This window comes from Lachnoanaerobaculum orale (assembly GCF_003862485.1).
In the GTDB taxonomy this organism is placed as follows: domain Bacteria; phylum Bacillota; class Clostridia; order Lachnospirales; family Lachnospiraceae; genus Lachnoanaerobaculum; species Lachnoanaerobaculum orale.
In genome coordinates, this window is record NZ_RRCM01000001.1 from 249,896 (window position 1) to 307,566 (window position 57,671).

55 protein-coding genes and 1 pseudogene (1 of these 56 cut by a window edge) are annotated in these 57,671 nt (G+C 39.5%); 47 read left to right on the top strand and 9 right to left on the bottom strand.

What is annotated here, in order from left to right:
• Positions 1–256, bottom strand: a pseudogene (locus tag EHW90_RS13865) (IS1634 family transposase); the annotation flags it as partial.
• Positions 257–553: 297 nt separating this feature from the next.
• Here EHW90_RS13865 and EHW90_RS01290 point away from each other — a divergent pair.
• The 17 genes from EHW90_RS01290 to EHW90_RS01370 all read left to right on the top strand — a co-directional run bounded on the left by EHW90_RS01290 (position 554) and on the right by EHW90_RS01370 (position 18,324).
• Positions 554–1,063, top strand: coding sequence for a hypothetical protein (locus EHW90_RS01290; protein ID WP_124950617.1), 510 nt, complete (start codon positions 554–556; stop codon positions 1,061–1,063).
• Between the two features lie 118 nt (positions 1,064–1,181).
• Positions 1,182–2,468, top strand: a complete 1,287-nt coding sequence (gene tig / locus EHW90_RS01295) for a trigger factor (RefSeq protein ID WP_040457900.1) — start codon at positions 1,182–1,184, stop codon at positions 2,466–2,468.
• Positions 2,469–2,542: 74 nt separating this feature from the next.
• Positions 2,543–3,124, top strand: a complete 582-nt coding sequence (gene clpP, locus EHW90_RS01300) for an ATP-dependent Clp endopeptidase proteolytic subunit ClpP (protein ID WP_060931356.1) — start codon at positions 2,543–2,545, stop codon at positions 3,122–3,124.
• 9 nt (positions 3,125–3,133) lie between these two features.
• Complete coding sequence (gene clpX / locus EHW90_RS01305) at positions 3,134–4,417, top strand: ATP-dependent Clp protease ATP-binding subunit ClpX (protein WP_124950619.1); 1,284 nt, start codon at positions 3,134–3,136, stop codon at positions 4,415–4,417.
• Between the two features lie 50 nt (positions 4,418–4,467).
• Complete coding sequence (gene lon, locus EHW90_RS01310) at positions 4,468–6,762, top strand: endopeptidase La (protein WP_124950621.1); 2,295 nt, start codon at positions 4,468–4,470, stop codon at positions 6,760–6,762.
• Positions 6,763–6,769: 7 nt separating this feature from the next.
• Positions 6,770–7,366, top strand: coding sequence for a ribosome biogenesis GTP-binding protein YihA/YsxC (gene yihA / locus EHW90_RS01315; RefSeq protein WP_124950623.1), 597 nt, complete (start codon positions 6,770–6,772; stop codon positions 7,364–7,366).
• Positions 7,367–7,370: 4 nt separating this feature from the next.
• Positions 7,371–8,042, top strand: coding sequence for a response regulator transcription factor (locus EHW90_RS01320; protein ID WP_124950625.1), 672 nt, complete (start codon positions 7,371–7,373; stop codon positions 8,040–8,042).
• Positions 8,043–8,044: 2 nt separating this feature from the next.
• Entirely contained in the window at positions 8,045–8,938 is an 894-nt protein-coding gene (locus tag EHW90_RS01325; RefSeq protein ID WP_124950627.1) for a sensor histidine kinase, read from the top strand.
• 119 nt (positions 8,939–9,057) lie between these two features.
• Positions 9,058–9,816, top strand: coding sequence for an ABC transporter ATP-binding protein (locus EHW90_RS01330; RefSeq protein ID WP_124950629.1), 759 nt, complete (start codon positions 9,058–9,060; stop codon positions 9,814–9,816).
• Positions 9,813–11,777 carry an ABC transporter permease gene (locus tag EHW90_RS01335; protein WP_124950631.1) on the top strand — a complete coding sequence of 655 codons (1,965 nt, stop codon included), beginning with the start codon at positions 9,813–9,815 and terminating at the stop codon, positions 11,775–11,777. The genes EHW90_RS01330 and EHW90_RS01335 overlap by 4 nt, the downstream gene beginning before the upstream one ends.
• Positions 11,778–11,853: 76 nt before the next feature.
• The gene (locus EHW90_RS01340; protein ID WP_124950633.1) at positions 11,854–13,152 is read left to right on the top strand and encodes a M18 family aminopeptidase; all 1,299 of its coding nucleotides are present in this window, start codon (positions 11,854–11,856) and stop codon (positions 13,150–13,152) included.
• Positions 13,153–14,388 (top strand): AI-2E family transporter, encoded by a 1,236-nt coding sequence (locus tag EHW90_RS01345; protein ID WP_124950635.1) that lies wholly within the window; start codon positions 13,153–13,155, stop codon positions 14,386–14,388.
• A gap of 55 nt (positions 14,389–14,443) precedes the next feature.
• Positions 14,444–15,031, top strand: coding sequence for a hypothetical protein (locus EHW90_RS01350; RefSeq protein ID WP_124950637.1), 588 nt, complete (start codon positions 14,444–14,446; stop codon positions 15,029–15,031).
• A 10-nt stretch (positions 15,032–15,041) separates the two neighbouring features.
• Complete coding sequence (locus EHW90_RS01355) at positions 15,042–16,298, top strand: erythromycin esterase family protein (RefSeq protein ID WP_124950639.1); 1,257 nt, start codon at positions 15,042–15,044, stop codon at positions 16,296–16,298.
• 76 nt (positions 16,299–16,374) lie between these two features.
• Positions 16,375–16,758 (top strand): heavy-metal-associated domain-containing protein, encoded by a 384-nt coding sequence (locus tag EHW90_RS01360; RefSeq protein WP_060931344.1) that lies wholly within the window; start codon positions 16,375–16,377, stop codon positions 16,756–16,758.
• A gap of 186 nt (positions 16,759–16,944) precedes the next feature.
• Positions 16,945–17,460, top strand: coding sequence for a DsbA family oxidoreductase (locus tag EHW90_RS01365; protein WP_124950641.1), 516 nt, complete (start codon positions 16,945–16,947; stop codon positions 17,458–17,460).
• A gap of 270 nt (positions 17,461–17,730) precedes the next feature.
• The gene (locus EHW90_RS01370) at positions 17,731–18,324 is read left to right on the top strand and encodes a 3D domain-containing protein (protein ID WP_060931342.1); all 594 of its coding nucleotides are present in this window, start codon (positions 17,731–17,733) and stop codon (positions 18,322–18,324) included.
• Positions 18,325–18,551: 227 nt separating this feature from the next.
• Here EHW90_RS01370 and EHW90_RS01375 read toward each other — a convergent pair whose 3' ends face one another.
• Positions 18,552–19,448: a polysaccharide deacetylase family protein gene (locus tag EHW90_RS01375; RefSeq protein WP_124950643.1), complete on the bottom strand. Its 897-nt coding sequence runs from the start codon at positions 19,446–19,448 to the stop codon at positions 18,552–18,554.
• A gap of 291 nt (positions 19,449–19,739) precedes the next feature.
• Between EHW90_RS01375 and EHW90_RS01380 the strand changes: the two genes are divergently transcribed.
• The gene (locus EHW90_RS01380; protein ID WP_124950645.1) at positions 19,740–20,666 is read left to right on the top strand and encodes a calcium/sodium antiporter; all 927 of its coding nucleotides are present in this window, start codon (positions 19,740–19,742) and stop codon (positions 20,664–20,666) included.
• A gap of 65 nt (positions 20,667–20,731) precedes the next feature.
• On the opposite strand, the gene EHW90_RS01385 is transcribed toward EHW90_RS01380, so the two are convergent.
• The 4 genes from EHW90_RS01385 to EHW90_RS01400 all read right to left on the bottom strand — a co-directional run bounded on the left by EHW90_RS01385 (position 20,732) and on the right by EHW90_RS01400 (position 24,791).
• Positions 20,732–22,093: a short-chain fatty acid transporter gene (locus EHW90_RS01385; RefSeq protein WP_124950647.1), complete on the bottom strand. Its 1,362-nt coding sequence runs from the start codon at positions 22,091–22,093 to the stop codon at positions 20,732–20,734.
• A 219-nt stretch (positions 22,094–22,312) separates the two neighbouring features.
• Positions 22,313–22,957 (bottom strand): 3-oxoacid CoA-transferase subunit B, encoded by a 645-nt coding sequence (locus tag EHW90_RS01390; RefSeq protein ID WP_009444990.1) that lies wholly within the window; start codon positions 22,955–22,957, stop codon positions 22,313–22,315.
• On the bottom strand, positions 22,957–23,607 hold the full coding sequence (locus EHW90_RS01395; RefSeq protein WP_009444991.1) for a CoA transferase subunit A: 651 nt from the start codon (positions 23,605–23,607) through the stop codon (positions 22,957–22,959). The genes EHW90_RS01390 and EHW90_RS01395 overlap by 1 nt, the downstream gene beginning before the upstream one ends.
• 2 nt (positions 23,608–23,609) lie before the next feature.
• Positions 23,610–24,791 carry an acetyl-CoA C-acetyltransferase gene (locus EHW90_RS01400; RefSeq protein ID WP_124950649.1) on the bottom strand — a complete coding sequence of 394 codons (1,182 nt, stop codon included), beginning with the start codon at positions 24,789–24,791 and terminating at the stop codon, positions 23,610–23,612.
• 477 nt (positions 24,792–25,268) lie between these two features.
• On the opposite strand from EHW90_RS01400, the gene EHW90_RS01405 reads away from it, so the two are divergent.
• The 18 genes from EHW90_RS01405 to EHW90_RS01490 all read left to right on the top strand — a co-directional run bounded on the left by EHW90_RS01405 (position 25,269) and on the right by EHW90_RS01490 (position 43,099).
• Complete coding sequence (locus EHW90_RS01405; protein WP_124950651.1) at positions 25,269–26,045, top strand: enoyl-CoA hydratase-related protein; 777 nt, start codon at positions 25,269–25,271, stop codon at positions 26,043–26,045.
• Between the two features lie 72 nt (positions 26,046–26,117).
• Positions 26,118–26,954 (top strand): 3-hydroxyacyl-CoA dehydrogenase family protein, encoded by an 837-nt coding sequence (locus EHW90_RS01410; RefSeq protein ID WP_124950653.1) that lies wholly within the window; start codon positions 26,118–26,120, stop codon positions 26,952–26,954.
• A gap of 181 nt (positions 26,955–27,135) precedes the next feature.
• Positions 27,136–28,290: an acyl-CoA dehydrogenase gene (locus EHW90_RS01415; RefSeq protein WP_124950655.1), complete on the top strand. Its 1,155-nt coding sequence runs from the start codon at positions 27,136–27,138 to the stop codon at positions 28,288–28,290.
• Between the two features lie 26 nt (positions 28,291–28,316).
• On the top strand, positions 28,317–29,099 hold the full coding sequence (locus EHW90_RS01420) for an electron transfer flavoprotein subunit beta/FixA family protein (RefSeq protein ID WP_040457906.1): 783 nt from the start codon (positions 28,317–28,319) through the stop codon (positions 29,097–29,099).
• Between the two features lie 13 nt (positions 29,100–29,112).
• Positions 29,113–30,165: an electron transfer flavoprotein subunit alpha/FixB family protein gene (locus tag EHW90_RS01425; RefSeq protein WP_124950657.1), complete on the top strand. Its 1,053-nt coding sequence runs from the start codon at positions 29,113–29,115 to the stop codon at positions 30,163–30,165.
• A 168-nt stretch (positions 30,166–30,333) separates the two neighbouring features.
• Positions 30,334–32,499 (top strand): anaerobic carbon-monoxide dehydrogenase catalytic subunit, encoded by a 2,166-nt coding sequence (gene cooS / locus EHW90_RS01430; RefSeq protein ID WP_124950659.1) that lies wholly within the window; start codon positions 30,334–30,336, stop codon positions 32,497–32,499.
• Positions 32,500–32,887: 388 nt separating this feature from the next.
• Positions 32,888–33,406 (top strand): AmiS/UreI family transporter, encoded by a 519-nt coding sequence (locus EHW90_RS01435; protein WP_124950661.1) that lies wholly within the window; start codon positions 32,888–32,890, stop codon positions 33,404–33,406.
• Positions 33,407–33,419: 13 nt separating this feature from the next.
• Positions 33,420–33,722, top strand: coding sequence for an urease subunit gamma (locus EHW90_RS01440; RefSeq protein ID WP_009444897.1), 303 nt, complete (start codon positions 33,420–33,422; stop codon positions 33,720–33,722).
• A gap of 8 nt (positions 33,723–33,730) precedes the next feature.
• Positions 33,731–34,048: an urease subunit beta gene (locus EHW90_RS01445; RefSeq protein WP_060931331.1), complete on the top strand. Its 318-nt coding sequence runs from the start codon at positions 33,731–33,733 to the stop codon at positions 34,046–34,048.
• 13 nt (positions 34,049–34,061) lie between these two features.
• Positions 34,062–35,783 (top strand): urease subunit alpha, encoded by a 1,722-nt coding sequence (ureC, locus tag EHW90_RS01450; protein WP_124950663.1) that lies wholly within the window; start codon positions 34,062–34,064, stop codon positions 35,781–35,783.
• 77 nt (positions 35,784–35,860) lie between these two features.
• Positions 35,861–36,301 carry an urease accessory protein UreE gene (locus EHW90_RS01455; protein ID WP_124950665.1) on the top strand — a complete coding sequence of 147 codons (441 nt, stop codon included), beginning with the start codon at positions 35,861–35,863 and terminating at the stop codon, positions 36,299–36,301.
• Positions 36,298–37,011, top strand: a complete 714-nt coding sequence (locus EHW90_RS01460) for an urease accessory protein UreF (protein ID WP_124950667.1) — start codon at positions 36,298–36,300, stop codon at positions 37,009–37,011. The genes EHW90_RS01455 and EHW90_RS01460 overlap by 4 nt, the downstream gene beginning before the upstream one ends.
• Before the next feature lie 14 nt (positions 37,012–37,025).
• Complete coding sequence (gene ureG / locus EHW90_RS01465; protein ID WP_124950669.1) at positions 37,026–37,640, top strand: urease accessory protein UreG; 615 nt, start codon at positions 37,026–37,028, stop codon at positions 37,638–37,640.
• The gene (locus tag EHW90_RS01470) at positions 37,641–38,474 is read left to right on the top strand and encodes an urease accessory protein UreD (RefSeq protein WP_124950671.1); all 834 of its coding nucleotides are present in this window, start codon (positions 37,641–37,643) and stop codon (positions 38,472–38,474) included.
• An 11-nt stretch (positions 38,475–38,485) separates the two neighbouring features.
• Complete coding sequence (cbiM, locus tag EHW90_RS01475; protein WP_124950673.1) at positions 38,486–39,478, top strand: cobalt transporter CbiM; 993 nt, start codon at positions 38,486–38,488, stop codon at positions 39,476–39,478.
• Positions 39,456–40,259 (top strand): energy-coupling factor transporter transmembrane component T, encoded by an 804-nt coding sequence (locus EHW90_RS01480; protein WP_124950675.1) that lies wholly within the window; start codon positions 39,456–39,458, stop codon positions 40,257–40,259. Before cbiM ends, EHW90_RS01480 begins: the two co-directional genes overlap by 23 nt.
• The gene (locus EHW90_RS01485; protein ID WP_124950677.1) at positions 40,256–40,981 is read left to right on the top strand and encodes an energy-coupling factor ABC transporter ATP-binding protein; all 726 of its coding nucleotides are present in this window, start codon (positions 40,256–40,258) and stop codon (positions 40,979–40,981) included. The genes EHW90_RS01480 and EHW90_RS01485 overlap by 4 nt, the downstream gene beginning before the upstream one ends.
• 363 nt (positions 40,982–41,344) lie before the next feature.
• A complete protein-coding gene (locus EHW90_RS01490) occupies positions 41,345–43,099 on the top strand; it encodes an IS1182 family transposase (RefSeq protein ID WP_124950679.1) in 1,755 nt (584 codons plus the stop codon).
• Positions 43,100–43,274: 175 nt separating this feature from the next.
• On the opposite strand, the gene EHW90_RS01495 is transcribed toward EHW90_RS01490, so the two are convergent.
• The 3 genes from EHW90_RS01495 to EHW90_RS01505 all read right to left on the bottom strand — a co-directional run bounded on the left by EHW90_RS01495 (position 43,275) and on the right by EHW90_RS01505 (position 47,518).
• Positions 43,275–44,975: a vWA domain-containing protein gene (locus EHW90_RS01495; protein WP_124950681.1), complete on the bottom strand. Its 1,701-nt coding sequence runs from the start codon at positions 44,973–44,975 to the stop codon at positions 43,275–43,277.
• Complete coding sequence (locus EHW90_RS01500; RefSeq protein WP_124950683.1) at positions 44,972–45,889, bottom strand: AAA family ATPase; 918 nt, start codon at positions 45,887–45,889, stop codon at positions 44,972–44,974. The genes EHW90_RS01495 and EHW90_RS01500 overlap by 4 nt, the downstream gene beginning before the upstream one ends.
• 84 nt (positions 45,890–45,973) lie before the next feature.
• Positions 45,974–47,518: a carbon starvation CstA family protein gene (locus EHW90_RS01505; protein WP_124950685.1), complete on the bottom strand. Its 1,545-nt coding sequence runs from the start codon at positions 47,516–47,518 to the stop codon at positions 45,974–45,976.
• Positions 47,519–47,825: 307 nt separating this feature from the next.
• Between EHW90_RS01505 and EHW90_RS01510 the strand changes: the two genes are divergently transcribed.
• The 11 genes from EHW90_RS01510 to accD form a co-directional block, all read left to right on the top strand.
• Positions 47,826–48,755 (top strand): M14 family metallopeptidase, encoded by a 930-nt coding sequence (locus EHW90_RS01510; protein WP_124950687.1) that lies wholly within the window; start codon positions 47,826–47,828, stop codon positions 48,753–48,755.
• Positions 48,756–48,884: 129 nt separating this feature from the next.
• Positions 48,885–49,826 (top strand): beta-ketoacyl-ACP synthase III, encoded by a 942-nt coding sequence (locus tag EHW90_RS01515; protein WP_124950689.1) that lies wholly within the window; start codon positions 48,885–48,887, stop codon positions 49,824–49,826.
• Positions 49,827–49,888: 62 nt separating this feature from the next.
• Positions 49,889–50,125, top strand: coding sequence for an acyl carrier protein (gene acpP / locus EHW90_RS01520; RefSeq protein ID WP_007595511.1), 237 nt, complete (start codon positions 49,889–49,891; stop codon positions 50,123–50,125).
• Positions 50,126–50,175: 50 nt separating this feature from the next.
• Positions 50,176–51,114, top strand: coding sequence for an enoyl-[acyl-carrier-protein] reductase FabK (fabK, locus tag EHW90_RS01525; RefSeq protein WP_060931318.1), 939 nt, complete (start codon positions 50,176–50,178; stop codon positions 51,112–51,114).
• A gap of 3 nt (positions 51,115–51,117) precedes the next feature.
• The gene (gene fabD / locus EHW90_RS01530; RefSeq protein WP_124950691.1) at positions 51,118–52,035 is read left to right on the top strand and encodes an ACP S-malonyltransferase; all 918 of its coding nucleotides are present in this window, start codon (positions 51,118–51,120) and stop codon (positions 52,033–52,035) included.
• On the top strand, positions 52,032–52,778 hold the full coding sequence (gene fabG / locus EHW90_RS01535) for a 3-oxoacyl-[acyl-carrier-protein] reductase (protein WP_124950693.1): 747 nt from the start codon (positions 52,032–52,034) through the stop codon (positions 52,776–52,778). Before fabD ends, fabG begins: the two co-directional genes overlap by 4 nt.
• An 11-nt stretch (positions 52,779–52,789) precedes the next feature.
• Entirely contained in the window at positions 52,790–54,025 is a 1,236-nt protein-coding gene (gene fabF / locus EHW90_RS01540) for a beta-ketoacyl-ACP synthase II (RefSeq protein WP_124950695.1), read from the top strand.
• Between the two features lie 4 nt (positions 54,026–54,029).
• Positions 54,030–54,464, top strand: a complete 435-nt coding sequence (gene accB / locus EHW90_RS01545; protein WP_124950697.1) for an acetyl-CoA carboxylase biotin carboxyl carrier protein — start codon at positions 54,030–54,032, stop codon at positions 54,462–54,464.
• A 5-nt stretch (positions 54,465–54,469) separates the two neighbouring features.
• Positions 54,470–54,895 (top strand): 3-hydroxyacyl-ACP dehydratase FabZ, encoded by a 426-nt coding sequence (gene fabZ / locus EHW90_RS01550; RefSeq protein WP_124950699.1) that lies wholly within the window; start codon positions 54,470–54,472, stop codon positions 54,893–54,895.
• On the top strand, positions 54,896–56,242 hold the full coding sequence (locus EHW90_RS01555) for an acetyl-CoA carboxylase biotin carboxylase subunit (protein WP_124950701.1): 1,347 nt from the start codon (positions 54,896–54,898) through the stop codon (positions 56,240–56,242).
• A 21-nt stretch (positions 56,243–56,263) separates the two neighbouring features.
• Positions 56,264–57,671: the 5' portion of an acetyl-CoA carboxylase, carboxyltransferase subunit beta gene (gene accD / locus EHW90_RS01560; RefSeq protein WP_124950703.1), read on the top strand. The gene runs 293 nt beyond the window's last position; the window shows 1,408 of its 1,701 coding nt (coding positions 1–1,408); the start codon lies at positions 56,264–56,266; its stop codon lies beyond the right edge, outside the window.

Below are 57,671 nucleotides of genomic sequence, written 5' to 3' on the forward strand. Positions count from 1 at the left end.
GAGGTTGAAGTCTTTTATTGGAGTTAAAAGAAATATTTACTGTTTTTTCTTCTTTATATTTTTGTGTTTCAAGTCTTGCCTCAGCACGAGCCCATTCCATTACATCATCTCTGGTAGGTCCGTGCTTTTTTAATAAATCAGCAAGCGTACCAAGTTTGCGTACATTAACAGAGGTGCTAACACCTTTGTCATTAATGAAACTTTTAGAAATATAGAATGACTCAGCATTTTTTGATTTTGATGTAGTAACTTTCATAGGGAACCTCCAACCCCTATTATACCACACAATACTATAAAATACTATATAATAAAACGAAAATTTTGACAAATTTTTCAACTAAGAAATATAGGCTATATGCGGGTTGTGAGACTTTTTTGAAGCTTATTTATGTAAACAAACTGTCAAAGACCCGAGTATACATAATTTTTCACAACAATTAAAGGAAATATTTGTATATAACAGGTATAGGAATATTGTACATTTGACTTATATTTGTTATAATGTTCGTGCTTTTAATATATAAAGTGTAGAAAAAAATATCTTGGAGAAATTATGAATAACACGATTTTGATTGTTGCGGTAGTAGTGGTAATTTGGGCGGTACTCTTTGTTATTATGATGAGCTTTAATAAAAAGAGACAGGCTAAGGCTAATGAATTTAATAATAATAATAAAGACAGAGCCATTGTGCATTTATATGGAAAAAATTTAAAGATTGACGGAAATGATATTTCGCAGTTTGATACAACTACAGGTGAGAGTATGGAAAAGGTTGTGGCTCTTGATGCGGGTAAACACAGCTTTGAGGGTGTTTTTGAAACCACGGCGGTAGGTGCTGCAGGTAAAAATATAAATATAAAGACTGAAAATTTGCAGTTTGAAGTAGATTTGCAGGGCGGACACACCTATTCGGCAGGTATATATGATTATTCACCTGAAGATAGAGAACGCTATATAAAGGAGTATGGCAGCAGGGTGAAGGATATTCTTGTAATGCCTTTAAGCCTTTACAAAGAGAGTGATTATGCTGCAGGTTGTTTAGCAGTCACATGCGATAAATAATTTTTACATAAATAATATTGAAACTTTTTAATCACAGTTGTATGAGGGCTATGTTTATGGTATAATAGCATACCAGATGTGCCTCTTGAAGGCATTTATGAAACAAGGAGAAACTTTAATGAGTGTAGAAGTACAAAAATTAGAAAAAAATATGGCAAAGCTTACAGTCACAGTAGATGCAAAAGAATTTGACAAGGCTATAGCTGATTCCTTTAAGAAAAATAAAAATAGATTCAATGTTCCGGGCTTTAGAAAAGGACATGTTACACAGGATGTTTTTGAGAAGATGTATGGCGCAGACAGCCTGATTCCGGATGCTATAGACTTCGTACTTGATGCATCATATCCAAGTGCTGCAAGAGAGAGTGAGCTTGAGATAGTTTCAAGACCTCAGATAGAAATCAAGAACGCTAAAAAGGGCGAGGATTTCGTATATGAGGCATTGATTGCGGTAAGACCTGAGGTGGAGCTTGGCGAGTACAAGGGTATCGAAGTAAAGAAGGCTGATGAAGTTGTAAATGACGATGATATCGCAAGCGCACTTAAGAGCGAGCAGGAGAAGAATGCAAGACTTATCACAGTTGAAGGCAGACCTGTAGAAAACGGTGACAATATCACACTTGACTTTGAAGGAAAGATTGACGGAGTAGCATTTGACGGCGGTAAGGGCGAGGATTATCCGCTTGTTATCGGTTCAGGTACATTTATTCCGGGATTTGAGGATCAGATAATCGGACATAATGCAGGTGAGGACTTCGATGTAAATATTACATTCCCTGAGAACTATCAGATGAAGGATCTTGCAGGCAAGGCAGCAGTATTTGCTTGTAAGGTAAAGGAAATCCAGAAGAAAGAGCTTCCTGAGCTTGATGATGATTTCGCAAGCGAGATCAGCGAGTTTGATACAATGGATGAGTACAAGGAAGACTTGAGAAAGCAGCTTTCAGAGGCTAAGGCAAAGAGAGCGGCAACAGAGAATGAGAATGCTATAGTTGATAAGCTTATCGAGACTTCAACTATGGATATTCCGGATCCTATGGTAGATGCACAGGTTGAAGGACTTGTAGCGGACTACGGCAGAAGAATGCAGAGTCAGGGTATCACACTTGATCAGTATCTTCAGATAACAGGTATGTCAAAAGCGGACCTTAATAATCAGTTCAAACCACAGGCTTTAAAGCAGATTAAGACAAGACTTGTGCTTGAAGAAGTAGCTAAGAAAGAAAACATTCAGGTTAGCGAAGATGAGATAAATGCGGAGCTTCAGAAGATTGCGGATTCTTACAAGATGGAACTTGAGAAGATTAAGGGATTCTTCGGTGAGAATGAGAGAAAGCAGATGGCTGACGATCTCGCAGTTCAAAAAGCAATTGACTTTTTGGTAGAAAATGCTAAATTAGTATAATGTATTAGTGAAGATAAGTCAGCCTCAGGCTGGCTTATTGGAGTATTAAAGGATGCAATTTAGATAGGAGTTTTATGAGTTTAGTACCTACAGTCATTGAGTCTACAAGCAGAGGCGAGAGAGCTTTTGATATATACTCAAGACTATTAAAAGATAGAATAATATTCCTTGGAGAAGAGGTAAATGATGTTACCGCAAGTCTTGTAGTGGCACAGATTCTTTTCCTTGAGTCTGAAGACCCTACAAAGGATATAAATCTTTATATAAACAGCCCGGGCGGAAGTGTTGTAGCCGGTATGGCGATATATGATACAATGCAGTATGTAAAATGTGATGTATCCACCATCTGTATGGGTATGGCGGCAAGTATGGGAGCTTTCTTACTTGCAGGCGGAACAAAGGGCAAGAGATATGCTCTTCCGAATGCAGAGATTATGATACATCAGCCTTCAGGCGGTGCACAGGGACAGGCTACAGAGATTAAGATTGTCGCAGAACAGATTTTAAAGACAAAAGAAAAATTGAATAAGATTTTGGCTGAGAATACAAATCAGCCGATTGAGGTCATAGAAAGAGATACCGAGAGAGACAATTATATGTCTGCCGAGGAGGCTCTTGCCTATGGTATTATAGATAAGGTTATAGAACACCACTAAGGAGGTATTATGGCCAACAAGGACAAAATATGTTGCTCATTTTGTGGAAAAACATCAGATCAGGTCAGACGACTTCTTTCAGGTCCGAACGGAGTGTATATTTGTGATGAATGTATAGAATTATGTTCTGAAATACTTGAAGAGGAGCTTGACGGAGTATCCGATTACTATGATGCTTCAAATGATATAAATCTCTTAAAACCTAAGGAAATCAAGAAGTTTTTGGATGATTATGTTATCGGACAGGATGATGCGAAGAAGGTATTGTCCGTAGCGGTATACAATCATTATAAGAGAATTAAATCAAAGAAAAGCTCAGAGGTGGAAATCCAAAAGAGTAATATCTTGATGCTTGGACCTACAGGTTCAGGTAAGACATATTTGGCACAGACTCTTGCAAAGATTTTGAATGTTCCGTTTGCGATTGCGGACGCTACCACACTTACAGAGGCCGGTTATGTCGGAGAAGATGTCGAGAATATTCTTCTTAAGCTTATTCAGGCGGCCGACGGTGATGTAAAGAGAGCCGAATACGGCATTATTTATATAGATGAGATTGATAAGATAACAAAGAAGTCTGAAAATGTATCAATCACCAGAGATGTATCGGGTGAAGGCGTACAGCAGGCACTGCTTAAGATACTTGAAGGAAGTATTGCTTCGGTACCGCCACAGGGCGGCAGAAAGCATCCGCAGCAGGAGCTTATACAGATAGATACCACAAATATATTGTTTATCTGTGGCGGAGCTTTTGACGGGCTTGAAAAGATAGTTGAGAACAGACTCTCAAAGGGAAGCATCGGATTCAATTCGGATGTGGTTGAGAAAAACTCAAAGTCTATAGACGAGCTTTTCAAGATGGTACTTCCGGGAGATTTGACCAAGTTCGGACTTATACCTGAGTTTATAGGTCGTGTACCTGTTACGGTATCACTTGATATGCTTGACAAGGAAGCGCTTATACAGATAATGACCAAGCCTAAGAACGCCATCACAAAGCAGTATCAAAAGCTGTTTGAGATTGATGACGTTAAGCTTGAGTTTGATCAATCTGCGGTTGAAGAGGTGGCCAACCTTGCACTTGAAAGAAAAATCGGTGCAAGAGGTTTAAGATCCATACTTGAAGGCGTTATGACTGATATGATGTATGAGATACCTTCAGACCCGAATATCGGTATCTGTACCATCACAAAAGAGACAATAGACGGTGGTGAGCCTGATATTGTATACAGAGATAAATCTGTAAGAGCAAAAAAGATAAAAGCAACTAATGAAAACAGCGAAAGCGCTTAGAATTTACTTACCCTCGGCTATACCGGGGGTATTGTATATATAGGGAGTAAATGAACAGATTAAAAACAATATTGATAAAGGGGCAGGTAATCTTTCCGGGAGAGGTGATAGGGTTTTCAGCTGACGACAGAGAAAAACTGAAGGTACAGCTTGAAGCCTATGACAATGATGAAGAGTTGTTTCTGTTAAGATTCAAATCGGATGACGACAATGAAAGAAAAGACAGCGCATACACTGAGACCAACGGTGTTATTGCAAAGGTAGAGAGTGTGAATGAAAAGGACAACGGTGTAACGGAGGTTTTGGTAAGGGCAGTAAGAAGAGGAAAATTAAAATCAATGGATTGCATCGCCCCTAACGAGTATGAAGCCGATGTGGAGGAGTATGTGGAATCTGAAGAAGGCTTTGACAGGATGATAAGAAGTCTTCACCTTACAATGAGGGGATACAGTGATGTAAACGAGAGATTCAGAAAGAATTTCCTTAACGACTTACTGGCTGTAAAGTCTTTGCCGGAGCTATTGGACGGACTCAGACTTGCACTCAATTTAAACTATGAAAAGAGAAAGATAATCAATGCCGCCAAGACTCCTATAGAAGAATCAATGCTTCTTATGGAGATAATGAGCGAGGCAATAGACAGAAAAGAGATTTCAGACAGAATCAAGTCTGAAGTGGATAAGGATATTTCAAAAAATCAAAGAGATTATATTCTCAGAGAGCATCTTAAAGTGATTCAAAATGAAATGGCAAAGAACAGCGGCTATGAGAATATTACAGATGAATATGAAGAGAAGCTTGAGAATATAAAATTACCTGAGGAGTACAAGGAAAAACTTAAAAAAGATATTTTAAGGCTAAATACTTCCGCCAACAACGGCCCTGAGGGGAATGTTATCAGAACATATTTGGATACTGTCTTTGAAATGCCTTTCGGAAAAGAAAGTGAAGATATCAATGATATACTTCGTGCAAAGAAAATCCTTGACGAGGACCACTACGGTCTTGAAAAGGTTAAGGACAGAATTTTAGAATATCTGTCTGTAAGGATATTAAATCCTGACGGAAATTCACCTATACTCTGCCTTGTGGGACCTCCGGGAACAGGTAAGACTTCCATTGCAAAGAGTGTTGCAAAGGCGCTTGGCAGAAAGTATGTGAGAATAAGCCTTGGAGGTGTAGGCGATGAGGCTGAAATCAGAGGACACAGAAGAACATATGTAGGTGCTATGCCGGGCAGAATAGTGGAAGCAATAAAGAATGCAAAGGTGGAGAATCCTCTGCTTTTATTGGACGAGATAGACAAGACATCAAGAGATTATAAAGGAGATGTGTCATCAGCGTTACTTGAAGTACTGGACGGTGAGCAAAACAAGACCTTTAGAGACAGATACCTTGAGATACCTCTGGATTTGTCAAAGGTTTTATTTATAGCCACGGCAAACACTCTGGATACGATTCCGAGACCTCTCCTTGACAGAATGGATATCATAGAGATAAGTTCTTATACCGAGAATGAGAAGTTTCATATTGCAAAGAAGTATCTGGTGCCTAAGGAAATAGAAGCAAACGGTCTTAAGGATGTGCAGATAAGTTTCAGCGACAAGGCGATAAGAAAGATAATACATAACTACACCAGAGAGGCCGGAGTGAGAAACCTCTCAAGGCGAATCGGCGACATTTGCAGAAAATGTGCCAGAGAGTCGCTTGAGGGCAAAAAAAGCTTCAAAATCAGCGAAAAGAGTGTATTTAAGTACCTCGGAAAAGAAAAAGTCAGATATGATGAGGTGGAAAAAGAGCCTAAGGTCGGAGTGGTGACAGGACTTGCGTGGACAAGTGTGGGCGGCGATACTCTCAGTATTGAAGTGAATATAATGTCCGGCAAAGGAACTCTTACACTTACCGGAAATATGGGTGATGTCATGAAGGAGAGCGCAGGCATTGCAAAGAGTCTTGTAAGAAGTATGGCAAAGGAATATGCTATAGAAGATGATTTCTTTGAGAAAAACGACATTCATCTGCATATACCTGAAGGTGCCGTTCCTAAGGATGGACCGAGTGCGGGTGTAACTATGACTACCGCCATAATATCCGCAATCACAGGTAAAAAGGTGAGAGCGGATGTGGCAATGACAGGTGAGATAACACTTCGAGGCAGAGTACTTCCTATAGGAGGTCTGAAAGAAAAACTTTTGGCTGCGAAGCTTGCAGGTGTAAAGACTGTATGTGTGCCTAAGGAGAATGAAGCCGATATTGCGGAACTTTCAAATGAGATTACAGACGGACTTAAGATAGTATATGTAAGCGATATAAGAGAAGTATTGGATGTAGCACTGGTTAAGTGAGGTGTTTATGATAATAAAAAAAGCACAGCTTGAGACTGTATGCGGTATAACAAGTAAGTTTCCCGAAAACAGTGAGCCTGAACTGGTCTTTGCAGGCAAGTCAAATGTAGGAAAATCGTCACTGATAAATGCACTTATGAACAGAAAGTCGCTTGCAAGGACATCAAGTCAGCCCGGAAAGACGCAGACTATAAACTACTACAAAGTGAATGATGAAATATACTTTGTGGATTTGCCGGGATACGGTTATGCCAATGCAAATATTGAAACCAAGGCCAAATGGGGTAAGATGATTGAAAAGTATCTTCACACCTCAAAGCAGATAAAATGTATCTTTTTACTGATAGATATAAGGCATGAGCCGAGTAAGAACGACAAGCAGATGTATGAATGGATTTTGCATAACGGTTATCAACCTGTAATCATAGCTACAAAGCTTGATAAGCTAAAAAGAAGTCAGGTGGCTAAATGTGTGAAGATTGTAAGAGAAGGGCTTGGACTGCCTAAGGAAGGTGTACTTATACCTTTCTCATCACAGACCAAGCAGGGAAAAGAAGAGATATATGATTTTATAGAGAATCTTTTAGCAGGAGAACAGGTTTAATTAAATGAAGATATTTATTGTGGAAGATGATGAAAATATAGTGGAGCTTTTGGGAGATGAACTCAGAGCGTGGGGATATGAAACAATGTCTGTGAAAGACTTTAACAATGTGGCAGCTGAGATAGAAGAGTTTAAGTCGGACCTTGTACTTATGGATATCACTTTGCCGTATTATAACGGTTTTTATTGGACTCAAAAAATCAGACAAAACTCAAATGTGCCTATAATTTTCATCTCTTCACACAATAATTCGCCGGATATGGTATCCGCAATGCAATTCGGAGCGGACGACTATATTACAAAGCCGATTGATATCAGTCTGACCAGAGTAAAGATACAGGCGATCCTAAGAAGAACTTATGAATACACGATGCAAAGTGATAAAATGACATTTGAAGGAATAAGTCTTGATACTTCAAGGGCAAAGCTTAGCGGAGAAGGATTTGAGATAGACCTTACAAAGACCGAGCTGCTTATACTTGAAGCAATGTTTTCTATAAAGGGTCAAATTGCAAGGAGAGAGGATATAATGAATCACTGCTGGCAGGGAGATGATTTTATTGACGACAACACCCTTGCGGTGAATATTGCGAGGCTCAGGAAAAAGCTTGATGCCGTAGGTTATAAGGATCTTATACAGACGAAAAAAGGTATCGGATATTATCTTATGAGGTAGATATGAACAGATTGTGGTCTTTTTTAAAAAGTGAATACCGTATTTTTATTACCCTTCTATGCACATGCCTTGTATTCGGAGGGGTATTTTTATTTGCAAATCTTGATATGCAATATTTTATCTTGAGTCTTGAAATTATATTATTTTGTATGCTTATCTTTCTTATCAAAGAGTGGATGAACTATGTAAAAGAAGAGAATATCTTACAGGAAATGGAAAATATCCAAATAGAAAATAAAACTCTAAGAAATAAGATGATTGAAGAAAGAAATGATTTGGAAGAATATTTTCTGCTTTGGATACATCAGATAAAGACGCCTATCACGGTGTGTAATCTGATACTTGGAAAGCCGGATGCCGATTACAGACTTAAGGAACAGATTTTTTATATAGAAGATTATACAAATATGGCTATGAATTATTTGAAGCTGAAAACAAGGGCTTCGGATATGGACATCTGTGAAGCGGACTTGGACAGTATAATAAGCGGTGTAATAAAAAAATACTCAATTATCTTTATTGAAAAGAAGATAAAGTTAAACTATAAAAAAACGGAAGCTAAAGTAGTTAGTGATACGAAATGGCTTTCCATACTTTTGGAACAGGTGATTTCAAATGCACTGAAGTATACAAAGTCGGGTGAAATCACTATACTCTATGATAATAAAACCAATAAGCTGACCGTAAAGGATACAGGAATAGGAATCCCTTCAAGTGATATAAAGAAAATCTTTGACAGGGGCTACTCGGGCTTTAACGGCAGATTAAATGAAAAGTCAAGCGGTCTTGGACTTTATATGGTAGGGAAGATTGCACTGCTTCTGGGTATTACAATTGAGGTGGAATCAAAGGTAAATATCGGAAGTGAGTTCTCATTTATATTTAAAAACAGATAAAATTATTTAAAATCCGGTCTAAACTTACAAGATTGTAAGATTAAACCGGATTTTGTCATATTAGATAAATGCAGGCAAGAAAAATTGAATGTAAAATAGTCGATATAAAGGAGGTAAACATGGCAATATTGGAATGTAAGAATATTAAAAAAATATATAAAACAAAGGATATAACAACGGAGGCGCTGAAAGGAGTGAACTTCTCGGTAGAAAAGGGTGAGTTCATTTCTATAATGGGTGAGTCGGGAGCCGGTAAGACAACTCTTTTAAATATAATAGCTACACTTGATAAGGCTACATCAGGCGTCTTAAGTTTAAACGGCAAAAACATTGCCACTTTAAAAAGCAACGAGATTGCAAGATTTCGCAGAAAAGAGCTGGGATTTGTATTTCAGGATTTCAACCTGTTGGATCAGTTTTGTAATAAGGACAATATTTATCTGCCGCTTGTACTTTCAGAGGAAAAAGTATCTTTGATGGATGAGAGGCTTGATGAAATCAAAGACAGGCTCGGTATAGGGGAGCTGCTTGATAAATATCCCTATGAAGTATCGGGAGGACAAAAACAGAGGATAGCTATTGCAAGGGCCGTTATTACAAAGCCTGCGCTTTTGTTGGCGGATGAGCCTACAGGAGCACTTGATTCCACATCTTCCGAGATGATTTTGAATCTGTTCCGTCAGGTCAACGAACACGGTCAGACCGTTTTGATGGTGACTCATTCACTTCGTGCGGCATCCTATGCAAAGAGAGTTTTGTTTATCAAAGACGGAGTTGTATTTCATGAGATATACAGAGGTGAAAATGAATCTCAGAGTGACTTTATGGAAAGAATAAATCAGAGTGAGTTTATGCTTGGCAGAGGTGAGAAAATATGAGTTTTTCAATGGCAAAAAAGTTTGCGCTGCAAAACTTAAGAGCAAATAAATTACTTGAAATTCCCTTTGTGCTGTCATCAGGAATAATGCTGATACTTTTTAATGTAATGTCAAGCTTGGTAAATAACAATTATGTAAGAACAAGACATGTGGTTTTGCCGACACTTATAAAGTTCGGAATAGTTATTCTGGCAATATTTACATTTATATTTATACAGTATGCTATAAATTTCTGGTTAAAGAGGAGGAATAAGGAGTTTGCACTGTACGGCATTCTGGGACTTGAGAAAAAACATGTAGGCAAGATTATCGGTATTGAATTTTTTATACTCTTTGCAATCATATGGATAATGGGAGTAGTCGGAGGATATATATTCGGTCAGCTTTGCTTTTTGTTTTTAAACTTTTTAATGAGAGATGTGTCCGGAAGGCTGATGGACTATACTTTCAGTATTTCGGCACTTATAAATACTACAGTTTTGACAGTTATTCTTTACCTGATTGTTATTATCGTAAGCGGATTCAGAATATATATGTCCACACCTATGGAACTTTTACAGAGAACTCACAAAGGTGAGGGGGAACCTAAGTCAAGAATCATAATAATGCTTGCAGGATTTATATTGCTGGCAGTAGGTTACGGTATTGCACTGTTTGTAGGCGGATTGCTTTCCTCTATTAACTATTTCTTTGTAGCGGTGATTGCCACAATATTTGCGACTTATCTTTTGTACGCAACTTTTACGGTATTTATTTTAAAGGCACAAAGAAATAATAAGAGCTTTTATACACCTAAGAAATTTTTGAGTATCAGCGGTCTTTTATACAGAATGAAGGGCAATGCGATATCACTTGCAAGTATATCAATTCTAAGTGCCGGAGTTATCATCAGTCTTTCCACTACGGTAGCGATATACTCAAACTATGTAAAGCTTGGAGACGGTATAATGCCCAGAGAATATAAGATTGAAGCCGGCAGTGAGAATATAAGCAATGAGGATATGGCAAAGAGACTGCAAAGCCTTGTGGAGTCAAGTGTGCCTGATGCGTCAATGATTAAAAATGAGTACACTACATTTTATATGACTACAGCTGCCGTAAGAATGGGTGATACAATAGCTGAATATCAAAGAGACAGCAAAGCTGACCCTATATTTGTAATTGCAAGTGACCTTGACGGATACAATGGGAGAACACATCAAAATATTAAACTTGATGACGGAGAAATTTTACTGGGAGATAATAAAAATAATAAAATCGGTGACACATTAAAAATAGGAGACAGAGATTTTAAGGTCAGAAAAATAGACAGTATATTTCCTTATGAATATTCAGGAGTAGAGGGATACAGTATTGTCGTTAAGGATATGGCTACTCTGGATTTTTTAAGAGAGGCTTTGGGCGGAACAGATATAAATTGCAGTGTATATTGGGATGTAGACGGAGTAGATGATAAGGAATATGAGGATACATTGGTAAAGCTTAAAGACGGCATAAAGAATCAGCTTACAGGTGATGGCAGAAGTGTGTATGATGTAAGCAGTCGTAGTGAGATGATACACAATCAGTATGAGATAAACGGAGGATTTTTATTCCTTGGGGTATTGATAGGCGTTATATTCCTTACAGGAACTGTTTTGATTACTTACTATAAGCAGATCAGTGAAGGCTATGAGGATAGAGAAAAGTATCAGATTATGAAAAAACTGGGGCTTTCAGATGATTTGATAAGAAAGACAACCGCGTCACAGATCGGGTGGATGTTTTATGCACCGCTTATTGTAGCAACGATTCATTGCATTGTGGCATCAAAGATAATATTCAGGCTTTTGGGTCTGTTCGGAGTAGGAGATGTTTCACTGTATGTGATATGTCTGGTATCTGTAATTGCAATATTTGCGTTTATATATTTTATTATCTTCGGGCTTACATCAAGGGTTTATGAAAAGATAGTTGAGTAAATTTAATCTTTCTATGGTATAATGTAAACTTAAGGTCAAAGGGATTTGACCAAATATTACCATAGAAAGAGGCTGTATGGAGATTTTAAAGGATTTGATGAATTTTTTGGATTCATCAGTGACAATGTTTCATGCAATAAATGAATGTGAAAAAGTTTTAAAAGACAGCGGGTATATATATTTACCTGAAAATGAAAAGTGGAATATAAGAGCGGGAAAGTACTATACAAAGAGGAATTCGTCAAGTCTTATCGCCTTTGATATAGCAAACGGAGATTATCACTTTCAAATAAGTGCGGCACATTCGGATTCGCCTACATTTAAGTTAAAGGACAGACCGATAATAGAGTCAAACGGCTACCTTAAGTTAAATGTTGAAGCCTATGGCGGAATGATTGATGCCACATGGCTTGATAAGCCTCTCACACTTGCAGGAAGAGTGATGGTGGATACCGGATGCGGCATAGAGACGAGACTGCTTTTTATAGATAAAGACCTGTTAATTATTCCGAATGTACCTATACATTTTAATAGAGAAATCAATAAGGGATTTGCTTTCAACAATCAAGTGGATATGTTGCCGGTATTCAGTGCAGGCAATCTAAGTGAAGCCGATTTTGACAAGATGCTTGCAAAGGAGCTGGGTGTTAAGCCTGAGGCCATACTTGCAAAGGATTTGTACCTTGTAAACAGACAAAAGGCTACAGTTATAGGCTATGACAACGAACTTATATCAAGCGGAAGACTTGACGACCTTGAGTGTGTATACACATCACTGCTTGGCTTTATTGAGGCAAATAACAATAATCATATCAATGTCTTTGCGGTATTTGACAATGAGGAGGTTGGCTCCGTGACAAAGCAGGGTGCAATGTCCACATTCCTTGTGAGCACACTTAACAGGATAAACAAAGCACTTGGAAAATCCGATGAGGACTACTACAGAGCTATAGCAAAGAGTATGCTTATAAGCTGTGACAATGCACATGCAATTCATCCGAATCACCCTGAGTTTTTTGATGTGAAGAACAGACCGGTTCTAAACAAAGGAATTGCAATCAAAGAGAGTGCAAATCAGAAGTACACTACAGATGCGTTCAGCAGAGCCGTGTTAAAAAAGATTCTTGATAAGAACAATATTCCGTATCAGACTTTTGCAAACAGAAGCGACATCATAGGAGGTTCAACGCTTGGCAATCTTTCAAATACGGCTGTAAGTATGAATGCCGTAGATATAGGTTTGCCGCAACTTGCTATGCACTCGGCATATGAAACGGCAGGAGCCAAGGATGTGGAGTATGCGATAGAAGCGCTTAGAGCATTCTTTGAGACAAATATTGATATAAAAGATGATAAGGTGTCTTTAGAGGTATAGATGAAGGATAAGAACGAAATATACTTTAAATGGGGTATTACAGCAGTTGCGGTAATTGTTATAGCACTTGTCATATCTTTGATTTTCAGTAAGCTCGGAATCATCGCCTCGGCACTAAAGACTGTAGTATCAACAGTTTCATCAGTACTTTACGGTGTGGTTATGGCATTTTTGATGGCACCTGTATACGACAGGATAAGCGCATGGGTGGAGGAGATACTCTCCTCATTTTTTCCTAAGTGGAAGAAATCGGGAAAATGGGCAAAGTTTATAGCTACTTTGGCTTGTCTTATCATACTTATATTTGTGATATTTGCTCTTATAATGATGATAATACCGGAGCTTGTAAACAGTATCACAAATGTTATCGGTTATGCTCCTGACGGAATGAGCAATTTGGAAAATTGGTTAAAGGATATACTCAATAAAAATCCTGACCTTGAAAAGCTTGTAATAGGCAACTATCAGGATATAAGCGAGAGGATAAGCGATATCGCGACCACTACCGTACTGCCGAATGTAAATACATATATCAAGAACTTATCAAGCGGTGTAATGAATGCACTGGGTGTGGTGGTAAATATCATTATCGGTATGATGGTAATGATGTATCTTCTCAATATGAAGACTACACTTTCATCACAGGCCAAAAAGATTGTGTATTCACTTGCAGGTGTAAAGATAGGCAATGAGATAGTTACGGAAGCCAGATATATCAAGAATATGTTTGAAAAGTTTATTGTAGGTAAGATAATAGACTCCATCATAATAGGAATAATAAACTATTTCTTTATGGTGATAATACATATGCCTTATGCTCTGCTTATAAGCGTGGTGGTAGGTGTAACCAATGTTATACCTTTCTTCGGACCTTTTATAGGTGCGATTCCAAGTATAGTATTGTTGCTGCTTGTTTCACCTGTTACGGCACTTCAGTTTGCAGTATGGATTTTGGTATTGCAGCAGGTGGACGGAAATATTATCGGACCTAAGATACTCGGACAGACTACAGGTCTTCCAAGCTTTTGGGTACTGTTTTCCATATTGCTCTTTGGAGGACTTTTCGGCATTGTAGGTATGATAATAGCTGTGCCTACTTGGGCTATAATATACAGGAGTATAAGCAGGGTTTCAGAACATTTTTTAAAGAAAAAGGGATTGGAGCCTGACAGCAAACATTACATGGATCTTGACTATATAGATGAAGAAAGCAAAAAATATATAAAATTGGAATAATTTATTTACCCCTCATTTGATAAAGACAATGAGGGGTGATTTTTTAGGAGGAAAAATGACAAAAGAAAACTTACAATATATAGAAAATGTAAAGGCCGGGGATATACCTTGGCACAGGCTTACCACTGCTTATAAAAGAGCTACGGATTTTGATAAGTATTTTGATGTGCTTTTTAAGATGAAAAGCAAAGAAGATGTGGAAGAGGCAGGAAATGAGATTGCTGTAAATATAGAACATCAGGATACACTTTGGCAAGCAACACCTTTTGCCTGTATATTCCTATACAAAGTCTTTAAAAAGGCTTTAGAGGACAGAGATAAAAACCCTGTAGCGACATATCTTGTACCGGAGCTTGCGGAATTGTTCGGATATATAGTTGAAGCGGTAAATATTGTAGAAGATATGGAACATCCGGATCCCTTACCTCACTTTAAAGATATGCTTTCTGAAAAGTATCTTTGGTCTGAAGTTTATGATGAGGAAGAGGATGAAATGAGATGGGATGAAGGTGATGTATTTCCGGATGATTTGTATTACAGCTTTTACTACTATTCAAAACAGGTGCTGCTTCTTTTAAAACCTTTATTAAAACAGTCGGATGATGAATGGTCCAAGAAATTGTATGAACTTATAAAAGCATAGGAGACGAGATATGAAGACATTAAAGAGAATATTACTTGGTTTTGTAGTTATTATATTGGTAGCATCCGGCCTGTGGTTTGGCAGATTTAAGGTCGAAGATATAAGTGCTCATAAAAAAATAGCGGATATAAATTCATATATGAAGACTGTAGACGATATCAAAATTTCGGATAATGTAAATGTAGTTGCGATAGGAGAGGCGGCTCACGGTTGTAAGGACTTTCAGGAACTTAAACTTTCGGTATTAAAGAAAATGGTGAAAGATTACGACTTCAGAGCTTTTGCACTTGAGGCTGACTATGGTGAGTGTGCCACAATAAACAGATATATTCAAGGCGGTGACGGAGATATAGAAAGTATTGTAAAGACATTTTCATTTCCTATATATCATACAAAGCAGATGGAAGAGCTTATTTCATGGATGAGAGAATACAACAGTACCGCTGATGAGGGCGATAAGCTTAGATTCTACGGCTTTGATATGCAAAATCCTGAAACAAGTTATGAGTTTTTAAAAAGTTACTGCACATCAAAGGGACTTACAAGTGCAGAAGAATTTGATAAAAATTTGGACTGCATAGAAAAAGGTGAGGTAAGCGTAGAGAGTGCAAAAGCTGCTATTGATTTTGTCAACAGCTTGAAAGAAAAAATCGGCGATATAGATGTGTCAAATGCCGATGACAGAGATGCGGTATTTGAGTTAAATACTGTAAGACAGTCAATGGAGACTTTTACTAAAAGTGATGAATCAATTTATACTCTCAGAGACAGTGATATGGCAGGGAATATAGAGACCGTTTTGAATATTGAAAAGAAAATAGGTAGCGGAAAGCTTGTTATAGCCGCACATGACGGACATATAGCAAAGATAGGTAACGGCTATACATCTATGGGAGCCGTTTTATCAAATGATCTTAAAGACGCTTACTACTGTATAGGTACAGATTTTTGGAAGGTTACGGACAATATAAAGAATTTTCAGAAGAAAAACAGAAGTATACAAAGTTTTATTTCAGCCGATCCGCTTGCGGCACAGGCAAGATTTGCAAAGGATAAGCAGTATTTATTGGACTTTTCCGATATAAAGGAGGGAGACAGTCTATACAGCATGATAAACTCTCCGTTAAGAATGGGAACACTTGGAGAAGGATATACATGGATGATGAGGATAGTACAGAGCAGTTACAGGCCTAAGGCGATTCCAAGCGGTCTGTATAATGCAATGATTTTTGTATACGAAGGTGAGCCTATAGAGATAATAAATTAAAATTTTCAGATTAACTTGCTTTTTGAAAGCAAAGTGATATACTCCTAGTTAGTAAATTCTAACTGGGAGGTTTTTTATGAACAATGTAATAAATATAGTTATAATAGTTGTCATTGCGGCATTGGTGGTTTTCGGAATCGCAAACTATATCAAAAAGCTGAAAAAGGGTGGAGATTGTTGCCCTGAACATGAAGAAACTACAAAGTCGATAAAGGTTAAGGACAGAGACAAGTCACATTATCCGTATGAAGCAAAGCTTGCAATAGACGGTATGAGCTGTGGCAACTGTGTAAGAAATGTCGAGAATGCACTCAATGCACTTGACGGTACTTGGGCAAGCGTCAGCCTTGAGGACAATATGGCGACAGTACTTTTAAAGGATAAGCCTGATATTGAAAAACTTTCAAAGGCTGTATCTGATGCAGGATATTTGGTATTAAAGAGAAAATCTACATACTAAAATTGTAAAATAGAGATTAAAATTTGAAAGCTTATTTAAAATCAAATAAAATTGGCATAATATAGCGCTGATAATATAAATATGTTATAATAGACAGTACAATATATTTGTTAATGCATAATGAATATCACAATGTATAAGATTATCTTACGATTTAATTCATATTTTGCATTGGAAAGGAAATTTATGTCAAAGAAGATTAAAGTATTTTATGATTACACATGCCCTTTTTGTTACAAAGGAATAGGAGAGCTTCAAGATATTTTACCGGATTATAAGAGTGTGGAGGTGGAGTGGTCTCCATGTGAGGCACATCCAAGACCCGAACCTGCAAGAGTACATTCGGATTTGGCTGCACAGGTAGGTTTTTATATTGCGGAGAACGGTTTCAATATAAAGAAATACAATAATTTGGTGTTTGAAGCACATTTTGAAAATCAGCAAAGAATTGATGATAAGGAACTTTTGGCAGACATTGCCGAGCAGGCAGGTGCAAAGAGAGAAGATGTTTTGGAGCTTTTAGCTGCAAATAAGAACGCAAAGAAGGTGGAAGATTCAAATATCGAGGTTTGGGATACACTGGGTATTCCGGCAGTGCCTTCATATGTATACGGTGATACGATTGCGGCATCAGGAGGCGGATTATTGGTTCCTATCAGCAAAGTTTCAGAGCTTTTTAAGCTGGCTGTAAACGATAAGTAAAGTGATTTTGGTAGTTTTCACAAAAGTTACTTAGAAAATATTTCACAAAGTTTTTACTTTAGCAAAATTCAAGCCATATTACAATATATAAAAATTATATTGTAATATGGCTTTTTATATATATAATAGCCTAAAAAATTAGACCAAAAAGCTCCAATTACCGCTTTGCAAAAAGATTGCAACATTTTCTTATTGACATTTAACATTTATGTAATATAATAAAGGTATCCCGACGAACAAAAGATTCGTTCTTTGCAAGAAAGGAAGTAAATGAAAAACAACTTTAAGAAGATAATTTTAGTTGCATCTGTTTTTTCAGCTATGATGGCCGGAAGTGCATATGCGGCTACACAGGCGGAAGTGGATTATGTTACAGGTCCTGCATTCGGTCTTAATGCGGATCAGTACGAAACAACACTTGACTCTTATAAACAACAGCAGGAGGCTGAACTTGTAGCGAAGGAGGATGAGGAGATAGCTGCCTTAAGAGCATCTGCAAGAGGCAGATCTGTAGGTAAGTTCAAAGCATATGCTTACTCACTTGATACAGATCCTTCCAATATTACTACTGCAGGTACAAGACCTACTGTAGGAAGAACTATAGCTGCGGACTGGTCGGTGCTTCCGAGAGGAACCAGAGTTCGTATCGGAGACAGTGATACTATCTATGTAGTGGAAGATACAGGTGGCAATATTAAGGGAAAGACCATCGACATCTTCATGAACAATGACAGTGAGGCCAGAGCACATGGAGTAAGATACCCTGAGCTTTATGTCGTAGAGGGTGATGCAAAAGACGCTCAGCAAAAGATTGATGCGATTTTGGCAAGAAGAGCCGAGAGACAGGCAAGTCAGAATAAATAATTTAAGACCAAGAGATAGCAAATAAGTTAATATGTGAATAGGTTAGACAGTTACAAGCAGGTAACAAGACAATATAGGATTATTGTCTACACTTCGTTAAGAAGATATGATTAATACGTTTGCAAAAGGGATATTAGAGAGAAAATCAATTCGGTTTTCTCTTTTTTATATTGTAAAAATTTTTTTGTATTAAAAAACTCCCGCAGTTTCCTGCGAGAGTCTTTTATTTATTTTGCAAACTGTCTTGGCGGTGTATTTTCGTTAAGAAGCTCAAACTTATATCCGTCAGCCTTAAGTCTCTCTATAATGGTAGGGAGAGCATCATGTACGAATGCGGTACTCGGCATATCGTGCATAAGCAAAATGGAATGAGTATTCTCATTTACCTGCTTGATAGTCTGGTCAATAAGTTCCTGACCTTTCTTGCCCTCTACGTCACCGTCAAATGAGTTCCAGTCAAAGTATACTATTCCTCTGTCTCTGACAGCCTGTAAAAGCTGAGGTCTTATAGCTTTGTTGTAGCTTGCATTACTTCCGCCCGGGAAACGAAGCATCTTACTGTGCTCACCTGTAGCTTTAAAAATAAGATCGTCCATAGCGTCATAGTCCGCCATAAAAGCATCTACAGAAGCATATATCTTTTTGTAGTTATGTGTCAAACTGTGAACGGCTACATTGTGTCCTCTGTCTTTGATCTGCTTAAGCATATTTATCAGAGGTTCAGTATCCATATACTGTGCTGTAACAAAGAAACAAGCCTTGATATTGTACTGGTCCAATATATCTAAAAGTCTTGGAGTACCTGTCCAAGGACCGTCGTCAAATGTGAAGTAAACCACCTTTTCATCCGGACCCGGGTTGCTCTCAGGTGCGGCTGTAGTCTCTTCGGCACTCTGAGAAGTCTCGCTCTCGGATACCGCTGAAATCTCACCTTCACTTGAGGTCTCACTGTTATTTACTTCTACAGTTGTTTCTGTAGTGTCCTTTGATGCGTCCGCTACTTTAACATTTTTCTTTCTTGCACTCCAACCGTAGGCAACCATCGCTGTAAAAATACAGCAAAAAATCAATACTATAATCGGCACAACAAAATTATGTCTTTTTCTTCTACTTCTTCTTTTCATTTCTACCTTCCTTAGATAAATTGAATGCCCTGAGTCTTGTAAGATCTACGGAGATATATAGAATGTAGATGACACACAGAGTATTCGAAACTTGTATTAGTATAGCAGATAACAGGCGGTTTGTGTTGATATTTTTCTTAAATACTTTTAAAGGAATGATAAAAGCATAATTATGATATTCATATAAATATGAGTTCGGTCTGTAATTTAAAATAATGTGATTTTGTTGACATTTATAATATATACATATATGATGTGTGTGTTCAAAAACAAAATGAAAAGGAAAATATTATGGTATATATTTGGCTGATTATAGGCTTTGTATGTCTTGTAGGCGGAGCGAATTTCTTTGTGGAGGGAGCTTCACAGGTGGCAAGAAAGCTCAATGTGCCTTCTGTTGTAATAGGTCTTACAATAGTGGCATTCGGAACAAGCGCTCCGGAGGCGGCGGTAAGTATTGATGCGGCTCTGAAGGGAAGCAATGCGATAGCGCTTAACAATGTTATAGGTTCAAACATATTCAATCTTTTGGCGGTAGTGGGTATATGTGGAATAATACATGCGATGCCTGTGGACAAGTCGCTTTTAAAATTTGACTATGTGGTAAACATAATAATTACCGTTATAACACTTGCTTTTATATTCCTTACAAGCGGTATAGGCAGAATAGAGGGCGCGATACTTCTTATAATTTTTATAGTGTATATGATTTATACCGTAAGGTCTGCGCTTAAAGGAAGCAGTGACAACAAGGATGAAAACAAGAAAAAGCTGCCCCTGCCTTTGGCAATTGTCTATATAGTCGGAGGTCTTGTGCTTGTAGTATTAGGCGGTGACAAGGTTGTGGAGTCCGCCAAAGAAATAGCTTTGATGTTCGGAATGAGTGAGACATTGGTTGGACTTACAATAGTGGCGATAGGTACTTCACTGCCTGAGCTTGTGACAAGTATTGTAGCTTCAAGTAAGGGTGAGAACGGTCTTGCACTTGGTAATGTTATAGGTTCAAATATCTTTAATATTATATTTATACTGGCATTCTCTTCAGTATTAAATCCTATAGGCGCGGATGTGGTAGCGGTATATGATACATTCTTTTTATTGTGTGCAACCTTGATGGTCTATATATTGGCTAAAAATGACGGTGAGATATCCAAAAAAGAAGGTCTTGCCATGGTTATAGCTTATATAGCTTATACTGTATTTATTATTTTGAGATAAAAATAAACCGATTCTTTTTGAGATAACTCATAAGAATCGGTTTTTATTTTACATTAAAGCAAGTTTTATGCTAAGAAAGGCACAAGGAATAAGAATCCGCAGCCTATGATTACTCCTGTCACTATAAGTACTATAGCGCAGTAACCCATAATATCTCTGGCGCCAAGTCCTGCAATACCCAGAGCCGGCAAAGCCCAGAAAGGTTGAAGCATATTTGTCCAAGCGTCACCCCATGCAATAGCCATAGCGGATACTGCCGGAGAAACTCCTATTGAATTGCCTGCAGGCATTACTATAGGAGCCTGTACAGCCCACTGTCCGCCGCCTGAAGGAACGAAGAAGTTTACAATACCTGCAGAGAGGAATGTAAACAGCGGGAATGTAGTCTGAGTTGATATATTTACAAAGAAATCGCTTATAGCACCTGCAAGTGAATGTCCATTCGGACCTGCAGCGGTCATAATACCCATGATACCTGCGTAGAACGGGAACTGTAAGATGATACCGCCTGCACTCTTTGAAGCGTCTGTAATAGCTCTTACATAGCTTATAGGAGTTCCGTGGAATATAATTCCAAGTGTAAGGAAGATAAGGTTTACAACATCAAGTGATAAGTTCAGCCCCTTATTGACAACTACAGAGTGTATAATGTAAATAATAGCAATTAAAGCTGTTATTATTGAAAGGAAAGGGCTGTTCTCAAGATGCTCAGCCGGTGTGGTGGCCTTGGTCAGCTCAACCTTTTCTTCTACAAGCAGCTTAGGATCCACAGTTACGGTATCCTCAGGCAGCGGATGCATCTTCGCATTGACAAAGGCTATTACTATAATGATAGCCACTACAATGATAAGATTCCATGCTGAAAATATAGTCTGTGATGTAGGGATAGACTCGGTTACGGCGCCTGCGGTCTGCTTGTTTATCTCATCGGTATATGAGGCAAGCTGTAGCGGTATTGAACCTGAAAAACCTGCGTGCCAGATTACAAAGCCTGAATATGCTGATGCGATAAGCAGTCTGTAGTCGACACCCTTTACCTTCTTTGCAATTTCCTTTGCAAGTATTGCGCCTACTACAAGTCCGAATCCCCAGTTAAGCCAACAGGCAATCATAGATACCACTGTAATAAATACGATTGCGGATGTAGGACTTTTCGGAACTCCCGCCGCCGCATTTATCGCTCTTTTTACCGGTGGAGCGGTAGCAAGTGCGGTACCAAGTACCAGTACAAGAGCCATCTGCATAGAGAATTTCAAAAGACTCCAGATACCCTTACCCCAAGCATCGGCTACATCCCAAGGCATCATACGTGTAACAGGTAATGCAGCCAGGAAAACTACAATAGTAAGGATGATACAGAAGATGAATGCATCCGGCAAATACTTCTGAACAACATTTACACATGCGTTTGTAAATTTCTTAAACATTTATCTGCCTCCTTTTACGAATTGTTTAATTATTAACATTATATCAAAATACAATCCAAAAAACCACTATATATTCATAAAAAATTAAATGAAAATGCCTCGAAAATTCATAAAAAGCATTCCAACTTTAAAAAGGGATATGGCTGTAAGCATATCCCTAATGTGTAAAACATTATATAAGTCTCTTAAGTAAAAGGCTTTTATAAGAATGCCTTTAAATTAGAATGTTTTTAAATCATCTGCAACTTTCAAAGGTGCTTCGGTCTTTGCAATAACTTCATCTACGCTTACGCCCTCAGCAACTTCTTTAAGTACAAGACCGTCATCTGTAACTTCTATTACAGCCAACTCCGTAACAATCTCATCAACCGCATGTATAGCTGTAGCCGGAAGATTGATAGACTTCAAAATCTTAGGTGAACCGTCTTTTGCAGTATGTGTCATAGCGATGACAACCTTTTTTGAACCTGTAACAAGGTCCATAGCGCCGCCCATACCCGGAACCATTTTGCCCGGAACTATATGGCTTGCAAGGTTTCCTTTTTCATCTACCTGCAATGCACCGAGAACTGTCATATCCACATGTCCTCCGCGGATAATTGCAAATGAGAATGCACTGTCAAAGTATGAAGCACCACGTAAAACTGTTACATTCTGTCCGCCTGAATTGATAAGATATTTGTTGGCAAGTCCTTCACCTGCAAGAGGTCCCATACCGAGAATACCGTTCTCTGACTGAAGTGTAATCTCTATTCCTTCAGGAACATAGTCCGCTACCATAGTAGGAAGTCCGATACCTAAGTTCACCACATCACCATCACGTAAATCACGAGCAACTCGTCTGGCAATTTTCTCTTTTGACATTATGATTCACCTCCTACAAGATAATCTACAAATATAGCCGGAACTGCAACATTCTCAGGCTGAATATCGCCTACAGGAACTATAAGGTCTGCACCTGCGATAACAACATCGGCAGCTGTAGCCATAACCGTGTTGAAGTTCTTTGATGTAGCTGTGAAGTATAAGTTGCCCTTTTCATCGGCTATAGTGGCACCTATAAGAGCGAAGTCGGCTCTGAGAGGTTTCTCAAGGAGGTAGTCCTTGCCGTCAATATTGATGACCTGCTTACCATCTGCAACTTCGGTACCGACACCTGTAGGTGTAAGTACGCCGCCAAGTCCTGCACCGCCTGAACGGATTCTCTCTGCAAGTGTACCCTGAGGAGAAAGCTCAACCTCCATAGTACCGTCATTCATCTTTTGTCCTGTTATAGGATTTGTACCTATATGTGTTGCAATAACTTTTTTTACCTGATTGTTGGCAACCAGTTTACCGATACCGGTTGTAGGAGTGGCGGTATCATTACATATAAGTGTTAAATCTTTTACTCCCTTCTCAACCAATGCGTCAATGATCGGTTCAGGTGTACCGCAGGCCAAAAAACCGCCTACCATGATGGTTGCGCCGTCATGGATGTTTGCAATAGCGTCTTTGATTGAAACTATCTTCATTTTTATTCCCTTTCTACAACAATTGCTGTGCCCATACCGCCACCGATACATAGTGTGGCAAGGCCGCATTTTGAATCTCTTTTTTGCATCTCATAGAGTAGAGTTGTAAGTATTCTTGCACCTGATGCACCGATAGGATGTCCAAGTGCTATAGCACCGCCGTTTACATTGGTGATTTCTCTCTTAAAGCCGAGTTCGTTACATACTGCAATAGCCTGTGCCGCAAAAGCCTCGTTAGCTTCGATAAGTTCAAGGTCGTCTACTGTAACACCTGCCTTTTCCATAGCCTTTCTGGATGCAGGAATTACACCGAGTCCCATTACGCTAGGATCAACACCGCCTGAAGCATAGCCTTTAATAGTAGCCATGATAGGAAGCTTAAGCTCAAGAGCCTTCTCCTTGGAAGCGATAATGAACATAGCAGCACCGTCGTTGATACCTGATGCGTTACCTGCAGTAACAGTACCGTCTTTCTTGAATGCAGGTTTAAGTTTTGCAAGGTTCTCTATAGTAGTATTGAATCTTGGGAACTCATCTGTATCAAATACCTTAGGATCTCCCTTTCTCTGTGGGATAACTACAGGAACTATCTCATCTTTGAATCTTCCGGTCTCAATAGCTACCTGAGCTCTTCTCTGGCTCTCAACAGAGAAAACATCCTGATCTTCTCTTGTAATGCCCTTTTGCTCAGCGATATTCTCAGCTGTTACTCCCATATGATAATTGTTGAAGGCATCCCAAAGACCGTCTGTAATCATCTCGTCTACAAGTGTCTGATTGCCCATCTTCACGCCGAATCTTGCGCCTCTTAAGATATATGGTGCGTTTGACATACTCTCAGTACCGCCTGCCAATACGATATCAGCATCACCTGCTTTGATAATCTGAGCTGCAAGCTCAATAGTTCTAAGGCCTGAACCGCAAACCTTGTTTACTGAAAAAGCCGGAGTGGTATTCGGAAGACCTGCACCAAGTATTACCTGGCGAGCGATATTCTGACCGAGACCTGCACCAAGTACGTTTCCGACTATTGCTTCATCGATAAGAGAAGCGTCAATACCGGCACGCTCAATAGCTCCCTTTGCCGCTGTGATACCAAGATCTACCGCACTTACACCTGCCAATGAACCGCCGAAACTACCCATAGCTGTTCTTGCAGCACTAACTATAACTACCTCTTTCATGTTTATTACCTCGTCATTCTATAAAAATGAACAATACCAAAGAGTGATTATCGCCCTGTATTGTTAGATATACGTCTCATCTATAGCATACCATAACTGTAAGGATTTATCTACCCCCTTATTATTGAAAATGGCCATAAAAAATATTGTATATTATCATATATATATTTTTTAAACAATGTGGTATAATATATAAAAGTGCGAGTATGTATAAAATACTATAGACAGGTCAGGTTTATTCCATATCTAAGTAATAAAAAAGACAGCAAAATAATTTTGCTCAATTAAAGATTGAAAAATTCATACTTTTAATCAATGATGTATTTTGTATACAAGAAATTGCTTATGCAAAATATATATAATACTTAGTCAAAAAAACTGATTGAATGTCAGATACATATATGTTATATTTTTATCAGAGACTTTTATCATGTCAAATATGATTACTGACATGCAATATTTACAAGGAGGTGTTTTATGGGTTTTGTAAGATTTGACGCGGAAGGTGCGGTCGGTATTGTTACTATTGACAGACCTAAGGCACTTAATGCTTTGAATTCCGAAGTGTTATCAGATCTTGAGGCGTGCTTTGACGGCATTGATACAAATGTTATAAGAGCGGTTGTATTGACAGGTTCAGGCGATAAGTCCTTTGTAGCCGGTGCGGATATAGGTGAGATGAGCAAACTGAGCGTGGCTGAAGGTGAAGCATTCGGTAAGAAGGGAAATGATGTATTCAGAAAGATAGAGACTTTCCCTATACCGGTAATAGCGGCAGTGAACGGATTTGCGCTGGGCGGCGGATGTGAGCTTGCTATGAGCTGTGATATAAGAATATGTTCGGAGAATGCGGTATTCGGTCAGCCTGAGGTGGGACTCGGCATTACACCGGGATTTGGCGGTACTCAAAGACTTGCCAGAATAATCGGAATAGGTATGGCTAAGCAGCTTATATTTACAGCAAGAAATATAAAAGCCGACGATGCTCTAAGACTCGGACTTGTAAACGCTGTTTATACAAGTGAAGAGCTTATGGTTCAGGCTAAGAAGATGGCGGCTACAATAGCTGCAAACGCTCCTATAGCTGTAAGAGCTGCAAAGAAAGCTATAAATGACGGACTTCAGGTAGATATTGATAAGGCCATTGTTATAGAAGAAAAGCTGTTCGGCAGCTGTTTTGAAACTCATGACCAGAAGGAAGGCATGGGTGCATTTATGGAAAAGAGAAAAGAAAAGAATTTTACCAATTCATAAATTTCGACTTGGTAAAGTATAGTTTTTATAAATTTAAATTATTTAAAGGTTTTTGAGAAAGGAAGTAAAAAGATGATAGTTGGTGTTATTGGTGCAGGTACAATGGGTTCAGGAATTGCTCAGGCTTTTGCTATGACTGAAGGTTACGAGGTTAGACTTTGTGATATCAAAGAAGAGTTTGCACAGGCAGGATTTGCAAAGATTCAAAAGAATATCAATTTCCTTGTAGGTAAAGAAAAGATTACAAAAGAAGCGGGAGATAAGATTATTTCAAAGATAAAAGTCGGACTCAGCAATATTTGTACAGACTGTGACCTTGTTGTTGAAGTTGCACTTGAGAAGATGGAAATTAAGAAAGAGATCTTTAAGGAACTTGAGAAGATTGTTCCTAAGGATTGTATCTTTGCTTCAAATACTTCATCGCTTTCTATTACAAGAATCAGCGAAGGACTTGACAGACCTGTAGTAGGAATGCATTTCTTCAATCCTGCTGACAGAATGAAACTTGTTGAGGTAATCGGCGGAAAGAATACACCTGCAGAGCTTGTTAAGAAGATAGAAGAGATTGCCGTTGAGATCGGTAAGACACCTGTACAGGTTAAGGAAGCTCCGGGATTTGTAGTAAACCGTATCCTTATCCCTATGATCAATGAAGCAATCAATGTATGGGATGCAGGAACGGCAGATGCAGAGGGCGTTGATACAGCTATGGTTTTGGGATGTGCACATCCTATGGGACCTCTTCATTTAGCAGACCTTATCGGACTTGATATTTGCCTTGCTATTATGGAAGTTATTCACAATGAGACAGGTGACGACAAGTACATACCTGCTCCTAAGTTAAAAGAGCTTGTAGCTGCAGGTAAGCTAGGTAAGAAGACCGGAGAAGGAATTTTCTCATATAAGTAATAAGTAAGATAAATACCCCCTTTTTACAGAGGTAAGAAGGGGGCATAAATATTGGTATAAATACAAAAGGCGGGTTTGTATTTACTATATATAAGGTGAAAGAAAACTAAGAAAGGATAATGCAAACAAAGACTTTCACTTTTATGTTTGCACTTGGATTTATTCAAGTAGGGTATTATTCATGGATTTTACTTTAGACAAGAAACATGAGATGGCGAGAACCCTCTTTAGGGAGTTTGCCGAAAAGGAAGTAAAACCTCTTGCAATAGAGGTAGATGAAACAGAAGTATTTCCAAGAGAGACTGTAACTAAGATGGCTAAGTACGGTTTCCTTGGTATTCCTGTTGCAAAGGAGTACGGCGGTCAGGGAGCGGATCCGTTGGCATATGTTATGTGTGTTGAAGAGATTGCAAAAGATTGCGCTACTACAGCCGTTATTATTTCAGCACATACATCTCTTTGCTGTGATCCTATCGCCACATACGGTACACCGGCTCAGAAAGAGAAGTATCTTATTCCTCTTGCAAAGGGAGAAAAGCTTGGAGCATTCGGTCTTACAGAGCCTAACGCAGGTACCGATGCACAGGGCGTTGTTACAACAGCAGTTCTTGACGGTGATGAGTATGTACTCAACGGTTCAAAGATTTTCATTACCAACGGTAAGGAAGCTGATATCTATGTAATCATTGCATGTACAGATGTGAAGGTGGATGCAAAGGGAAGAAAGAAAAAAATCTTCTCAGCATTCCTTGTAGAAAAGGGAACACCGGGATTCTCATTCGGTACAAAGGAAAAGAAGATGGGTATCAGAGGTTCATCTACATATGAACTTATTTTTAACGATTGCAGAATTCCGAAAGAAAATATGCTCGGACCTGAAGGTAAGGGATTCGGTATTGCAATGCATACTCTTGACGGCGGTCGTATAGGTATTGCCGCACAGGCACTAGGTATTGCAGAGGGCGCACTTGAGAGAACTATCAACTATGTAAAAGAGAGAAAGCAGTTCGGAAGAACTATCGGAGCATTCCAGAATACACAGTTTGAGCTTGCAAATATGGCAACCAAAGTAAAAGCGGCACAGATGCTTGTATACAGAGCTGCAATGGCTAAGGCTACACAGAAGACATATTCTGAAGAAGCCGCAATGGCTAAGCTTTTTGCTGCCGAGGTAGCTATGGAAGTAACTACCAAGGCTGTTCAGCTGCACGGCGGATACGGTTATACAAGAGAATACGAGATTGAAAGAATGATGCGTGATGCAAAGATTACAGAAGTTTACGAAGGTACAAGTGAAGTGCAGAGAATGGTAATCGCCGGTGCATTGCTTAAATAAAGTTGCTATTACGAATGGAGGATGTCATGAAGATAGTTGTTTGTATTAAACAAGTGCCGGATACAAAGGGTGGCGTTGTTTTCAACCCTGACGGCACACTTAACAGAGGAGCTATGCTTACAATCATGAACCCTGATGATAAAGCGGGTCTTGAGGCGGCTCTTAGAATAAAGGATAAATACGGTGCGGAAGTTACAGTAGTTACTATGGGACTTCCAAAGGCTGATGAGGTGCTTAGAGAAGCTCTTGCAATGGGAGCCGATAATGCAATCCTTATAACAGACAGAGTACTTGGCGGTGCCGATACTTGGGCAACATCACAGACTATAGCCGGAGCACTCAGAAAGCTTGAATATGATATTATTATTACAGGTCGTCAGGCTATCGACGGTGATACCGCACAGGTCGGACCGCAGATTTCAGAGCACCTGGGCATACCTGTTATCAGCTATGCACAAAAGATTGAGGTTGAAGGTGACAGTGTAGTGGTAGAGCGTCAGTTTGATGACAGATACCATGTTTTGAAAGCAAAGATGCCTGTACTTATCACAGCACTCTCAGAGCTGAATGAGCCTAGATATATGACTCCGGGCGGTATCTTTGATGCTTATGACAAGGAAGTAACAGTATTCTCAAGAGCGGACCTTGTAGGTGTGGACGACTCAAATATAGGTCTTAAGGGTTCACCTACACAGATCGCAAAAGCATCCGATAAGGTAAGAAAGGGTGCCGGAGAGCAGGTAAACTTAAGTGCATCAGAGTCTGTTGACTATATCTTAGGCAAATTAAAAGAAACACATATCATCTAAAAAGGAGTCGTTTATGAGACAAAATACAGAAGAATACAGGGGAGTGTTTACATTTGCCCAGCAGGTAGACGGCAAATTAAGCGGTATTTCCCTTGAGCTTATAGGAAAAGGTAAGGATTTGGCTGCCGACCTTAATACAGAGGTAACGGCGGTTCTTCTAGGATCTGATATAAAGGGATTGGCACAGGAGCTTGCCGAGTACGGTGCCGACAGAGTGATTGTGGTTGACGATCCTAAACTTAAAGAGTATCGTACAGAGCCTTATACACAGGCGCTTGCAGCAGTTATAAATGAGTTTAAACCTGAGATATTCATTATCGGTGCTACAGCTATAGGTAGAGATTTGGGACCTAGAGTATCCGCAAGAGTCGGAACAGGTCTTACAGCAGACTGTACACAACTTGATATAGGTGACTATCCGCTTGTAGCTATTGCAGGAAGAGAGCAAAAGCACAATCAGCTTCTTATGACAAGACCTGCATTCGGCGGAAACACCATAGCTACTATTGCCTGCCCTGAGAACAGACCTCAGATGGCTACAGTTCGTCCGGGTGTTATGCAAAAGAAGGAAAGAGTTGCAGGAGCAAAGGCTGAGATTGTTGACTTTGATGCAAAGCTTGAAGAGAACAACAAGTATGTTGAGATTTTAGAGATCGTAAAGAACACAAAGACTACAGAAGATATCATGGCTGCAAAGATCTTGGTATCAGGCGGTAGAGGTGTCGGTTCGGCTGAGAACTTTAAGATACTTAAGGATCTTGCGGATGCGCTTCACGGCACTGTAAGCTGTTCAAGAGCTGTAGTGGATGCAGGTTGGATGTCTAAGGATCTTCAGGTAGGACAGACAGGTAAAACAGTTCGTCCGCATCTATACTTTGCAATAGGTATCTCAGGTGCTATACAGCATCTTGCAGGTATGGAAGAGAGTGACATTATCATCGCTATCAATAAAGATGAGAATGCACCTATTTTCAGCGTTGCAGACTACGGTATTGTAGGAGATTTGAACAAGATAGTTCCTGCACTTACAGAAAAGATTAAGGCTGAGCTTGCTAAGGAAAATTGATATATTATAAACAGTTTCGCTATAACCCTAAAAAGGTTATAGCGAATTTTTTATCTTTAAGAAAAAAAAGTTGACATGAGAGTAAACTTTAGATATAATCGAATCACCTTATAAACATACTAATTTTATAGGTAAATAGGTTATTTGACAGATATACAGTAGGAAGGAATGCTCATGGAAAAGAAAGAATTCAATCGCGGACATAAACATGAACACAATCATAAGCATGAACACAACCATGACCACAGCCATGGCGTAGACCATATTCACAGCCATAGAAATCTTATAGGATTTGATGAAAACGGTATACCGACAATTACTTTAAAGTCGGACCATGAAGAAGACGGAGACGATAAGGCGTTTATCAGAGATTATATGAATGCGGTTTCAGAATACAGAAAGACTTTTCCGTCAAAGGATGAGGTTTTGGAAAACACTCCCGATCCGGCGGTAAGAGAGATGATTTTGCGTCAGAATCAGCTTGGATTTGATACCACATTTGACAGATTTGATAAGCAACAGCCACAGTGTGGTTTCGGTATGGCGGGAATCTGCTGTAAGATCTGTAATACGGGTCCATGTAAGATAACTTCAAAGAGTCCTAAGGGAGTCTGTGGTGCGGATGCAGACCTTATAGTTGCAAGAAATTTGCTTCGTTCAGCCGCTGCCGGTGTAGCTCAACACGGTATGCACGGTCGTGAAGTTATTTTATCTTTGAAGTGGGCGGCTGAAGGAAAACTTGATTTACCTATACTCGGACAACAAAAGATAAAGGATACCGCAAAAGCATTCGGAATAAAGACTGAGAGAAGAAGTATAAAAAAGATTGCGTCGGAACTTGCAGATGTGCTTTTGGATGATATGAGTCGTACGGTTCCGGGAGACTATAAAATAATAGAGGCACTTGGCTCCGAGGAAAGAAAAAAGGTGTGGAAGGAACTTGATATACTGCCTATAAGTGCTTATCATGAGGTATTTGAGTCTTACCACAAAACAGGCGTCGGTACTGACGGTGACTGGAAGAGTATAATGCAGCAGTTTTTACGTTGCGGACTTGCATTCACATATTCAGGTGTTGTAAGTACATCAATAGCAACTGACGGTCTTTTCGGAGTTGGAGACAGAGTTACATCAAAGGTAAATATCGGTGCTTTGAAAAAAGGATATGTGAATATTGCGGTTCACGGTCATCTGCCTACCCTGGTAAGTGAGATTGTAAGAGTCGGTCAGGAAGAGAAGTTTATAAATCTTGCAAAAGAAGCGGGTGCAAAGGGAATAAGATTTTACGGTATTTGCTGCTCAGGACTTTCGGCAATGTATCGCTATGCCGGAGTTATTCCTCTTTCAAATGCGGTATCTGCCGAGCTTGTACTTGGTACGGGAGCGCTTGACCTTTGGATTGCCGATGTTCAGGATGTATTCCCGTCCATTATGGAAGTTGCAAAGTGCTTCAGAACTACAGTTATTACAACCAGTGAGTCTGCAAGATTGCCGGGTGCCGAGAGATTTGAGTATGACCATCACCACTCAAATATAGGAGAGACAAGAGAACTTGCAGAAAAAATAGTGCTAAGAGGTATAGAAAGCTTTAAAGACAGACAGGGTATACCTGTATACATTCCACCATATGAGGTGGATGCCGAAGTCGGATTTTCACCTGAGTATGTGCATAAGCACTACGGCTCTATGAAGCCTTTATATGAGGCTGTAAAGGAAGGTAAGATACTCGGTATTGTAAATATGGTCGGATGTAACAATCCTAAGGTGGTGTATGAAAAATGTGTTATTGATGTAGCCAATGTACTGCTCAGAAACAATATTTTGATACTTACAAACGGATGTGCTTCATTCCCTCTTATGAAGATGGGATATTGCAATGTTTCGGGACAGGAGCATGCAGGTGAGAGCTTAAATGAATTTCTTGGAGATTTGCCTCCTGTATGGCATGTAGGAGAGTGTATTGATAATACCAAGTCAAGCGGAATCTTTGCAGGTGTTGCAGGTGAGGCGGGTAAGCCTCTTTATGAAATGCCTTTTGCATTTACATCTCCTGAATGGAGCAATGAAAAGGGAATAGATGCGGCCCTTGGCTTCAGGCTTATGGGAATCAATTCATATCACTGTGTGGAGGCTCAAATTCACGGTTCAAAGAATGTCATAGAGTTTTTGAAAGAGGGTACAAAAGACTTACTTGGTTCCGTAATGGTTGTAAACCCTAATCCGGATGCACTCGGTGAAAAAATAGTTGCAGATATTATTGAGAAGAGGAAAGCACTTGGATGGGATGTTCCTGATGAAATAGTGCATAAGAATGAAGAACTTTCACTTGTGTAAGTTTTGAAGGTGAAGCTTGACGCTTTGCCTTTTTTGTTGGAAATTTGATTTAAAGTATAAAATAATTTGGGATTTAATAGAATTAGTATAAATATAGATATTTATTTTTTAATAAAATTTTTTAACTATCAAAAAAGTGCATATAATTAAAGTAAATAAACAAAATTACTACATATTATTTATTTGTAAAATGTTTTATCTAAAGATTTGATAAAATTATTTTTACTTTTATTTTTATTGCACTTGTGTTAATATGAGCGTATCAGTTAGAGGTAAGGCAAGTGAGCACTGCAAAGGCGCATGGTTTATTTGCCTTTTCTTATTTATCTGAAAGAAATATTTCTTTATGGAGCTCCTTGGTGTAAATTCTTTAAAAAAGGTGGGAACAATGTTAGGAGTTATTTTACTTTATGTCGGTATGGTTCTTATGAGTAACGGATTTTATCGACTTGAAAAGATAAATGACAAGTCAAATGTGGTAATGAATATATTTACAGGCGGACTTGGACTTATCTTGAATTTAATCGCCATAGGTTACGGTGCGGTAACAGGTGCGGATGCAAGCTGGTTTTATGCAAGTGCTACAGGACTTTTGTTTGCATTTACATATCTTTATACCGCTATCAATACCATATGGGATTTGGATCAGCGTCTATATGGGTGGTTTAGCCTTTTTGTTGCTATAAATTCTATTCCTGCAGGTCTGCTTTGCTTTTACGGCTACGGCGGAAACTTTCTGTACGGAATTATATGGTGGCTATGGGGTATTTTATGGCTTACAGCCTTTATAGAAATCAATTTGAAGAAAAACCTTGGGAACTTTGTTCCGTACCTTGCAATTTTTGAAGGAATTGTGACGGCTTGGATTCCGGGATTTCTTATGTTGGTAGATAAGTGGCCAAAGTAGAAAGGAAGATGTTATGCAGTTGACTGAACGTGAGCAGGAAAAGATGATTGTTAGTCTTGCCGCTATGATTGCGCAAAGAAGAAAAGATAAGGGTTTGAAGTTAAATCACCCTGAGAGTGTCGCAATTATTACAGATTATATTCTGGAAGGTGCAAGAGAAGGCAAGAGTGTGGCGGATCTTATGAATGAAGGAGCAAAGGTACTTACCAGAGACGATGTAATGGAAGGTGTACCTGAGATGATTCATATGATTCAAGTAGAAGCAACATTTGTGGACGGTACAAAGCTTGTTACCATCCATGATCCGATCAGATAGGAGTAGATATGATTCCGGGAGAGTATATTTTAAAAAAAGAGCCTGTTGATTACAATGTAGGCTATGAGGCAATTAAAATAAAAGTAAAAAATGTAGGTGACAGAGCCGTTCAGGTAGGTTCTCATTTTCATTTCTATGAAGCAAATGAAGAGGGACTGCAGTTCGACCGTGAAAAGGCATATGGCAAGAGACTTGATATTGCGGCAGGTACCGCAATTCGTTTTGAGCCGGGCGAGGAAAGAGAAGTATCTTTGATTGACTTTGGCGGAAAGAGAAGAATCTTCGGATTTAACAATAAAGTTAACGGTTATTTAGATAGAGAATAGTAAGGAGATACATATGAGTTTTAAAATGGATCGAAAAGCCTATGCTTCACTATACGGACCTACTGTAGGAGACAGTGTAAGACTGGGTGATACCAATCTTTTTGCCTGTATTGAAAAAGACTATACGGTATACGGACAGGAGAGCATCTTCGGAGGCGGTAAGGTACTTAGAGACGGAATGGGTGTCAATGCGACAGAGACAAGGAAAGATAATCCTAAGGTAGCCGATACCATTATTTCAGGCATCACAATTATTGATTATACCGGAGTTTATAAGGCTGATATCGGTATACGTGACGGAAAGATTTTGGCTATAGGTAAGGGTGGAAATCCTGACAATATGGACAATATAGATTTTGTTGTAGGTGCTTCTACAGAGGCTATTGCAGGTGAGGGACTTATAGTAACAGCAGGAGGTATTGACCTTCATGTTCATTTCCTTTCACCGGGACTTGCTCATGCGGCACTTGATAACGGTATAACCACGCTGTTCGGTGGAGGTACAGGACCTGCCGACGGTTCAAACTCCGCTACTACAACACCGGGTGCATTCCATATAGCAAGAATGTTACAGGCAACAGATGATGAGCCGCTAAACTTCGGCTTCCTTGCCAAAGGAAACGGTGCGTTAGTTGATACTGTAGGTGAGCAGATAGAGGCAGGTGCTGCAGGTATAAAGACTCATGAGGACTGGGGTGCTACGGCGGCGGCTATAGACAATGCGCTGAAGGCTGCAGACAAATATGATGTACAGCTTGCGGTACATACAGACTCTTTAAATGAGGGTGGATTTGTAAATAATACAATCAACGCTTTTGCAGGTCGTACAGTACATGCATTCCACTCCGAGGGTGCCGGCGGCGGTCATGCTCCTGATATCATGGTTGTAACAGGTAAGGACAATGTACTTTCATCTTCAACAAATCCTACAGACCCGTATACTACAAATGTTGTGGATGAGCTTTTTGATATGACAATGGTTTGTCACCATCTGGACCCTAAGGTTCCTGAGGACGTTGCATTTGCAGAGTCACGTGTAAGAAAGCAGACTATTGCGGCTGAGGATGTACTTCAGGATATGGGTGCAATCAGTGTAATGACAAGTGATGCTATGGCAATGGGACGTGTAGGCGAGGTTGCTATGAGATGTTGGCAGCTTGCAGACAAGATGAAGATGCAAAGAGGACCTCTTAAGGGAGACAGCGAGTACAATGATAACAACCGTATCAAGAGATATGTTGCAAAGTACACAATCAACCCTGCTATTGTAAACGGTATTTCAGAGTATATCGGTTCTGTAGAAGTCGGAAAGTATGCCGACCTTGTTATCTGGGAGCCTTCAAGATTCGGTACAAAGCCTAAGATGGTTTTAAAGGCCGGAGTTATCAGCTACGGTATAATGGGTGACGCATCATCTTCACTTCCTACTCCTGAGCCGAGACTTATGAAGGATCTTTACGGAGCTTTGGGTAAATCTTGCGGAAAGTCAAATATCGCCTTTGTATCTGCTTATGCATATGAGCACGGTATTAAGGAAAGACTTGGACTTGATAAGATCGTACTTCCTGTAAAGAACACAAGAAATCTTACAAAGAGAGACATGAAATGGAATGATTATACTCCTAAGACTATCAAGATCGATCCACAGAGCTTCGTGGTTACTATTGACGGTGAGGAGATTACTTGTGAGCCTGTAGAGAGAATTTCTTTGGCTCAGAGATATTATTTATTCTAAAATAAATTATTACTTTGGAGAGTAGACAAAAAAGCATTCACTTTTATCTACTCTCTTTTGTCATAAAAGGGGTATATATGATTTTTACAAAGATAGACGGAAATATAAAGGAAAGAGAAGACCTTGGCCATGTACATGTAGAGAATGCAATGGTAAAAAGTGACGACCTTGCAAAGAGTATTCTTCGTGTAAAAAGTGACCATCACAATGAATACGGTATCAGACTTGAAGAGGGAAAACTTGAAAACGGATCGTTCTTTTTTATAGACGATCACCATGTATTGGTACTGAATGTTATCCCTGAGGAGATGATAGTCATTACTCCTAAGGATATGGATGACTGCGGTGTCATTGCACATATGCTTGGAAATATGCACAAACCTGTTAAAGTAAAGGGCGGAAAGATTTCTCTGCTTTATGACACTGTAGTTGCAAAGAATCTTGAGAAGTCTAATGTAGAGTTTAAGGTGGAAGAAATTCAGCTTGAAGAATCTCTTCGATATGTTGATTTGTCATGAACAAAAGTGAATTAAATATTGATAAACTAAGTCTTTTGGAAGTATTTCAGGTATGTGACTCCACATTCCCTATAGGTACTTTCAATCATTCTTTCGGAATGGAAAATTATCTTAGTGACAGAAGAATAAAGAAAGCGCCTGAGTTTGAAATCTGGTTTAAGAACTATTTTGACAATCAGTTTAAATACAGTGAAGGTCTGCTTATTTTATTATGTATGCAGGCACTTAAGACCAATGATTTTGAGAAGATTTGTGAGTACGATAAGATTATCACCATGTCCACACTTGCAACGGAAACCAGAAACGGTACAAAGCTTATTGCAAAGCAGATGATAAGGCTTCTTAAGGGAATGTACGGCGATATAAAAATGCTTGCTAGATATGAAGAAGAGATAAAGGGAAAAAAGTGTTTCGGAAGCCCCGCAATTGTATTTTCCATGTTTGCATTTGAAAAGGGGATAGATGTTGAAGATGCCTTTATTCTTTACGGATACAGCATTGCCTCAACTATGGTTCAAAATGCGGTCCGTGCAATTCCGCTGGGACAGATGGAAGGACAGATTATTTTACATAATATCAGTGAGAGACTTTTTTCTATATATGAGAAGATTAAAGACTTGGATGAGGAGTATCTGGGTGCAAGTATGATAGGTATAGAGCTTGCGCAGATCAGACATGAGAGCCAGGAGTCAAGGCTTTTTATGTCGTAGCAGAAAGGTGAATTATGAAGAGAGCGATTCGTATAGGTGTCGGAGGACCGGTAGGTTCGGGAAAGACACTTTTGATAGAGAGACTGACTCGCCATATGGCGAATGACTACAGCATTGCTGTAATTACAAATGATATTTATACAAAGGAAGATGCACAGTTTATGGTGGCAAATTCCGTACTGCCCGAGGATAGAATAATAGGCGTGGAAACAGGCGGTTGCCCACATACGGCTATCAGAGAAGATGCATCTATGAATCTGGCGGCTATTGACGAGCTTGAAGAGAGATTTCCGGGAGAACTTGACCTTATTTTCTTGGAGAGCGGCGGAGATAATCTGGCAGCTACATTCAGCCCTGAGCTTGTGGATTTTTCAATATATATAATTGATGTGGCCGAGGGAGAGAAGATTCCAAGGAAAGCCGGACAGGGAATGATAAAGTCGGATCTTTTTATTATCAATAAGATTGACCTTGCGCCATATGTCGGAGCGGATCTTAACAGAATGAAGACGGACTCCGAAAAATTCCGTGAGAGCGGAACTTTCCTTTTCACAAATCTAAAGACTGATGAAGGCTTGTCAGGAGTTATTGATTGGATAAAAAAAGATGTTTTACTGGAAGGATTATAAATGAACAGATCCTATGACGGAGTAAGCGATATCGCCTTTGAAAAGCGCGGTGACAGGACGGTTCTTACAAATCGCTATAGAAGCGGTAATTCAAGGATTTCCGCACTGATTCCAACAGAAGATGATACTCCTTTGTACTTTTTGGTGGCTACCGGCGGAGGATTTATAGAGGGTGAAAAATATTATAATATTGCGACGCTTGAAAAAGATGCTCATGCCATCTTGACCACTCAGACACCGAACTATATATACAAATGTCCAAACGGTAAAACCACATATCAGTTAAATGAGGTTATGGTAAAGGAAAATGCCTTTCTTGAGTACTATATTGATGAGGTTATTCCATATGAGGATGCCATATATTATCAAAAGACATTTGCAGATATAAAAAAGGGAGGAAGTCTTATACTGACAGACGGATTGACTGCAGGCTGGTCTAAGAGCGATACACCTTTTTTGTACAATAAAGTGGATTTAAAGACAAAGATTTTATATGATAATGAGCTTGTGTTTAATGATTATCTGATAGTGGACCCTAGAGAAGAGGATATGGGTGAACTTGGGCTTTTTGAGGGCTACACCAATTTTAATTCGGTTGTAATCATTGACGAAAATTTTTGTACAGATTGGATAAAAAGGAGTAAAGAGGCGCTTAATACAAAAGATTTTGAAGGAATCTACGGTATTACCGCCTTGGAAAAATATGGTTTTGTGCTTCGAATTTTGGGCAGGAGCAGCCACAACAATCTTGGGATTATGTGGGACTTTATAAACTTTTATCGTGAAGAGATAAGAGGATTGAAACATTTGGAACTTAGAAAAAATCAAAGATAGATCGGAGAAATATGCATATACCTGATAATTATCTCGGACCGGCCACCTGTGCGGCTTTAAGTGTAGTATCCTTGCCGCCTTTGGCCGTATCCGTGTCTAAAGTAAGACTTGAGCTTAAGGAGAACAGAGAGCTTGCGCCGATGCTTGGAGTGGGTGCTTCGCTTTCATTTCTTATGATGATGTTTAATGTACCTATACCGGGAGGTACAACCGCACATGCCATTGGAGGTGTGCTTTTAGCCGTATTGATGGGACCTTATGCCGCAAGCCTCTGTGTAAGTGTGGCACTTATACTGCAAGCCTTTTTGTTCGGTGACGGCGGAATACTCTCGCTGGGTGCCAATATCTTCAATATGGCAATCCTTATGCCTTTCAGCGGATACGCAATCTATGATTTTTTCAGAAAAAGAGGTCATAGCTATATCGGAGCGGGAGCGGGTGCATTTATAGGTATCAATATAGCGGCATTCTTTACCGCAATAGAGCTTGGTATACAGCCGATAATAGCAACAAGTAACGGATTGCCGCTTTATAATCCGTATCCGCTTTCGGTGACAATACCTGCAATGCTGATTCCGCATATGGCGGTAGCAGGTTGGGTGGAAGTATTTTTCACCGTGGTGATTTACCGCTTTGTAAATATCGCCTCTCCGGATGCAATATATAATGAAAAGAGTGTAAGTAAGGGGCTGATAGGAAAGCTCTACGGTCTGATATTATTTCTTGTAATTATCACTCCTATAGGACTTATAGCATCAGGAACCGCATTCGGAGAATGGTCGGGAGAGGAGTTGCTTGAAAAGCTTCAATCTGCAAATACGATGGCTGCATTGCCTACAGGAATGGCGAACGGAATCTCATTTAACTCATTATTTACGGACTATGAGATACCGGGTATAAATGTAGGCATCGGATATGTACTCAGTGCGGTGACGGCGGTACTTTTATTTTTCATTATTTCAAAACTGATAGGAAGTATGTATGACAAATCAGACATTGCCTGATTGGATGATGAGAGAAGAAATAACAGAGGACAGATTTGAAGTTAAAAACAGTTTTCTTCAAAGAAATCTCTCAACTGTTATTTCTCTTTTATCATATTTAAAGATTGAGGACAGAAAGAAATATAACGACAGTCCGGTTATAAGAATATGTGAATTACTTATATTGCTTGTACTTATTTACAACAGTAAAAGCATAGTGTTTTTATGGACTGTGGGAATCTTTTTCCTGGCGGAGATTGCTTTTTTTGGCGGTAGAGAAATAAGGTCTATTGTAAAAAAGATGATTAGGCTTATTATTTTTACCGCCGTCATTTTATTGCCGAGCTATTTGCTTCATCCGAGTATTCATCCGGCCTTTTTTCTTATCAGAACCGTACTTTTGCTCTTAAACCTCTCGGTATTTTTGACAAAGACATCATGGAGTGATTTTATAGAGGGACTTAGATGTCTATATCTTCCTGAGGAGATAGTTATGATATTTGATATCGCAATCAAATATTTTTATATTCTGGGAAATCATATAAGGAATATCCTCTATGCCGTCAGGATAAGAAGTGTAGGAGGTGGAGTTTCAAAAAAACTTACAGGTGCAATCCTGGGGCAGGTATATCTGATAAGCAAGGAGCATATGAAGAGCCTTTATGAGGCTATGCTGCTTAGAGGATACGGGAATAAGGTCAAAGTAAGTAAAAGATTGAAGTTAAGTAAATCCGACATATTGCATATAGGAGCTTGTATATTGTTTATAGTTTTATTTTTTATATTGAAAGGACAGATATGATTCATATTGAAAACGGAAAATATATTTATGAAAATCAAATAGGGATGGATCATATAAACCTTGATATAAAAAAGGGAGAGTGTGTATCTGTAATGGGACCGAACGGAGCCGGAAAGTCCACCTTGCTTAAGATTATTGTTGGACTTTTTGCTCTCAGTGAGGGCAAATATACCTTTGACGGTGAAGAGATAAATAAGGCATATATAAAGGACTTAAAAAGAGTATCAAATCTCTACAAAAAAGTAGGATTTGTATTTCAAAACAGCGATGTGCAGCTTTTCAATTTCTCAGTCTATGAGGAACTTGCCTTCGGGGTAAGACAGCTGGGATTACCTGAGACCGAGGTGGAAAGAAGAGTGGAAGATTGCTTAAAACTTTTACAGATAGAACATCTTAAAAACAGAGTACCTTATCAATTATCAGGCGGTGAAAAGAAGCTTGTGGCTATAGGCTCAGTGCTTACTATGAATCCTGAGGTGATAATACTTGACGAACCCTTTAACGGGCTTTCACCCAGGTATGTGGAGCTTATAAAGGATGTTTTATATTCTTTGAAAAAGGCGGGAAAGACACTGATAATTACCAGCCACCACTTCAATCAGGTAAGCGATTTGGTGGACAGCCTGTATCTTTTCGGTGAAGAGCACACTATAAAGAAAAGAGTTGAAAGACATGAATGGGACAATCTGCCTACATTTATGGAGTTTTTGGATAATGTGTAGGAGGGCGCTACACAACTATTGACAACTGATTTATAAGATGTACAATGAAATTAAATAAAAGCTTCGTGAAGGTTTTGTGTGGGGAATGAGGAGGAATCTTATGTACATGCAGTTGTTTGGGGATATTGTTGCAATAGTTATAAATATAGGAGTTTGGGTTGCTCTTGGACTTCTTATAAGGTGGTTTATATTAAAGTTAAAGAGGTAACAGTTAAACATACAGCCTAAAAAGGGGCTGTCGGGAAATGACAGCTATAAGAAAGGGTGGTGTGACTCATTTTGAGTCACACCACCCTAAGTTTTTACATAAAAAAAGATGGCTAACGACAACCATCTTTCTTCGTTACATGTTATAATGTAACTATGCTTACAGTTAATTATTATAACGACTTTTTTGAAATAGGTCAACAGAAAATCAACTTTAGCTTCTATGAATTGAGTTTACCTGATGACGATCCTGTCTATACCCTAAAAAAAGTTATGGAGGATTTAAATTTTTCCGGACTGCTAGCCAATTGTTCGGATAAGGGAAGAACAGGGTACAACCCGATCATGATGTATGCAGTTATTACTTATGCAAATATGCGAGGAATACGTTCCATCGATCGTATTGTAGATTTATGTGAACGAGATATAGCTTTTATCTGGCTTACTAGGGGCAAAAAGCCTAAAAGAGATGCTTTCTATGAATTTAAAGGCAAGAAACTTACTTCAGACATTCTTGACGATTTAAACTATCAGTTTATGAGACGTTTACAAAAAGAAGGGCTTGTAACATTAAAAGAATTGTTTATTGATGGAACAAAAATAGAAGCAAATGCTAATCGTTATACTTTTGTATGGCGTGGAAGCATTAATTATCATCTTGCAGGTCTTTTGGATTCTATTGATAAGCTTTACTCGGACTATAATTCTTTTTTACAAGATAACGGATTTGGCGAGAAGTACGAGCTTGGAAATGCACAAATGTTTGTAATTGACGGAATTGATAAAGTTAGAGATATTATTGAAAAGAATAGAAAAAGAAAGATTACAAAACATAAAAAGTTATCTAATAACTGTATTATAGAGATTGATAACTGCTCGCCTCTTGAACTGCTTAAACTTCAGAAAAACCTTATGGCTATTGCTGACGGAGAAGGCATTGCATTTGTTAACGGAAAGGGCAAGAGAAAGTCGAAACTTCAACAACTATATGAAGAACTTGAACATTGTGGACAGCGATTAATGGGCTATAAAGAATGTTTTAAAATCATGGGGAAAGATAGAAACAGCTACTCCAAAACTGATTTGGAAGCAACCTTTATGCGAATGAAGGAAGATCATATGCTGAACGGGCAGCTAAAGCCGGCATACAATGTACAGATAGCAGTAGAGAATTATTTTATTGTACATGGTTATGTAAGTAATGATCGTACAGACTATAACACACTGATTCCTGTCCTTGAAAAACATAAGAAAGCATTTGGAGAAGTACTGGAAGAAGTGACAGCAGATAGCGGCTATTGTAGTGAGAAAAATCTATTATATCTGGAAGAGAATAAGATAGATAGTTATATAAAACTACAGGATCATGAAAAGCGAAAAACACGAGCATACAGTAAAGATATAGGTAAATACTACAACATGAAGACAACGGTATTTGAGGACGAGCAAGTCTATATCTGTCATGACGGTCGTGAACTGAGACATATCAACACAGAGAAGAAAAAACAGAACGGTTATACACAAACATATGAAGTATATGGATGTTTTGACTGTAGTGGATGTGAACATAAGCCTAAATGCCTGTATAAATATAATCCTGATAAAGATGTTGATAAGAATAAAGTAATGAAGATCAATGAAGTATGGGAAGAGCTTCGAGAGAAGTCACATGCTAATATACAGAGTGAAAAAGGAATTCTGAAACGACAGACACGCTCTATTCAAACAGAAGGTCATTTTGGAGATATTAAAGAGAATGAAGATTTCCGACGCTTTAACTATCGTTCTTCAGATAAGGTATATAAAGAATTTATGCTTTTTGCAATAGGAAGAAATATAAATAAATATCATCGTTTTCTCCATGCAAAACTAAAGAAATTTGAAGGGAAAATACAGGAGAAAACAGCATAAGAAAAAATGCAAAAGCAAAATTTATGCCAAGGGGATTTTATGCCCAAAAATAGACAGCATTATAGAAAAATAAAATATCCTGACAAAGTCACAAAGCAAAATGCCTTGTATTTGTCAGGATATTTTTGTTTAGTTCTGTGGGAAGTAGAAATGCTTATTTCCCGACAGCCCCTTTTTACATTCTCCTAATTTCCGCCTGTAGCATATTTCCGACTAAAGATGCAAAGTTGTCAAGTGATTTCACCTTTACAAAACTTATTCCAAATATTTTTTGAACATTCGGAAGGTCGGCGTCATCACCTGTAAAGGCACAGAGCACATATATGTTTTCAAGTTTTGCCTTGTGCACAAGCTCGGTCATATCCTCTATAGCGATATCACCGCTGTAATTTATTGATTTGCCCTTGACCTCAAGCATATCATTCGGCTTTATATCTGTAAGCCATATCACAACTCTGTGAGAAGCATTGTTTTTCTTCATCTGTTCCATTAAAGCGTTAAGCGCAAGACCGTCTCTGTTGGCACCTGTTGTAAAGAATCTGAATATTTCATTGTTCTTTGAGGTCTCATTGTAATCTCTGTAAAGATTCATTACAGTGTAGCCGTTCATAGATGAATATCCCCATACCCTTACAGGAACATGGCAGTTGTCAAGTGCTTTTGAAATAATATAGCCTTGTGTGGATACTGTGTCCATACGATGAATCTGTGAAGCCGAGGCATCCAGTAAAATATCGACACTTATATTGCCGCTACCTTCCGCCATCTGTTTTTCAAAAATTTTATTATTGTTAAGATACAGAGCCTTCCAGACAAGAGCCGGATTTAATTTACCGGTCTTTGAGTAGACGGTAGTAGGCTCAAGCTGAGTCAGTAGAGCATTTTTGATACGATTTGTAAGTTCCAAGATGACGGCATTATTACTTCCTATATTGTCAAAGAAAAATTCTTTGTTTTTAGTATACTGCTTTTGCATTTCTTTTCGCATTTTTGCGGCAAATCCGCTTACCTTGTCTTCACTTTCACCTCTTGTAAAAAATATTCTGGTACCTTCGTGATTACCGGTACAGCACTCTCTTTGTATTTTCTCTGAAGTCTTATCATCATAGATGGACTTTCCGAAATAGCTGCTGATATATTTTCTAAGTCCTTCTTCCGTGATTCTGTTAAATTTTTCAGAGTCTGTTTCAAATGCGGAGGCGTCGACACCTCCCTGATTTTCAACATAGCCGAGTACAAGCTTGGTGGCGCCTTCAATTTCATTTGATACACCTGCCTTTTTGCCGAAGAAGAGTCTTGGAACAGGGATTTTGAATCTGTGTTTTTGCCCCATTGCACTGACACCGGGAAGATAGGTAAAATACTTTGCAAGAGTACCTGAGAGACTCTTTATAAAACCTTCAGTATCCACATCCGCACCGATCTCCACCTCACTTAAGAGCTTCCTGTCTACCAAATCGGGCAGCCCGCTGTCCTCACCCATAGAAGTTCTGTAATGTCCTTCAAGTATCCATCCCTCTCTGCTTTCGGCAATACTCGGCATAAACTCTATAAGCTTTTGTTTGCAGTACTCTTTCCTAAGGAGTGGAAGACTTGGCCTTGAATCCTTTTCCTTTTCAAAGGTGGAATTTTCAAGTGCAATCCAAAACAATGCTTCATAGGTTCCCTGTCCTATGGTTTCATGGAAGGTATTGTAAAACTCCTTTAACCTTTTCCAATCAAAATGTGCATAGCTGCTGCCAAGTATTGTATTCCAATAAAGATCGGCTTTTGCATTATTGTCATACATACGAAAACCGACGGAAACATCATAATTTCCTGCGGCGTTCCAGATCATGTTTGCAGCTCTCTTTTTTTCAAACTCCGTCAAGATCATGAAAAAATACTCTCCCCCGAAAGGCTCTCAGGCAATCTTGCGCTTACAATATCAAGTACAAGCTGTCTTTCATACTCGTCAAAACATTTATTGATAAGTCCCATTTCCAAAGCCTTTGTAACTCCAAGTCCTTTTTTCATCATACCTATACAGGATATAAGACCTCTAAGGTCAAGACTTCTTGTAGAGATTTCACCGCCCTCACATTTTTTCCTTATTTCATCAAAGAGAGCGGCAAACTGTGATATGTACTCAGGCTTTAGTGTAGGATATTTATCCTTTATAAGTTTTTGTAAGTTCTCTGCAGATATAACAGGCATATGAAGTACCATAAATCTTGAAGCAAGAGCTTCGTTCATCTCTCTGGTACCGGCATAGCCGTAGTTCATTGTGCCTATAAATCTTGTGGCTTCATGCAGATTTATCCTGTCATATCCCGGCAAATCAATGGTTCTTCTGAAGTCAAGTACCGCATGAAGTACGGCAAGGGATTCATTCTTTGCCATATTTATTTCATCAAGCACTCCGAAACCTCCCTTTACGGCACAGTTTAATATAGGTCCTTTTCTAAGCTTGACTTCTCCGTTTTCAAAGGTATCGGAGCCTATAAGAGATGAAGCGTCGGTATTTATATAAAGTGAGATATCCCACTGAGGTCTTGCAAATGCCATGGCAAGATTTTGTGCCAATACGTTCTTTCCTGTAGCCTTAGGGCCGTCAAGCAAGATATTTTCACCTGCTATTATTGCTGTGGCCGCTTCTTCCCAAATCTCCTTGCCGTAGTAGAGATATGAATCCTTAGGGATTCTTCTTTCATCCTCGGCTTCAAGCTTATAAAAGCTTCTGAATGACTTTATCTCTGAAATGATTTTATCCGATATATTTTCCTGTTTTAAAAATTCTAAAATTTCCATATTTCCTCTGTCTAATAAAAAATAATAAAAAACTCCCAAGACAGTATTATATTACAACCGTCTTGAGAGTAGCAATAATTTTATTTACTTTACAGGATCGGCAGGAGTGAAACCACCCTTTTTACCTCTCCATATAGTAAGAACTGCGTATAAAGCGGCAATTACAGCACCGCCGATATAAGCAATATTCCAGCTTAAACCGAAGCCAAGCTTTGCATTCAAGATATAGCATGCACAAATAAATGTGTAGAAGATACCGGGTATAAGGGTCATCCATGCCCACTTTCCTCTCTTATTTATTATTAAATAAATAGTAGCGGCGGCAAGCGGGAAGAGTGCCATTGTCTGGTTAGACCATGCGAAATATCTCCAAAGAATATTGAATCCCTTAGGATCAATCTTTGCCCAAACAAGGATTGCACCTACTATAACGAAAATAGGAACGGCAAGACTTAGTCTTCTTGCATTGTTATCCTGCTTGAAATGGAAAGTATCTGCAATAGTAAGTCTAAGTGCACGAAGTGCTGTATCTCCTGATGTTATAGGAAGTATAATAATACCGATAAGTGCTACGGCTCCTCCGATAGGTCCAAGAGCATATCTACATACTACACCTACAACACTGGTAGGAGAAATAGCAACAAGCTCTCCTCCTTTTTGGATCATATACTGCCATACACCCTTGTCACTAAGCTGCATTGTGATACCGCCGTGCTCGGCTGTGAACTGGATAAGTGCCATTGTGCCTGCAGCCCATACCATAGCGATAAATCCTTCAACAACCATCATATTGTAGAAAGTCATACGACCTTCTTTTTCGCTCTTAATTGTACGAGCTACCAAGGCTGTCTGTGATGAGTGGAATCCTGAAAGAATACCGCAGGCTACAGTAACGAAGAATATCGGGATAAAATGTCCTGCTTTAAAATATGCAGCATAGTCAAATGACTGTGTTGCCCAGCTTCCCCAAACATTTACAAGCGGATAATGGAAGATAACCATTGCACCGAATACACCAAGTGCGGAGAATACCAAAATCGCACCGAAGATAGGATATACACGTCCGATAATCTTATCAATCGGGAATACTGTTGCAATAAGGTAATAAGCAAAAATCACAGCGTAAATGACCCATGTTGAAACTTCTGTAGGAGCACCGCTGAAACCGAATACCTGAGTTGCGGCTATATCACCGGGTGTATAAATAAATACTGTACCTACAAGTAAAAGCAAGAGGCATACAAATACATCATAAATCCAGAATACGGTTTTACTTGTATATTTGCGAACCATCTCAGGCATCTGAGCGCCGCCGTCTCTTGTACAAATCATACCTGCAAAATAGTCGTGAACCGCACCGCCGATTACATTACCTATCGGTATTGTAAGAAGTGCTATAGGTCCGAAAAGAATACCCTGGATAGGTCCGAGAATTGGTCCTGTTCCTGCGATATTAAGTAGGTTGATAAGTGCATTTTTCCATGTAGGCATAGGAACGTAGTCTACACCGTCCTGCTTAGAATAAGCCGGTGTTTCTCTGTCGTCAGGCTGGAAAACATGGTCACATAACTTGCCCATAAGAAATCCGCCTACGATTAGAATCACAAGGCCGATCATAAATGTTGCCATAGAAAATTCCTCTCTTTCTTTCTATGTTAAGTTTTTACACATTTAAAGTACTACATGTTAATAAAATTTTCAAGATTATTTTAATAAAAACAAGGAAAATACATTCTGAAAAATAGTAGTTTTGATGGCCTAACTAAAGGGTTTCGGTTACAAATTTAAACCGTATTGAGGTTTGAGACAATGCCTGTAATTCTTTGATTTATTCGGTATTACGGTAATTAAAAAATTAATAAAAACTAAATGATTAGTATCTACTGACTATGCTATTATATGCATAACAATACTATTGTTTTTTATGAGGTACAATTTGAAAATCGGGGATATTTTAATAAATCGAGGTGATAAGAAAAGCTTTCAGATAAACGAGATAAGCGGAGTGGCGTTTTGCGGTAAAAATGAAGGTAAGACACTTCTTATCACTGCAGGAGTACATGGCGGAGAATATGTGGGCATTGAAACCTGTATGAGACTTACAGGTGAACTTGAGCCTGAAAGGATGTACGGAAATGTGGTAATCTGCCCTGTTTTAAATAAGGACGGATTCTTACACGGTGTAAAGCAGATTTGCACGGTAGACGGTAAGAATCTTAACAGGGAGTTTCCGGGAGATAAAGACGGCACATTCACACAAAAAATCGCCTATGATGTGGAGAAGTATCTGTATACTCTTGCAGATTTTATAGTGGATTTGCACGGGGGAGATATGAATGAAAAGCTGATACCTCTTATATTCTTTCCATATGACGCCGGAGAGAAGATGAGAGAGTATGTGGGCGATATTGCAGGCAGAATGAACGTGTATTTCAGAGTGGGTTCTTATGCCGACAACGGGCTTTACAGTTACGCCGCAAAGAAAAACATACCTGCGATGCTCTATGAAAGAGGCGGTCACGGTATATGGAGCGAGTCTGATGTGATTGCCGAAAAAGAAGACTTATATAAGCTTATGGAGATACTTGGCATTATAAGAGAAGGTTATGATATTTCCGTGAACAAGTCTCAAAAAGAGATAATAAAAGCCGAGTATGTGGGAGCGGATTCGGACGGATTTTGGTATCCGTATTTTACTGTCGGAGATAATGTAAAAGAAGGTGAGCTTCTCGGCATTGTAAAAAATATGGACGGTATAGTCGTACAAATGGTGAGAGCGAAGTTTGACGGAATCATACTTTATTACACACTGTCCTTAGGAGTAAGAAAAAATGATACTCTGATGGCATACGGCAGGGAAATTTAATAAACCTCTTGACAAAGACTTGCTACAAAATTAAAATACTTTGAGTATCAAAGTATTTTGATATTTAGGATAAAACATCCTATACCAATTTACTACTTTGATGAAGTCTTACGAAAGGACTTGTGAAAAATGGGAATAGCACTTGCAGGAACAGGCTCAAAACTGCCTTCTAAGGTTTTGACAAATGATGATCTTAGTAAAATGGTGGATACAAGTGATGAATGGATCAGTCAAAGGACAGGAATCAAGCAAAGACATATCATAGGTGAGAATGAAAACCTTGTAAGTCTTGCGTTTGAGGCCGGAAAGGAAGCACTTAGATCTGCGAATATTGAAGGTAAAGATTTGGGTCTGATAGTAGTGGGAACATCCACTCAAGATAAGAGACTTCCGAACACCGCATGTGAGTTACAACCGCTTTTGGGTGCAAGTGATTGTGCCTGTATGGATGTAAGCTCTGCCTGCTCAGGATTTGTATATGCTCTCAGTATTGCATATTCCATGATGAGCACTCTTAATATCGAGTACGCTCTTGTAGCGGGAGGTGATGTACTCTCAAGAGAGATGGACTGGAGTGACAGAACCACCTGTGTACTTTTCGGTGACGGTGTGGGTGCTGCTGTACTGAAAAAATCGGATATCGAAGAGGGATTTTTGAGCTTTGATATAGGTGCGGATGGAAGTAAGGGATTTGCGCTGTATGACAAATCCTACGGTGATGACAGATATATAAGAATGGACGGACAAGAGGTCTTTAAATTCACTGTCAGAACGGTACCTCACAGCATTGAACAGGCTATACAAAAAGCGGGGGTACATAAGGATGATATAGATTTATATCTTTTACATCAGGCAAATTTGAGAATACTTGAGGCGGTATCAAAAAAGCTTGATATTCCGCTTGAAAAGTTACCTCATAACCTTGAAAGAACCGGAAACACTTCGGCAGGAAGTATACCGCTGTTACTGGATGAGGTGATAAAAAAAGGCATGGCAAAAAAAGGAGATTTGATTTTGCTTTGCGGATTCGGAGCAGGATTAACCTGGGGAACTTGTGTATTAAGATTGTAGTCATACAGGCTGCAACTTACTATAAAATAAAATAAGCATATTGCTAAAGAATGGAGAAAATTATGTCAGAGAAAATGAAATCAATTATTGCAGAGCAGTTAAATATCGATGCTTCAGAGATTACTTTGGAGTCAAGCTTCAAGGACGATTTAAATGCAGACTCACTTGACCTTTTTGAGATGGTAATGGCACTTGAGGATAACTACGGTGTTGAGATACCTTCAGAGGATTTAGAGAAGCTTTTGACTGTAGGAGATGTGGTAAATTACCTTAAGGACAAGGGCGTAGATAATTTATAAAAAATAAAAAACGCCTACGGGCGTTTTCTTAAAAAGGGCAGAGGAAAGTAATGCAAACAGATATAACAAAGCTATTAGGTATAGAATATCCGATAATTCAAGGCGGTATGGCATGGGTTGCCGAACACCACCTTGCAGCAGCAGTAAGTGAAGCGGGCGGCTTAGGTCTTATAGGAGGTGCCAATGCACCTGCAGAAGTCGTAAGAAACGAGATAAGAGAGGCAAGGAAGCTTACAAGTAAGCCTTTCGGCGTAAATGTAATGCTTATGTCACCACATGCTGAAGATATCGCTAAAGTAGTAGTGGAAGAAGGTATAAAAGTAGTTACTACCGGTGCCGGTTCTCCTGAAAAGTATATGAAGATGTGGAAAGAAGCCGGAATAGTGGTAATTCCTGTTGTAGCAAGTGTGGCACTTGCAAGAAGAATGGAAAGAACGGGAGCGGATGCCGTGGTTGCCGAGGGTACGGAGAGCGGCGGACATATCGGTGAAGCTACAACTATGACTCTTGTACCTCAGGTGGTTGATGCGGTAAATATACCTGTTATTGCGGCTGGAGGTATTGCAGACGGCAGAGGTCTTGCGGCATCACTTATGCTTGGAGCCAAGGCGGTACAGATGGGTACAAGATTTGTGGTAGCCGATGAGTCTATAGTAAGTGAGGCTTATAAGGACAGAGTAATAGCGGCAAAGGATATAGATTCTGCAGTAACAGGCAGAAGCCACGGACATCCTGTAAGAAGTCTAAGAAATGCCATGACCAGAGAGTATTCAAAACTTGAGGCCGAGGGCAAGAGTTTTGAAGAGCTTGAGTATTTGACACTGGGTACACTAAGAAAAGCCGTTATGGAAGGCGATATAGTACACGGAACGGTTATGGCGGGACAAATAGCAGGTCTTGTAAGCAAGAAACAAAGCGCAAAAGAAATCATTGACGAGATAATGAGTGAGGCAACTAATCTTTTAAAGAATGCAGGGAGCTTAGTATAAATTATGAAGATAGCATTTTTATTCCCGGGACAGGGAGCTCAAAAACAAAATATGGGCAAAAGTTTTTATGAAAATGATGCGGATTCAAGAGCAGTTTTTGATAGTGTAAAGACTGTAACGGGAATAGATGCATGTGATCTGATTTTCAAAGAAAATGATGAATTAAACAATACAAGATACACACAGATAGCTATGGTGGCCACAGGTATCGCCATGTTAAAGGCTATTGAAAAGACAGGACTTAGGGCTGATATATGTGCGGGACTTAGCCTTGGAGAATATGAGGCACTCTACCTTAGCGGTGCGATAAGTGCAAAAGACGCAATTGCTACAGTGGATAAAAGAGGACAGTATATGTCCGAGATAAAGGGCGGTGCCATGAGTGCCGTATTGTCTTTGGACAATGATACCATCAAGTCCATAGTGGACGGGATAGACGGATGTTGGGTGGCAAATTATAACTGCCCGGGACAGACCGTAATATCAGGTACAAAGGAAGCGGTGGCACTTGCAGGTGAAAAGTTGAAAGAAGCCGGAGCAAAGAGAGTATTGCCGCTTAAGGTAAGCGGAGCCTTTCACTCGGGACTGATGAAGGAAGCGGGAGAAAAACTTGCAAAGGTACTTGATGATATAACTATAAACGATATACAGATACCTTATGTGGCAAATGTGAATGCACAGATTGTTACGGATAAGAATGATATAAAGAAAAATCTTATAGATCAGGTGTCAGGAAGCGTACATCTTGAGCAGAGTATAAGAAAGATGATTGAATGGGGTGTGGATACCTTTGTAGAAGTCGGCCCGGGAAAGACTATGGCAGGCTTTGTAAAGAAAATAGATCCACAGGTGAAAATTTACAATATAGAAGAGTACGCGGATGTAGCAAATGTTTGCAGTCAGATTTTGGAGGCAAGATGAAAAGGTTGGAAGGAAAAGTAGCTTTGGTTACAGGTGCAGGCAGAGGTATCGGAGCGGCTATAGCAAAAAAGTTGGCGGCTGACGGAGCGCTTGTATATGTAAACTACGCTTCATCAAGTGAGGCGGCAAAAAAAGTTGTAAAAGAGATAGAAGATAACGGCGGTAAGGCAAAGATCTGCCAATGTGATATATCGGATTATGACAGTACAAAACAGATGATTGAAAACATCATAGCAGAAGAAGAAAAGATTGATATATTGGTAAATAACGCCGGAATCACAAAAGACAATTTGATGATGAGAATGAAACCTGAAGATTTTGATGTGGTAATAGCTACCAACTTAAAGGGTACATTTAACACAATGCAAGTTGTTTCAAAATATATGATTAAGAAAAGATTCGGAAGAATAATAAATATTTCTTCCGTTAGCGGTGTGATGGGCAATGCGGGACAGATAAACTATGCCGCATCAAAGGCGGGAGTCATCGGTATGACAAAGACTGCCGCAAGAGAAATGGCAAGCAGAAATATCACCGTAAATGCAATAGCACCGGGATATATAAAGACGGACATGACTGAGGCGATGACTGATGACGCCAAGTCAAAGATAAATGCAATCATACCTTTGGGATATCAGGGTGAGGCAGAAGATATAGCAAATATGGCGGCATATTTGGCAGGAGAAGAAGGCAGATATATTACAGGTCAGGTCATCAAAATAGATGGCGGAATGAGCATGTAAATGAGGTGACTATGAGAAGAAGAGTTGTTATTACAGGTATGGGAGCCATCACTCCTATAGGTCTGAATGTAGCTGATTTTTGGGCGAATATCAAAAAGGGTGTACACGGCATAGGACTGATAACATATTTTGATACCACGGACTATAAGGCCAAGCTTGCAGCCGAGGTTAAGGGCTTTGATGCAAAGCAGTATATGGACCCGAAGTCCGCAAGAAGAATGGAGCAGTTTTCACAGTTTGCGGTAGCGGCTACCAAGGAAGCCATTGAAGACGCCAAGCTTGATATGGAAAAAGAAGACCCGTATATGGTGGGAGTGGCTGTAGGATCCGGAATAGGATCACTTCAGTCTATGGAGAGAGAGTATACAAAGCTCCTTGAAAAAGGACCCGGCAGAGTTGCTCCGCTTTTGGTACCTATGATGATTTCAAATATGGCGGCAGGAAATGTAGCCATTGCTTACGGTCTTAAGGGAAAGAATATAAATGTTGTTACTGCATGCGCTACAGGAACCAACTGTATCGGTGAGGCTTTCAGATCCATCCTTTACGGTGAGGCGGATGTAATGCTTGCAGGAGGTACGGAGAGTTCCATAACACCTATAGGTGTAGCCGGATTTACTTCTCTTACAGCACTCAATACTACAGACGATCCGGACAGAGCGTCAATACCTTTTGATAAGGACAGAAACGGATTTATTATGGGAGAGGGTGCAGGAGTTTTGGTTTTGGAAGAACTTGAGCATGCAAAGAAAAGAGGCGCACATATCTATGCCGAGATGGCGGGATACGGTGCAACCTGTGACGCTTTCCATATCACATCACCTGCAGAGGACGGCTCGGGAGCCGCAAAGGCTATGGAGCTTGCAATAAATGATGCCGGAATATCTCCTGACGATATCGACTATGTAAATGCACACGGTACAGGAACACATCACAACGACTTGTTTGAGACAAAGGCTATAAAGAGCGCTTTAGGTGAGAATGCAAATAAAGTCGGAATAAGTTCAACCAAGTCAATGGTAGGTCACTTACTCGGTGCCGCCGGCGGTGTAGAGGCTATTGTATGTGTGAAGTCTATTGAAGACGGATTCATGCATAAGAATGTAGGACTTATAAATAAAGATCCGGAGTGTGATCTTGACTTTTTGACAGAGCCGAGAGAATGTGAAGTAAATGCGACTATAAGCAATTCACTCGGTTTTGGCGGTCACAATGCAAGTATAGTTATTAAAAAATTCGTGGAGTAAACTTATGCAAATAGAAGAGATTATAAAACTGATAGAGACTGTAAGTAAGAGCGATGTCGATACATTAAACTATGCTACCGATGCGGAGAAAATTGTTATAAATAAGAATAAGACAAAGCTTGTTGCGGGAGAAGTTCAGGCAGTACCTGTAGCACAGAGTGTAAGCTTTGAAGCTTCAAATACAGAAGAAGCCGTAGCCGCTAAGGGACATACAATTACTTCACCGCTTGTAGGTACTTTCTACAGTTCACCTTCACCTGATGCTCCGAGCTTTGTGAATGTGGGCGACAGAGTGAAAAAAGGTCAGGTAATAGGTATCATTGAAGCCATGAAGCTTATGAACGAGCTTGAGAGCGACTTTGACGGTGTTATAAAGGAAATTCTTGTAAAGGATGAGACTGTGGTTGAGTTCGGACAGCCTCTGTTTATATTGGAGTAAAGAATATGTTGGGAATTAAGGAAATTCAGGAGATTATACCTCACAGACATCCTTTCTTACTTATTGACTGTATCGAGGAGCTGGAGCCGGGCAAAAAAAGTGTAGGATATAAGAGCATTACATACAATGAGCCTCAGTTTTTGGGACATTTTCCGGAGGAGCCTGTAATGCCCGGAGTACTTATGATAGAGGCACTTGCACAGACAGGTGCGGTGGCTATACTTTCAGTACCTGAAAATAAGGGCAAGACGGCTTATTTCGGAGCTATAAACTCTGCAAAGTTCAAGAGAAAAGTAGTTCCGGGAGATAAGTTAAAGCTTTCATGTGAAATAATCAGATCAAAAGGCAGAATTGGAATAGGAAAAGCTGTAGCAAGCGTAGACGGCGAGATTGCGGTAGAGGCTGAGCTTACATTCATCATTGGAGAATAAATGTTTAGAAAAGTATTGATAGCAAATAGAGGAGAGATTGCAGTCAGAATTATCAGAGCACTTAGAGAGATGGGTATTATAAGTGTGGCCGTATATTCTGAGGCGGATAGAGACAGCTTGCATACAATGCTGGCAGATGAGGCTATTTGTATAGGGCCTGCACCGGCATCTAAGAGCTATCTGGATATGGACAGAATACTAAGTGCGGCTGTGGCAACAGGTGCGGAGGCTATTCATCCTGGATTCGGTTTTTTATCGGAAAATGAAAAGTTTGCAAGACTTTGCACCGAGGTGGGTATAAAGTTTATCGGACCGAAGTCTGAGACTATTGCAAAGCTTGGAGACAAGGCTGAGGCCAGAGCCACCATGCAAAAAGCGCGTATTCCTGTAATACCGGGAACAAACGGAAGTGTAAAAAATGTGGATGAAGCCCTGAAACTTGCAAAAAAAGTAGGCTTTCCGGTAATGATAAAGGCGGCTCTTGGCGGTGGCGGCAAGGGAATGAGAGTTTCAAAGAGCGAAGCGGATTTTGCCGAGAACTTTATGACTGCAAAGGCTGAGGCGCTTAAGGGATTTTCAGACGACTCCATGTATATCGAAAAATATATTGAAAGACCGAGACATATAGAGTTTCAGATAATGGCGGACAGCTTCGGAAATGTAATACATCTTGGTGAAAGAGATTGTTCTATCCAAAGAAGACATCAAAAGGTGCTTGAGGAAGCTCCTTCAGAGTTCCTTGACGATAAGTTAAGAGAGAAGATGGGAAAGGCCGCAGTAAGTGCGGCAAAGGCTGCAGGCTATGAAAATGCCGGAACCATTGAGTTTTTGGTGGATAAGCACAGAAACTTTTACTTTATGGAGATGAATACCAGAATACAGGTGGAGCATCCTGTAACCGAGTGGATTACGGGAATGGACCTTATCAAGGAACAGATCAGAGTGGCGGCAGGTGAAAAGCTCTCCGTTTCACAAAAGGATGTAAAGATAGACGGTCATGCCATTGAATGCAGAATAAATGCTGAAAATCCTAAGAAGAACTTTGCACCTTCTCCGGGAAGGATTACAAGTATGCATTTGCCGGGCGGAAACGGAGTGAGAGTGGATACACATATATATGAGGACTATATGATATCTCCGTTCTACGACTCAATGCTTTTAAAGCTGATAGTACACGGCAAATCAAGAGAAGAAGCTATTGCGAAGATGAGATCGGCACTTGGTGAGATTGTTATAGAGGGTGTGGATACAAATATCGACTTTAACTATGAGATAATAAACAACCCCGATTTTATAAAGGGTGATATAGATACTTCATTTATAGAAAAACAGTTTAAGATGCAGTAATGAAAGTTTTGAGGTGTTGTCATGTTTAGAAATGTGTTCAAAAAGACATATGCAAAGATAGAACCCGGAAATGAAAAACTGGATATTCCTGAGGGCCTTTGGAGAAAGTGTAAGATCTGTAAGGAACCTATTTTTGCGGAGGATGTTAAGGCAAATTATTATACCTGTCCGAAATGCGGCGGGTATTTCAGAGTTCATGCATACAGAAGAATAGAAATGCTTGTGGATGACGCAAGCTTCATTGAGTGGAACAAGACAATGCCTGTATCAAACCCTTTGGATTTTCCGAACTATGAACTTAAGCTTGAAGAAGAAAGAGTAAAAACAAAGCTTAATGAGGCAGTGGTAACCGGTGAAGCGACTATCGGCAATGTAAGGACTGCAATAGCTGTATGTGATGCAAGATTTATGATGTCTTCTATGGGTCATGTGGTAGGTGAGAAGATAACAGCCGCCATAGAAAAAGCCACACAGGAAAAAATGCCTATCATAATCTACTCATGTTCAGGCGGTGCCAGAATGCAGGAAGGAATGATTTCACTTATGCAGATGGCAAAGACTTCAGCCGCACTCAAAAAGCACCATGAAGCGGGACAGCTTTTTATAAGCTTCCTTACAGACCCTACAATGGGCGGAGTAAGTGCCTCATTTGCAATGCTTGGGGATATAATACTTGCGGAGCCTAAGGCGCTTATAGGTTTTGCGGGACCGAGAGTAATAGCACAGACTATCGGTACAAAGCTGCCGGAAGGATTCCAGAGTGCCGAGTTTTTGCTTGAACACGGCTTTATAGATGCTATCGTGGAAAGAGCCGACCAAAGAAGTGTGTTAAAGAAGCTTTTAAGAGCACATACCTGCGGATTCAAAAAGGTGAAAAAGATGGAAGAGGTGGGCGACAATACAAAGATAGTTGACCACAAACAGCCTAAGGTGAAGCAGCCTAAGAGCGCATGGGACAGTGTAGTGCTTTCAAGAAGAGCGGACAGACCTACTGCAAAGGATTATATTGATAAATTGTTCGGATTCTTTATGGAACTTCACGGCGACAGACTTTCAGGTGATGACGGTGCAATTATAGGCGGAATAGCAAACTATAACGGCAAGCCTGTAATGGTGGTGGCACAGCAAAAGGGAAAGAATCTGAAAGAAAACAAGATACGAAACTTCGGTATGCCGAATCCTTGCGGATATCGTAAGGCTCTCAGACTTATGAAACACGCCAATGACTTTGGTATGCCTATTATCTGTTTTGTAGATACTCCGGGAGCGTTTTGCGGTATTGAAGCCGAAGAAAAAGGTCAGGCAGAGGCTATTGCAAGGGCGCTGTTTGAGATGAGCGATATGAGAGTGCCTGTTCTTTCCGTAGTAATAGGAGAGGGCGGTTCAGGCGGAGCTTTGGCACTTGCAGTGGCAAATGAAGTCTGGATGC

What these genes read in the sequence shown, in the direction of transcription:
- EHW90_RS01290 (WP_124950617.1), top strand. Translation starts at nt 554, where the DNA reads ATGAATAACACGATTTTGATTGTTGCGGTAGTAGTGGTAATTTGGGCG.
- tig (WP_040457900.1), top strand. Translation starts at nt 1,182, where the DNA reads ATGAGTGTAGAAGTACAAAAATTAGAAAAAAATATGGCAAAGCTTACA.
- clpP (WP_060931356.1), top strand. Translation starts at nt 2,543, where the DNA reads ATGAGTTTAGTACCTACAGTCATTGAGTCTACAAGCAGAGGCGAGAGA.
- clpX (WP_124950619.1), top strand. Translation starts at nt 3,134, where the DNA reads ATGGCCAACAAGGACAAAATATGTTGCTCATTTTGTGGAAAAACATCA.
- lon (WP_124950621.1), top strand. Translation starts at nt 4,468, where the DNA reads ATGAACAGATTAAAAACAATATTGATAAAGGGGCAGGTAATCTTTCCG.
- yihA (WP_124950623.1), top strand. Translation starts at nt 6,770, where the DNA reads ATGATAATAAAAAAAGCACAGCTTGAGACTGTATGCGGTATAACAAGT.
- EHW90_RS01320 (WP_124950625.1), top strand. Translation starts at nt 7,371, where the DNA reads ATGAAGATATTTATTGTGGAAGATGATGAAAATATAGTGGAGCTTTTG.
- EHW90_RS01325 (WP_124950627.1), top strand. Translation starts at nt 8,045, where the DNA reads ATGAACAGATTGTGGTCTTTTTTAAAAAGTGAATACCGTATTTTTATT.
- EHW90_RS01330 (WP_124950629.1), top strand. Translation starts at nt 9,058, where the DNA reads ATGGCAATATTGGAATGTAAGAATATTAAAAAAATATATAAAACAAAG.
- EHW90_RS01335 (WP_124950631.1), top strand. Translation starts at nt 9,813, where the DNA reads ATGAGTTTTTCAATGGCAAAAAAGTTTGCGCTGCAAAACTTAAGAGCA.
- EHW90_RS01340 (WP_124950633.1), top strand. Translation starts at nt 11,854, where the DNA reads ATGGAGATTTTAAAGGATTTGATGAATTTTTTGGATTCATCAGTGACA.
- EHW90_RS01345 (WP_124950635.1), top strand. Translation starts at nt 13,153, where the DNA reads ATGAAGGATAAGAACGAAATATACTTTAAATGGGGTATTACAGCAGTT.
- EHW90_RS01350 (WP_124950637.1), top strand. Translation starts at nt 14,444, where the DNA reads ATGACAAAAGAAAACTTACAATATATAGAAAATGTAAAGGCCGGGGAT.
- EHW90_RS01355 (WP_124950639.1), top strand. Translation starts at nt 15,042, where the DNA reads ATGAAGACATTAAAGAGAATATTACTTGGTTTTGTAGTTATTATATTG.
- EHW90_RS01360 (WP_060931344.1), top strand. Translation starts at nt 16,375, where the DNA reads ATGAACAATGTAATAAATATAGTTATAATAGTTGTCATTGCGGCATTG.
- EHW90_RS01365 (WP_124950641.1), top strand. Translation starts at nt 16,945, where the DNA reads ATGTCAAAGAAGATTAAAGTATTTTATGATTACACATGCCCTTTTTGT.
- EHW90_RS01370 (WP_060931342.1), top strand. Translation starts at nt 17,731, where the DNA reads ATGAAAAACAACTTTAAGAAGATAATTTTAGTTGCATCTGTTTTTTCA.
- EHW90_RS01375 (WP_124950643.1), bottom strand. Translation starts at nt 19,448, where the DNA reads ATGAAAAGAAGAAGTAGAAGAAAAAGACATAATTTTGTTGTGCCGATT.
- EHW90_RS01380 (WP_124950645.1), top strand. Translation starts at nt 19,740, where the DNA reads ATGGTATATATTTGGCTGATTATAGGCTTTGTATGTCTTGTAGGCGGA.
- EHW90_RS01385 (WP_124950647.1), bottom strand. Translation starts at nt 22,093, where the DNA reads ATGTTTAAGAAATTTACAAACGCATGTGTAAATGTTGTTCAGAAGTAT.
- EHW90_RS01390 (WP_009444990.1), bottom strand. Translation starts at nt 22,957, where the DNA reads ATGTCAAAAGAGAAAATTGCCAGACGAGTTGCTCGTGATTTACGTGAT.
- EHW90_RS01395 (WP_009444991.1), bottom strand. Translation starts at nt 23,607, where the DNA reads ATGAAGATAGTTTCAATCAAAGACGCTATTGCAAACATCCATGACGGC.
- EHW90_RS01400 (WP_124950649.1), bottom strand. Translation starts at nt 24,791, where the DNA reads ATGAAAGAGGTAGTTATAGTTAGTGCTGCAAGAACAGCTATGGGTAGT.
- EHW90_RS01405 (WP_124950651.1), top strand. Translation starts at nt 25,269, where the DNA reads ATGGGTTTTGTAAGATTTGACGCGGAAGGTGCGGTCGGTATTGTTACT.
- EHW90_RS01410 (WP_124950653.1), top strand. Translation starts at nt 26,118, where the DNA reads ATGATAGTTGGTGTTATTGGTGCAGGTACAATGGGTTCAGGAATTGCT.
- EHW90_RS01415 (WP_124950655.1), top strand. Translation starts at nt 27,136, where the DNA reads ATGGATTTTACTTTAGACAAGAAACATGAGATGGCGAGAACCCTCTTT.
- EHW90_RS01420 (WP_040457906.1), top strand. Translation starts at nt 28,317, where the DNA reads ATGAAGATAGTTGTTTGTATTAAACAAGTGCCGGATACAAAGGGTGGC.
- EHW90_RS01425 (WP_124950657.1), top strand. Translation starts at nt 29,113, where the DNA reads ATGAGACAAAATACAGAAGAATACAGGGGAGTGTTTACATTTGCCCAG.
- cooS (WP_124950659.1), top strand. Translation starts at nt 30,334, where the DNA reads ATGCTCATGGAAAAGAAAGAATTCAATCGCGGACATAAACATGAACAC.
- EHW90_RS01435 (WP_124950661.1), top strand. Translation starts at nt 32,888, where the DNA reads ATGTTAGGAGTTATTTTACTTTATGTCGGTATGGTTCTTATGAGTAAC.
- EHW90_RS01440 (WP_009444897.1), top strand. Translation starts at nt 33,420, where the DNA reads ATGCAGTTGACTGAACGTGAGCAGGAAAAGATGATTGTTAGTCTTGCC.
- EHW90_RS01445 (WP_060931331.1), top strand. Translation starts at nt 33,731, where the DNA reads ATGATTCCGGGAGAGTATATTTTAAAAAAAGAGCCTGTTGATTACAAT.
- ureC (WP_124950663.1), top strand. Translation starts at nt 34,062, where the DNA reads ATGAGTTTTAAAATGGATCGAAAAGCCTATGCTTCACTATACGGACCT.
- EHW90_RS01455 (WP_124950665.1), top strand. Translation starts at nt 35,861, where the DNA reads ATGATTTTTACAAAGATAGACGGAAATATAAAGGAAAGAGAAGACCTT.
- EHW90_RS01460 (WP_124950667.1), top strand. Translation starts at nt 36,298, where the DNA reads ATGAACAAAAGTGAATTAAATATTGATAAACTAAGTCTTTTGGAAGTA.
- ureG (WP_124950669.1), top strand. Translation starts at nt 37,026, where the DNA reads ATGAAGAGAGCGATTCGTATAGGTGTCGGAGGACCGGTAGGTTCGGGA.
- EHW90_RS01470 (WP_124950671.1), top strand. Translation starts at nt 37,641, where the DNA reads ATGAACAGATCCTATGACGGAGTAAGCGATATCGCCTTTGAAAAGCGC.
- cbiM (WP_124950673.1), top strand. Translation starts at nt 38,486, where the DNA reads ATGCATATACCTGATAATTATCTCGGACCGGCCACCTGTGCGGCTTTA.
- EHW90_RS01480 (WP_124950675.1), top strand. Translation starts at nt 39,456, where the DNA reads ATGACAAATCAGACATTGCCTGATTGGATGATGAGAGAAGAAATAACA.
- EHW90_RS01485 (WP_124950677.1), top strand. Translation starts at nt 40,256, where the DNA reads ATGATTCATATTGAAAACGGAAAATATATTTATGAAAATCAAATAGGG.
- EHW90_RS01490 (WP_124950679.1), top strand. Translation starts at nt 41,345, where the DNA reads ATGCTTACAGTTAATTATTATAACGACTTTTTTGAAATAGGTCAACAG.
- EHW90_RS01495 (WP_124950681.1), bottom strand. Translation starts at nt 44,975, where the DNA reads ATGATCTTGACGGAGTTTGAAAAAAAGAGAGCTGCAAACATGATCTGG.
- EHW90_RS01500 (WP_124950683.1), bottom strand. Translation starts at nt 45,889, where the DNA reads ATGGAAATTTTAGAATTTTTAAAACAGGAAAATATATCGGATAAAATC.
- EHW90_RS01505 (WP_124950685.1), bottom strand. Translation starts at nt 47,518, where the DNA reads ATGGCAACATTTATGATCGGCCTTGTGATTCTAATCGTAGGCGGATTT.
- EHW90_RS01515 (WP_124950689.1), top strand. Translation starts at nt 48,885, where the DNA reads ATGGGAATAGCACTTGCAGGAACAGGCTCAAAACTGCCTTCTAAGGTT.
- acpP (WP_007595511.1), top strand. Translation starts at nt 49,889, where the DNA reads ATGTCAGAGAAAATGAAATCAATTATTGCAGAGCAGTTAAATATCGAT.
- fabK (WP_060931318.1), top strand. Translation starts at nt 50,176, where the DNA reads ATGCAAACAGATATAACAAAGCTATTAGGTATAGAATATCCGATAATT.
- fabD (WP_124950691.1), top strand. Translation starts at nt 51,118, where the DNA reads ATGAAGATAGCATTTTTATTCCCGGGACAGGGAGCTCAAAAACAAAAT.
- fabG (WP_124950693.1), top strand. Translation starts at nt 52,032, where the DNA reads ATGAAAAGGTTGGAAGGAAAAGTAGCTTTGGTTACAGGTGCAGGCAGA.
- fabF (WP_124950695.1), top strand. Translation starts at nt 52,790, where the DNA reads ATGAGAAGAAGAGTTGTTATTACAGGTATGGGAGCCATCACTCCTATA.
- accB (WP_124950697.1), top strand. Translation starts at nt 54,030, where the DNA reads ATGCAAATAGAAGAGATTATAAAACTGATAGAGACTGTAAGTAAGAGC.
- fabZ (WP_124950699.1), top strand. Translation starts at nt 54,470, where the DNA reads ATGTTGGGAATTAAGGAAATTCAGGAGATTATACCTCACAGACATCCT.
- EHW90_RS01555 (WP_124950701.1), top strand. Translation starts at nt 54,896, where the DNA reads ATGTTTAGAAAAGTATTGATAGCAAATAGAGGAGAGATTGCAGTCAGA.